The 57,671-nt window shown below is 56.0% G+C and carries 32 protein-coding genes (1 of these 32 cut by a window edge); 18 read left to right on the top strand and 14 right to left on the bottom strand.

Features of this window, described 5'->3' with window-relative positions:
• A protein-coding gene (locus SH573x_RS19535) for a hypothetical protein (RefSeq protein ID WP_479349400.1) crosses the window boundary here: on the top strand, positions 1 to 345 show its 3' portion. The gene continues 198 nt to the left of window position 1, outside the view; 345 of the gene's 543 nt are visible here — the last part of the coding sequence; the start codon falls outside the window, past its left edge; it ends in the stop codon at positions 343 to 345.
• Between the two features lie 50 nt (positions 346 to 395).
• On the opposite strand, the gene uvrA is transcribed toward SH573x_RS19535, so the two are convergent.
• The 5 genes from uvrA to SH573x_RS19510 all read right to left on the bottom strand — a co-directional run bounded on the left by uvrA (position 396) and on the right by SH573x_RS19510 (position 12,642).
• Positions 396 to 7,505 carry an excinuclease ABC subunit UvrA gene (gene uvrA / locus SH573x_RS19530; RefSeq protein ID WP_479349399.1) on the bottom strand — a complete coding sequence of 2,370 codons (7,110 nt, stop codon included), beginning with the start codon at positions 7,503 to 7,505 and terminating at the stop codon, positions 396 to 398.
• Between the two features lie 83 nt (positions 7,506 to 7,588).
• The gene (locus tag SH573x_RS19525; RefSeq protein ID WP_479349398.1) at positions 7,589 to 9,022 is read right to left on the bottom strand and encodes an aldehyde dehydrogenase family protein; all 1,434 of its coding nucleotides are present in this window, start codon (positions 9,020 to 9,022) and stop codon (positions 7,589 to 7,591) included.
• A gap of 133 nt (positions 9,023 to 9,155) precedes the next feature.
• A complete protein-coding gene (locus SH573x_RS19520) occupies positions 9,156 to 10,286 on the bottom strand; it encodes an acyl-CoA synthetase family protein (RefSeq protein WP_479349397.1) in 1,131 nt (376 codons plus the stop codon).
• A gap of 210 nt (positions 10,287 to 10,496) precedes the next feature.
• On the bottom strand, positions 10,497 to 11,588 hold the full coding sequence (locus SH573x_RS19515; RefSeq protein WP_479349396.1) for a TlpA family protein disulfide reductase: 1,092 nt from the start codon (positions 11,586 to 11,588) through the stop codon (positions 10,497 to 10,499).
• Between the two features lie 271 nt (positions 11,589 to 11,859).
• Entirely contained in the window at positions 11,860 to 12,642 is a 783-nt protein-coding gene (locus SH573x_RS19510; protein ID WP_479349395.1) for a glycosyltransferase family 2 protein, read from the bottom strand.
• A 638-nt stretch (positions 12,643 to 13,280) separates the two neighbouring features.
• On the opposite strand from SH573x_RS19510, the gene SH573x_RS19505 reads away from it, so the two are divergent.
• Genes SH573x_RS19505 through SH573x_RS19495 form a run of 3 tightly spaced genes read left to right on the top strand, consistent with a single transcriptional unit; the run spans position 13,281 to position 17,482 of the window.
• Entirely contained in the window at positions 13,281 to 14,399 is a 1,119-nt protein-coding gene (locus SH573x_RS19505; protein WP_479349394.1) for a glycosyltransferase family 9 protein, read from the top strand.
• Positions 14,400 to 14,411: 12 nt separating this feature from the next.
• Entirely contained in the window at positions 14,412 to 16,514 is a 2,103-nt protein-coding gene (locus SH573x_RS19500) for an efflux RND transporter periplasmic adaptor subunit (RefSeq protein WP_479349393.1), read from the top strand.
• Positions 16,515 to 16,543: 29 nt separating this feature from the next.
• Positions 16,544 to 17,482: an efflux RND transporter periplasmic adaptor subunit gene (locus SH573x_RS19495; protein ID WP_479349392.1), complete on the top strand. Its 939-nt coding sequence runs from the start codon at positions 16,544 to 16,546 to the stop codon at positions 17,480 to 17,482.
• A gap of 20 nt (positions 17,483 to 17,502) precedes the next feature.
• Here the strand turns inward: SH573x_RS19495 and SH573x_RS19490 are convergent, their stop codons facing one another.
• On the bottom strand, positions 17,503 to 18,765 hold the full coding sequence (locus SH573x_RS19490; RefSeq protein ID WP_479349391.1) for a nickel pincer cofactor-dependent isomerase, group 22: 1,263 nt from the start codon (positions 18,763 to 18,765) through the stop codon (positions 17,503 to 17,505).
• Between the two features lie 321 nt (positions 18,766 to 19,086).
• On the opposite strand from SH573x_RS19490, the gene SH573x_RS19485 reads away from it, so the two are divergent.
• From SH573x_RS19485 to SH573x_RS19470, 4 genes are all read left to right on the top strand, one after another.
• Entirely contained in the window at positions 19,087 to 20,124 is a 1,038-nt protein-coding gene (locus SH573x_RS19485; protein ID WP_479349390.1) for a DUF3500 domain-containing protein, read from the top strand.
• Positions 20,125 to 21,630: 1,506 nt separating this feature from the next.
• On the top strand, positions 21,631 to 21,807 hold the full coding sequence (locus tag SH573x_RS19480; RefSeq protein ID WP_479349389.1) for a Flp family type IVb pilin: 177 nt from the start codon (positions 21,631 to 21,633) through the stop codon (positions 21,805 to 21,807).
• Positions 21,808 to 22,084: 277 nt separating this feature from the next.
• The gene (locus SH573x_RS19475; RefSeq protein WP_479349388.1) at positions 22,085 to 22,645 is read left to right on the top strand and encodes an A24 family peptidase; all 561 of its coding nucleotides are present in this window, start codon (positions 22,085 to 22,087) and stop codon (positions 22,643 to 22,645) included.
• A gap of 117 nt (positions 22,646 to 22,762) precedes the next feature.
• Positions 22,763 to 23,242, top strand: coding sequence for a MarR family winged helix-turn-helix transcriptional regulator (locus SH573x_RS19470; protein WP_479349386.1), 480 nt, complete (start codon positions 22,763 to 22,765; stop codon positions 23,240 to 23,242).
• A gap of 468 nt (positions 23,243 to 23,710) precedes the next feature.
• Here SH573x_RS19470 and SH573x_RS19465 read toward each other — a convergent pair whose 3' ends face one another.
• Positions 23,711 to 25,042 (bottom strand): beta-ketoacyl-[acyl-carrier-protein] synthase family protein, encoded by a 1,332-nt coding sequence (locus tag SH573x_RS19465; protein WP_479349385.1) that lies wholly within the window; start codon positions 25,040 to 25,042, stop codon positions 23,711 to 23,713.
• 297 nt (positions 25,043 to 25,339) lie between these two features.
• Here SH573x_RS19465 and SH573x_RS19460 point away from each other — a divergent pair, with 297 nt between their 5' ends.
• From SH573x_RS19460 to SH573x_RS19450, 3 genes are all read left to right on the top strand, one after another.
• A complete protein-coding gene (locus SH573x_RS19460) occupies positions 25,340 to 26,254 on the top strand; it encodes a hypothetical protein (RefSeq protein ID WP_479349384.1) in 915 nt (304 codons plus the stop codon).
• 270 nt (positions 26,255 to 26,524) lie between these two features.
• Positions 26,525 to 30,361: a hydantoinase B/oxoprolinase family protein gene (locus SH573x_RS19455; RefSeq protein WP_479349383.1), complete on the top strand. Its 3,837-nt coding sequence runs from the start codon at positions 26,525 to 26,527 to the stop codon at positions 30,359 to 30,361.
• Positions 30,358 to 30,690, top strand: coding sequence for a hypothetical protein (locus SH573x_RS19450; RefSeq protein ID WP_479349382.1), 333 nt, complete (start codon positions 30,358 to 30,360; stop codon positions 30,688 to 30,690). Before SH573x_RS19455 ends, SH573x_RS19450 begins: the two co-directional genes overlap by 4 nt.
• 2 nt (positions 30,691 to 30,692) lie before the next feature.
• On the opposite strand, the gene SH573x_RS19445 is transcribed toward SH573x_RS19450, so the two are convergent.
• The 6 genes from SH573x_RS19445 to SH573x_RS19420 all read right to left on the bottom strand — a co-directional run bounded on the left by SH573x_RS19445 (position 30,693) and on the right by SH573x_RS19420 (position 40,834).
• Positions 30,693 to 31,388 (bottom strand): hypothetical protein, encoded by a 696-nt coding sequence (locus SH573x_RS19445; protein WP_479349381.1) that lies wholly within the window; start codon positions 31,386 to 31,388, stop codon positions 30,693 to 30,695.
• Positions 31,389 to 31,601: 213 nt separating this feature from the next.
• A complete protein-coding gene (locus SH573x_RS19440) occupies positions 31,602 to 33,251 on the bottom strand; it encodes a serine/threonine-protein kinase (protein WP_479349380.1) in 1,650 nt (549 codons plus the stop codon).
• On the bottom strand, positions 33,235 to 33,837 hold the full coding sequence (locus SH573x_RS19435) for an RNA polymerase sigma factor (RefSeq protein WP_479349379.1): 603 nt from the start codon (positions 33,835 to 33,837) through the stop codon (positions 33,235 to 33,237). The genes SH573x_RS19440 and SH573x_RS19435 overlap by 17 nt, the downstream gene beginning before the upstream one ends.
• A 223-nt stretch (positions 33,838 to 34,060) precedes the next feature.
• Positions 34,061 to 35,425 carry a tetratricopeptide repeat protein gene (locus SH573x_RS19430; protein WP_479349377.1) on the bottom strand — a complete coding sequence of 455 codons (1,365 nt, stop codon included), beginning with the start codon at positions 35,423 to 35,425 and terminating at the stop codon, positions 34,061 to 34,063.
• A 106-nt stretch (positions 35,426 to 35,531) separates the two neighbouring features.
• Complete coding sequence (locus SH573x_RS19425) at positions 35,532 to 39,047, bottom strand: AAA family ATPase (protein ID WP_479349376.1); 3,516 nt, start codon at positions 39,045 to 39,047, stop codon at positions 35,532 to 35,534.
• A 476-nt stretch (positions 39,048 to 39,523) separates the two neighbouring features.
• The gene (locus SH573x_RS19420) at positions 39,524 to 40,834 is read right to left on the bottom strand and encodes a Gfo/Idh/MocA family protein (protein ID WP_479349375.1); all 1,311 of its coding nucleotides are present in this window, start codon (positions 40,832 to 40,834) and stop codon (positions 39,524 to 39,526) included.
• A 291-nt stretch (positions 40,835 to 41,125) separates the two neighbouring features.
• Here SH573x_RS19420 and waaF point away from each other — a divergent pair, with 291 nt between their 5' ends.
• The 4 genes from waaF to SH573x_RS19400 all read left to right on the top strand — a co-directional run bounded on the left by waaF (position 41,126) and on the right by SH573x_RS19400 (position 46,079).
• Positions 41,126 to 42,181: a lipopolysaccharide heptosyltransferase II gene (waaF, locus tag SH573x_RS19415; protein WP_479349374.1), complete on the top strand. Its 1,056-nt coding sequence runs from the start codon at positions 41,126 to 41,128 to the stop codon at positions 42,179 to 42,181.
• An 18-nt stretch (positions 42,182 to 42,199) separates the two neighbouring features.
• The gene (locus SH573x_RS19410) at positions 42,200 to 43,072 is read left to right on the top strand and encodes a glycosyltransferase family protein (protein WP_479349373.1); all 873 of its coding nucleotides are present in this window, start codon (positions 42,200 to 42,202) and stop codon (positions 43,070 to 43,072) included.
• A 233-nt stretch (positions 43,073 to 43,305) separates the two neighbouring features.
• The gene (locus SH573x_RS19405; protein ID WP_479349372.1) at positions 43,306 to 44,301 is read left to right on the top strand and encodes a cyanophycinase; all 996 of its coding nucleotides are present in this window, start codon (positions 43,306 to 43,308) and stop codon (positions 44,299 to 44,301) included.
• 38 nt (positions 44,302 to 44,339) lie between these two features.
• Positions 44,340 to 46,079, top strand: coding sequence for an amidase family protein (locus tag SH573x_RS19400; RefSeq protein ID WP_479349371.1), 1,740 nt, complete (start codon positions 44,340 to 44,342; stop codon positions 46,077 to 46,079).
• Between the two features lie 215 nt (positions 46,080 to 46,294).
• Here the strand turns inward: SH573x_RS19400 and SH573x_RS19395 are convergent, their stop codons facing one another.
• A complete protein-coding gene (locus SH573x_RS19395; protein WP_479349370.1) occupies positions 46,295 to 49,306 on the bottom strand; it encodes a glycoside hydrolase family 38 N-terminal domain-containing protein in 3,012 nt (1,003 codons plus the stop codon).
• A 467-nt stretch (positions 49,307 to 49,773) separates the two neighbouring features.
• Here SH573x_RS19395 and pilM point away from each other — a divergent pair, with 467 nt between their 5' ends.
• The 3 genes from pilM (at position 49,774) to SH573x_RS19380 (ending at position 57,334) form a co-directional block, all read left to right on the top strand.
• A complete protein-coding gene (gene pilM / locus SH573x_RS19390; RefSeq protein WP_479349369.1) occupies positions 49,774 to 52,386 on the top strand; it encodes a pilus assembly protein PilM in 2,613 nt (870 codons plus the stop codon).
• A gap of 122 nt (positions 52,387 to 52,508) precedes the next feature.
• A complete protein-coding gene (locus SH573x_RS19385; RefSeq protein WP_479349368.1) occupies positions 52,509 to 54,461 on the top strand; it encodes a hypothetical protein in 1,953 nt (650 codons plus the stop codon).
• 254 nt (positions 54,462 to 54,715) lie between these two features.
• Positions 54,716 to 57,334, top strand: coding sequence for a hypothetical protein (locus SH573x_RS19380; protein ID WP_479349367.1), 2,619 nt, complete (start codon positions 54,716 to 54,718; stop codon positions 57,332 to 57,334).
• The last annotated feature ends 337 nt before the right edge of the window (positions 57,335 to 57,671 follow it).

The following is a 57,671-nucleotide window of genomic DNA, read 5'->3' as shown; positions in this document are numbered from 1 at the left end:
CCCGCCAAGAATGTGCGCCCCGAATTCGGTCGAGCCCACACCGACTTTGCCGGGGCAGTTACCAAGCTGCTCGTCTCGCCCGGCGACCATGTCGAGAAAGGTGCACCGTTGATCGAATGTCGCTTCTTGGAAAATGTCTACACCAGCTGTGTGGTACCAGCCTCGGTCAAGGTCGCCGACGATCAACCGATCCTGGCCTATCTTGACGGCGAAGCCTTCGAAGGCAAAGTCCTCTCAACGCAAACTGAAGGCGGCAAGACTTACGTTAACTTGCTGGTCTACAACACGCACCAAGAACACTATTGGCATTTGACGCATGGCCTGAAGTTATCGATCAAGTTTTAATTCATCTGTCTCCTTTCGCTCCGCGAAAGGCAAGATTGATCCCTTTCCGTTCAGCTCGCACCTTTGGCAGTCGTAGCGGCGGGATCCACTAATTTCTTCTTGGCGGCTTTTCGTTTGGGTAGACTGTCGTAGACAAACTTCATGCAGGTGTGCACACGTTTGTCGCCGACGTCTTCAAGCGACTTGAACAGAAACTTGAACTCGATCACCTCACCTGCAGGCACCACCTCCAGAGTCGTTGGCTTGGCAATGTCATCAAATGAATCGATGCGCACACGTGGTGTATTGGACCGCGATAGAACCGCTCTCAGTCCGTCAGGTTGCTTGGTGTAGAGTGTCAACCATGGAACGCCAGTGGCCAGCTGGCGACTAACAACATCGCGTTGGTCCCAAATCCATGTGCCACTCGGGTCGATCGCTTCTACCGTTTCAACCAAGTTAGTCAAAGTATCCGCGGGCCAGTCAACTTGGCTACCTTGAGGAAAACCACGTCGCAGCTCGTGCCAACGTCGCCCCAGTTGCTTCCAGGGCATGGCTTCTTCGATCATTGCTGGCGAAGCGACCGTCGGACCACTCAAGATAGCGGCAGTCTCGATGCCGACGCTCTTAAGAAACGCCGGCATGGCCTCGTCCAGCCAACGCCAGAATTTGGGTGTATCGATTTCAGACAGGCGATAGACTTCCAACTCTAGTTCCATCCACTCCCCGGTTTGTTGAGCCGAGACGCGCGGCCGGTTGCTATAGAGTTGAATTTCACTCATTTCGTTTAACGTGGGCAGACTGACCACTTCCAGTAGATGCTGCTTGCTAAACGCACGTCGCGGCACTCGGAACTTGAGTGCCAGCAGCCATGCTTCGGCGGTGATGGCATGCAAGAACCAGCCATGTGATTTAACCGGTCCGGTGACTTCGACAATGCTGCGACTATTCCAATTCGTGGGTGCAAAGCCGCCATGGGCTTCGATGACGTCGATCACTTTCGCGAGTGCTGCCCGTTCCCAGTGGATCTGGCCGCCTTGACGTGAGGGACTTTGCTGCGTGTGCCAGCGACGTCCATCCAGTTGCCAGGGTAGCGAAGTGCTGCGCCCGATATCCTCCAGTGCCAGGTCGCCGGCTTGGGCCTTCAAGTATGCCGCTTGATCGAACACGCTTCGTTCAACATACGGACCTTGCTTCAACACTGCCGCCAGCGCTTCGCCGGTATAGCTGCGCAGTAACTGGCCATTCTCGCGTCCGGTGATTCGCGGATTCAATTCTTGCTCAATCGCCGCGGCCGGCGTAGCCCGACCCTTGCGCTTCGGGGTTGAACCACGCGGAGTTTCTGAGAAGGAGCTGCGTTCGGCTTGCACGTGTTCCACCACTTGTTCGGGCGTACCAGCCACGACAATCTTGCCGCCCTGCCAGCCTGCTTCTGGTCCCATGTCGATAACCCAGTCCGCCGATTTGATCACGTCCAGATTGTGTTCAATGACAATGACTGTGTTGCCCAAGTCAACCAGGCGATGTAGCACCAACAACAGTTTGCCTACATCGCTGAAGTGCAACCCCGTAGTTGGCTCATCGAGCAGATAGAGAGTTTGACCAGTATCGGGTCGAGCCAATTCGGCTGCCAACTTGACGCGCTGGGCTTCGCCACCGGACAGCGTCGGAGCTGATTGCCCGAGGGCTACATAGTCCAAGCCTACATCAACCAAGGTTTGCAGGATGCGTCGAATCTTGGGAATGTTACTAAAGACTTCTAGTGCCTTGCCGGCTTGCATTTGCAAGACATCATGAATCGAAAAATCATGATACTTTATAGATAAAGTATCTTCGGTGTACCGTCGGCCGTGACAACTATCGCACTCAACCCATACGTCAGGCAAGAAGTGCATTTCGATACGCAATTGTCCATAGCCTTCACATTTCTCGCAGCGTCCACCGGGAACATTGAACGAAAACTGCCGAGAGGTAAAGCCTCGGGCACGAGAAAGCGGCAATTGAGCATACAGCTGCCGAATCAAATCGAATACGCCCGTATAGGTCGCGGGAGTACTACTGGGATTGGAGCCCAGTGGTGATTGGTCCACTCGAATGAATTTATTCAGGTTGGCCGCGCCTTCCAGCGACCGGAAATTCTTCGAACTGCTGGCGGCTGCAAATCGACGCTGCAGCGCGGGATAGAGAACATCGTTGATCAGCGAACTCTTGCCACTGCCGCTAGGCCCAGTGACGACCGTCAGTGTGCCCAGTGGGAAATCAGCATCCAGATCGCATAGCGTATTGATACGAGCCCCGCGTAGCTTCAACTGCGCACCACTGGGGGAGCGACGATTGCTGGGGATTGGTATCGATGCTTTGCCGCTCAGGTACGGGCCAGTCACGCTCTGCTTGTTGGCGGCAATTTGTTTGGGCGAGCCTTGGGCCACCAATTGACCGCCATGTCGACCAGCGCCAGGACCGAAGTCACATAATACATCGCTACCTGCGATGATTTCGCGATCGTGCTCGACCACGATCAGCGTGTTGCCAAGATTGCGCAGTTTGGTCAACGCACTGAGCAAGCGTGCATTGTCACGGGGGTGCAGGCCAATCGTGGGTTCGTCAAGCACATACATGACGCCACATAAGCCGCTGCCCAGTTGGCTGGCCAGGCGAATGCGTTGCGATTCACCACCGCTGAGCGAATTGGCGGCGCGGGACAGCGATAGGTATTCCAGCCCCACATCCAGCAAGAATTCCGTGCGCGCGATGATCTGCGCGAGCACTTCACCAGCAATGCTCTGCTCGCGCGCATCCAGTTTCCAATCGCTGAACGTTTTATGCAGTTCGCCCAGAGATTGACGGACGATGTCTCCCATCGTCAAACCACGAAAGCGGGCCGCGGCCGGGTCTTGCGTCAAACGGCTACCTTCGCATTCAGAACATTCCACATCGTTTCGCAGTGGACCCACGGCCGAACGCACCGATGCGTTCAGGTGAGTTGCTTCTTCGAGCGCCGGCATCAAGCCTTTCCATTGAAATGCCAGGCCGGCCTGGGAACCGCCTTCGATGCGATACCAACGATCGGCGGTGCCATAGAAAAGCGCGCGACGAATGCTGCCTGTGAATTTGCCGATCGGCTGATCGAGCGGCATACCGGTTGCTTTTGCCAGCGCCGACAGCATTTCGAACGCAATCTCTTTGACGCCCGCAGGGAAGAGTCGCAGGCCACCGTCCAGCAAGGTACGACCCATGTCGACGACCAAACTTGGATCGGCACCGGTTTGCGTTCCCAGGCCTTCGCACGCAGTACACCAACCCAGTTGCGTGTTGAATGAAAACGAATGCGGAGTCAACGTGGCGAGACTGCGACCACATTGTCGGCATGCCAGGTGTTGACTATGGCGCACTGTGGTCCATTGTGATTCATCTTGGGATTCATCATGCTCGACAGTAAACATTACGCCCTGCCCGCGCGAGAGCGCCTGTTCGACGCTCTCTGCGATGCGAGCTCGATTCTCTTTGGTAACTACTACGCGGTCGATCACGACTTGCAAATCGTCACTGGCATTGCTGGCCAGTCGCGGCGGTTGCTCGAGCGAATACGTTTTGCCACCCAAGCGAATGCGAGCCAATCCACTCATGCGCAACTCTTGCCAGAGTTCGGTTGGCGCTTGATCCGGTCGCCACGCAATCGGGGCCGTCAGCATCAAACGTGTACCCGACGGGTACTTCATGATGTTGGCTGCAACTTCTTGAGCCGTTTGCGTGCTGACAGGAATATCGCACTGTGGGCAATGCGGTACCCCTAGGCGGGCCATCAAGACGCGCAAATAATCGTAGATCTCCGTGACCGTTCCCACGGTCGAGCGTGGATTGTGGGCGACACTCTTCTGTTCAATGGCGATCGAAGGCGCTAAGCCTTCGATGCGGTCGATCGGCGGTTTGGGCATCTGGCCCACAAACTGCCTGGCGTACGATGATAAACTCTCGACGTACCGCCGTTGGCCTTCGGCATAGATCGTGTCCATGGCCAGCGAACTCTTGCCGCTGCCGCTGGGACCGCAGAAGACATTGAGAGTATTGTGTTCCAACTCCAGCGAGACATGCTTGAGATTGTGCTGCATAGCGCCTTGGATCTTCAATACCGGCGAAGGCATCGAAGCGGCACGGGCTACTTTCGTCTTGGTTTTCGCGCTAGCCGAACGTTTCTTGTTGGCAGCCACCGGTTGCATGGCCAGGTGTTTCTGCAGCGAGTTGCCGGTATGCGAAGCCGGCTCGCGCATCATCTCTTCTGGCGTACCGGCAAAGACCACTTCGCCACCGCCGGAGCCACCTTCGGGTCCTAGATCGATCACCCAGTCGGCCGCTTTGATGATGTCGAGGTTGTGTTCGATCACCAGTACGCTGTTGCCGCGATCGACCAGGTCCTGTAGCACTTTCAGCAGCAAACGAATATCGTGAAAGTGCAGCCCAGTGGTAGGTTCGTCCAACAAGTACAGAGTGCGACCAGTATCGCGGCGTGACAATTCTTTGGCCAGCTTGACGCGCTGGGCTTCACCACCGGAGAGCGTCGGTGAGGGTTGCCCGAGTTTGATATAGTCCAGCCCGACATCATGCAACGTTTGCAGTTTCTCGGCAATGCGGGGCACGTTCTCAAACAGTTCGAGCGCTTGCTGCACATCCATCTCTAGAACTTCGGCAATCGACTTGCCTTTGAACAGCACTTGCAACGTTTCGTGGTTATACCGGCGGCCTTCGCACACGGTGCAGCCTATCCACAGGTCCGACAGAAAATCCATCTCCAACTTGGTCGAGCCGTTGCCTTCGCAAGCTTCGCAACGTCCGCCCGCTACGTTGAAGCTAAAACGCCCCGGTTCATAGCCACGTCGTTTCGACTCTGACAATTCAGCATAAATATTGCGAATGACGTCGAACACCTTGACGTAGGTGGCAGGGTTGCTGCGCGGCGTGCGACCAATGGGTGATTGATCGATATCGATCATCTTGTCCAAGTGCTGGATGCCATCGATGCGCTGGTGACGACCTGGGACTTCTTCGCCCGCGTGCAATTGCCGACGCAGAGCCGGCACCAAGATATCGCCCACCAAGGAACTCTTGCCCGAACCGCTTACTCCCGTAACACACACTAGTTTGCCCAGTGGCAGGCTGACGGTAACATTCTTGAGATTGTTGTGCGTCGCTCCGCGAATGACCAAGTGCTGGCCATTGCCTGCGCGGCGAGCTTCGGGAATTGGAATTGTTTCCTGGCCCGACAAAAATTGACCAGTGACACTGGCTTTGACACTGGCTAAATCGCTCAGCGAACCTTGTGCGACCAGTTCGCCGCCGCGTACTCCGGGGCCCGGACCAAAGTCCAGAATCAGATCGGCTTCGCGCATCGTGTCTTCATCATGCTCGACCACGATTAAGCTGTTGCCTTGATCGCGCAAGGACTTCAGCGAACCGATCAGGCGATCGTTGTCGCGTGGATGCAAACCAATCGAGGGTTCATCGAGCACATAGAGCACACCCACCAAGCCCGCCCCAATCTGGCTGGCCAGGCGGATACGCTGGGCTTCGCCGCCACTGAGCGAAGGCGCGGGGCGATTGAGCGAGAGATAATCCAGGCCTACGTCCAGCAGAAACTTCAAGCGGCTGGTGATCTCGCGCAGCGCTTCGGTAGCGATCTTCAGTTCGATCTCGTTCAATTGCAGCTGGCTGAGAAATGCCAAGGCGTGATCGATTGGCAGGTCGCAAATTTGCGGCAGTGCTTGCCAGTTGGCTTGAGAGCTTCTTGTGCCTTTGCGAACATCGGCGGATCGCAACTTGATATTTCGCGCTTGCGGATTGAGCCGCTGACCATCACAGGCGCGGCAATGTCGCGTTTCCATGTATTTTTCGAAACGCTTTTGCCCCAGCGTACTAGCTGTGTTGCGATATTGTTCTAACAGTTGTTCGATGACACCCTTGAAGGTGCCGCCATATTTGATCGGCTTGCTACCGCTACGCCAGGTGAAGCTGATGTGGCGATCGCCCAGTCCATGCAGCCACAGGTGCTGCACTGCTTCAGGCAATTCCTTCCAAGGCGTGGTTAGCGACGAACTGGATGGCAACTGAAAATCTTGTTCGATAAAGGCAGCCACGCCTAGCATCTGTGTGCGCTGCCAGCGCGTCATGTCATTCCACGAACCCAACAATTCGATGGCACCACGGCGAATCGACTTTGTGGGTTCCGGAATCAAGAGATCGGGTACAAAGGTGAACTGACGACCCAGGCCTTCACAACTAAGGCACATGCCCTGCGGACTATTGAAGCTGAGTAGCTGCGGCGAAGGCGGTGTGAACGAGGTAGAGCAGGTGGGACAAGCGTATTCGGAGGACATCACCAGTTCATCGGCCGCCTCGCGTGCGCGACGCGCTTGCCGTCGCGGTGCGGCTGATTCGCCATTAGTGTTGGCTTGGGCACTACGAGCTTCATTGAACGGGATGACGATCAGCGTGTTTTCGCCCAGTTTAAGAGCTTCGCTGACTGCATCGACAATTGTGCTGTAAGAAGAAGTGGCCACCGAAATCCGGGCGACGACCACTTCGATCGTATGTTTGAGTTGTCGACCCAATTGCGGTGGATCCGAGATCATGATGATCTGGCCATCGACCCGAGCGCGCGCATAACCTTGCCGCCTCAGGCTCTCGAACAGGTCTTTGTATTCACCTTTTTGACCGCGAATCAGCGGCGCCAGCACCAAATACTCTTCCGCATCAGTCAACGATTGGATTTTGGCCACGATCTGATCACGTGTTTGCGAGGTGATCGGAACCTGGCACTTGGGACAAAAACCTGTGCCCACGCGAGCCATCAACACGCGTAGGAAATCGTAGATCTCCGTGATCGTACCGACCGTGCTGCGCGGATTGGACGAAGTCGACTTCTGTGAGATCGATACCGCCGGCGAGAGGCCGGAGATGTAGTCAACATTGGGCTTGGGAAGTTGTCCAATAAACTGCCGAGCGTAGCTGGACAAACTCTCCAAGTATCGCCGCTGCCCTTCGGCATACAGCGTATCAAACGCCAACGAACTCTTGCCACTCCCGCTAACGCCGGTGAAGACGATCAGTTGGTTGCGCGGCAATACAACGTTAACATCTCGAAGATTATGTTCCCTAGCCCCACGAACCTCGATGTACTTCTGTTCCATAGCCCGCATTTTACCCAATTAAAAGCGGGAGCGTAAGGAACCTGTGTCATCGCAAGCAATGGCGTTAACCGAGCCAGCCAGGCCTATACTACGGCGGGCATGGGTGCAATCTGGTACGCCCGGGATCGGAAGAGGAAATCGATCAGATTGCCTTCGTGCGGTTGCAACCAATTCAGACGATTGGTCGGAACGGGACCGACGTTCAGTCGATCGATCTCAATGCAATCTGTTAATTGCGTGATCCAGTTTTCATCTTCGGTCAAGGCTGTGCAGACCAGAGTCGAACCAATCTTGGACAGCATGTCCTTCTGCGAACAGCGCACGACTGGGCAGAACGGGAACATGTATTCCTTGGTGGCCACGGCTCGATCGGCCGAATCTGCGTGCACAATTACCGGACGCAAGTAGGCACAACGTTCCTTTTCGACTAGTCGCGGTCCAAATTTGGCGGTGCAATCGGTTACGCCAGCTTCGGCCAGATCCTTCTGCACCAGTGCCCATGTGCCAGTAGCCATCTGTGCATTGGTAAAGGCGGCCAGGCCGGCGTTGGGATCCGTTGGTGGCAACACATCGATGCCACCCAGTCGTTCCGCAAGTGCTTCGGCGATGGCTTCCGTGTGTCGCGACGCCCACACTCCCGAGCAATTGACGCAGCTGCGACCACTGTTGGAAAAGATGCTTTCGACCATCACATCCAGAAACTCTTCCCAGCGATCAACGACATCGTCGCCGATCAGGATCTTCGAAAAGCCTGGTCCGTGCGCTTGAACTTTCGGATTGCCATGGTATTGCTGCACCGTTTGTGCGCTGCCGAAAATCATCGAACGCGGGCAGCGCGTCAGCAACGCCTGGCCGACGTCGTGGCCGCCGGGATAAAGGGCAAAGGCTTCCGGTGGCAGGCCTGCTTCGATGAAGGCCGAGACCATGCGATACGGGGTCCAAGGCTCTTGCGAACCGGGCTTCAGCAGCAGGCCAACTTGTAGAGCCACCGCCGGCAACCACAGCGTATGCACCCCAGGCGAATTGTTGGGCAGCACCGCACCCAGCACTGGAGTCTGCACTTGATAGCTGACAGTAACGCCACGACCTTCCTCACCATAACCACGCGACAAGATATCCAGATCGATGCCTCGAGTCAGCGCATCCAAGATCTTGTCGATGTTGGCCAGCACAAAGGCGTTCTTCTTCATGTTCAGCCGGCACATGTGCTCCGGCAAGCCGGTGCTGGCCGACTGTTGATGGATGAAATCTTCGACGGTTTGCGCGGCATCGCCGATCGGCAAGGTGGCTGATTCGAACAGTTCTCCAGCGCGTTTGCAGCGCTCGATCATATCGCTGGGAGAGAGTTGCTTAAGCGCCGCTCGCGCCCCCGCTGCTTTGCGAATGTCCAGCTGCAGCATGCCACCGTTGACCGTCGACAGCTTGGCAATCGGCTCGCCCGTATCGAAGTGATAGATGTCCTGCGTTTCAAGCGACTTGTAAGGCTTACCCCAACGCAGAGCAGGAATCGTCAGCACGCTATCTCTCCAATCCAGAATGAATCAATCACAACCCAATACATCAGCGCCCAAACTCCGCCGGCTCGCGCGCACTTTTGCGCACGCTGCTAGCAAGTGATAGTACAAATAGTTCGGGCGATAACAACTGACTTTAGTATACACCTACCGTAGTTGTTGCTGCGAAGACGTGATAGGGGCGAACGCCGCTGACGCCGTCCCAGGGATACTTGAGGAATGGTCGCTCGCGTTCGCCTTCGTCGCGTTCAAGAAACCCGGGTACGAAGAACTCTTTGGTCATCGTCGTCAGTTTGACGCGACCGGTTTCGCCGTAGCCTACCACCTTCGAATCGTCGTTGAAGTCGACAATTTCAACCGCTGCACGGGGCTGCGGAGCGTAGTAGCTGATCTTGTAATCGTCTTCGGCAGTCACAGGCTTGCTGCATGCCAGCCCCATCAGCGTATTGCCATAGGTCGGCGTCATGTAAACGCCGCTTTCCTCGGGTGCTCCACCAAGCAACTCTTCGACACAGAATCGTGTCCACTGCGGAGTGAACTCGGTGCCACCTGAGAAGATGCCAGTGATGCCGACCTCTTGAATCGAAGTACCCTTCTCGGCCAGTCCATAAGCCAGCGCTTCCAGTAGTTTGGGGGTCGCAAACATACACTTGATATCATGGCCTGCAGTCAAGATCGTAACGGCTTGATCGATGCAGTGCTTCTTGTACTCTTCTAGATGTTCCATCCAACCCTTCTTGATCAGCTTGATCACCCAGCGCGGATCGAGGTCGATGCAAAAACAGATACCGCCTCGGAACTGGCACAGGTGCTCAACGGCCAAGCGCAATCGGCGCGGACCGGAGGGACCGAGCATCAGCCAATTGGAACCCTTGGGAAAATATTCATCAGGCAACGTATAGCTGAATTGTTCGTAATCGATGCGAAAGTCATCGACGACCACGCGGCTCTTGGGGATGCCCGTTGTTCCGCCCGTTTCGAAAACATAAGCGGCGCGACCTTCGAGGCCTTTGGGCAACCAACGTCGCACCGGTCCGCCGCGGAGCCATTCATCTTCGAAGGCCGGAAATTTCTTCAAGTCATCGTAGACCTTGATATCCTTAAGGGGATCAAATTTCAGCGAGGCCTTTTTTTCAAGCCAGAATGGACATCCAGTGGATTCGTGAAAGTGCCATTGAACGGTTTCATATGCCGTTTGGTCCAGCTTGGCCTTGGCCGCAGCTACGGCTGCATCCAGATTGGTTTCAGGAGCTGCTTGAGCAGTCATCGTGTGGGAGGCTCCATTAGGTGTGACGCAGATGTCGGCTAAGACATCCGCAATTATTCGGTGGGAAGGGCGTTTGGGCCACTTTCCCCTTAACCCGAGCGCGTCAGCCGAAGATAACCGACAGTCACACGATGTTCAAGCGTAAGCACGTGGACAATGTTTGTGCCCCAATCCCGAACTGGACGTTTCCACGTGGTAGCACCTAAGAGCTTACGGCCGCAGCGACTGCAACAGTTCGCGACTCAGTAGGCCCCGGGTTAGCGTATGAGGCACGCCGCGGGTAATCCTCTGCCGCAGTGGTCGGCCAACCTCCTCCAGCGAAGCCCCGTGCAGGTCACCAATCACCCGGGCAATCGTTTGCCGGGGTTGCGTGCGGGGGTCGAAGACCAAAGTCGTGGGAAAAATAGCGCCACTACCCAGCACTTCGCGCTCGGCATCCGCAAAATTGAAATACTCGAGAATAAAGGTCTTCATCTTAGGAGCGGCACCGGTCGGCTGCGCGAACGCTTCATGCACCACTTGATCCATCTGGCGACACGGGGCACAGTGTGCCGGAACGGTCACGACCACCATAAAAGACTCCTGGGGGTGCGAGTCGAGATATTGGCGCACCAACGAGTAGTCCTTGGTGCGCACCAGACCCTCGGCTTCGCGCTGGAAACGAGGCAGCGTATCGATCACCTGCGTTGGCGACGACTTGCCGACCACCGAAACACGCGCGGCCACACCCGGATTCAGCTCGAACTGCAAACGCGGCGTTGCTGCAGTAGGAACCTTGGCCACTTTCAATTTGCCGATATCACTGGCTGTCTGGGAGCCGGATGAGTTTGCCGACAAGTAGCGAACCTCCTTGCCGTATTGATGGATCTGCAACACGTCGCGAGAGGTAAGCGTCAGGGTTGTGGATACTGGGCGATCGGCCGATTTCGTTAAGTTGGCTTCGCCTAGCACAATACAACTTTTAGCTTCGTCATGGCGGCAGCCTACCCAGCGGTCGCCTTGCAGCGATACATCCTCACTCGCGATGCCCAGTTGCTGTGCTTGTTTGAGGATGTGCTCGGGGATGGCCGACCGCGGCTCTTTAGCCACTGGCTTGCCAGAATCATTACGTTTGGGTTCGGCGGCTGGCAAGCATGCGCCGTTAATTAAAGATCCGAGAAACCAAGCCGCAAGCAGCCTGCGCACCGACACATCCATCATCACTGGCCCATTTCGGATATTGAATTGAGATGAGAAGCTCGACCCGTCGGGCATTCGCGAGCCTGCGTATTGTGGCAAGTTGAAATGGAGAAATATACCCAACAAGTGGCCTGGGTAATTCAGGTAATTTGTGTGGACTAGGCGGCTTGCTGTTGTCTTGCTATGTAGCGGAATGCGTCAAGCATTTCGAAGCGTACTGAGCCGTAGCCACTGTCGCCAGAGGGTGGACACGCGGCAACTGATTGCCTACCGCTTGGCAACTTGGCAATGGTGACGAGTGCGTCGGTGAGACACTTTCATGTCATCTTCTTACCGATGCACGAAAGCCTTGACGGCTTCCGCTACGCGCGTGCGTGATATTGTCCGGGCTACGCTAATACCTGATCATGCAATAGAGCGCCCGCACGCCATCGCGCCAGCCAATCTTTTTGCCTTCGTGATAACTGCGCCGATGATAGCGGATGGGTCGTTCATAAAATCGGGCTCGGAGTCTAGCCAGTTTTACGGTCAGTTCGATTTCGATGCCGAATCGATTCTCCTTCAAATCCGGCACCAAAGGCTGCAGCAGATCGCGGCGGACGACTTTGTAGCATGTCTCGACATCGCTTAGGTACAGTCCCGTGCGGATGTTGGTCAAGCGGGTAATTAATCGATTCACCCAGACGTGCCACAGTGGCGGCACTTGGCGATCGTGATGACCGTAGCGAGTGCCGTAGACCACATCGGCTTCGCCTTCGACGATCGGTTGAATCAAGAATCTAAAATCGTCGGGGTCGTATTCCAAGTCTGCATCTTGAACGACGATCGCTGCACCGGTGGCTGCTTGGAATCCTGTGCGTAGCGCAGCCCCTTTTCCGCGATTGTGGTCGTGCAAAATAATCTTGATGTCATCCGCAGCGGGCAAGCTGGCCAGTTTCTCGCGCGTGCCATCCATGCTACCATCATCCACCAGGATGATTTCCAGCGGTAGCTCAGTGCGTCGAACGCGTTCAATGACTTGCAGAACTGTGTTGACTTCATTGAAGACGGGTATGACCACCGACAGCTTGAAATCCGGTGGAATCGCGAAGATACCCAATCGTCGACAGGCATCGTCGGTCAGCAGCAGATGCAGTCGATTGGCCTCCAAGCCGGTCAGTTCCGATGAGTCGCTCATGAAAAGTTGCGCCAAGCTGAAGTGAGGAGTGGAGCATCGGGCGACATCTTGCCAATTGTGGAAAAAATGTCAATAACCCGCTTGACTGGCAGCAGCTTGCCAGTATCTTCACGGCTTACAGTGTACTCGTCGTGAGGCGAAACGAGTGCTTTGCGCCCCTCTAAAACAAAACAGTCTCAGCATCGGTCTTTTCGTCGGCGATTTGGAATTGCCGCTAAACAGCGTTTCAGGATTTCTGGTTGCGTCTTGGTATCCCCTACGAAGACGCTTTCCGGTGCAGGGATGGCATTTGGACTAAGGAAAGCCCGGTAGACAGTCAATCTGGACAGCACAGGATCGCTGTTGACTGCTATTGTCCTGGAAACGTATGCCGGCCAGGATGGCTTGGAGCTGGCGGCAGGACGCCGCCACTTTTTCTAACTAAACCGCAGGGCGTTAGCCCCGGTTATTGCCTCTAGTTGCCGTGAACGTTTGCCAACCGAGGCTAACGCCTACGGTTTAGTTTGACCGCTAACGCCCTGCGGCTTGGGATAAATCGCTCTTGGCTCAAGTTGGGCAAATTGGCTAGGCTACCGGCGCGAAGAGCCTCGACTCGCAGAGCTGGGGCGACTGTGGACTGGATCACGGGTGGATCGGCTATGGATAGGCAAGCGAAACAAATCGTCTCGGAAGTCAGCCAAGGGCGGCGTCCATGGATGCGATCGCGTGGAGAGCTCGACACGGCCCCGCAGCGAATTTTATTGACGCGGCTGAGCGCTATCGGTGATTGCCTGGCCAGCGTTCCGTTGGCGGTCGATATCAAGCGACTGTGGCCAACGTCGCATCTAACCTGGATCGTCGACTGCGGGGCTGCGGCCTTGATCGAAAAACACCCGGCAGTGGATAGCGTGATTCGCATCAGCAAGAAATGGATGAAACAAACCCAATTGTGGCGTGAACTGCGGCAACAACTGCAAGCTGCTAAATTTGATTTGGCCCTTGATCCTCAGGGATTGACTAAAAGCGCCATGCTCGGTTGGCTCAGCGGTGCTCGGCTGCGTATTGGTTTTGATCGATCGCATGCCCGCGAAATTGCCCCATGGCTGTACAACTTGCGCGTCACGCGTCAGCATCGTCACATGGTCGATACTTATCGTCAGCTGCTCGCGCCATGGCGCGATACGCTTCGGGGCGCGGGGCATTTCAACATGCCCAACTATGCCGATGAAGATCAACGCGTCCTGAACGATCTGGAGCATCTGCAACTGAAACAACCTTGGGTTTGTATCAACGTGGGCGCGGGCTGGCCGACTAAGATTTGGTCACCCAGTCGTTTTGCCGAAGTAGGTCAAGCGCTTTTCAAGCAGCGCGGCCTCAAATCGTTGGTTGTATGGTCGGGTGATACCGAGCGCAGTGCGGCTGAACAAATCGTCCATGCTCTTGGTCCGGCCGGAGTTCTCGCGCCTCCCACCACGCTTCGCGAATTGGCCCAGTGGCTGCGACGAGCGGAGATCGTGATCAGCAGCGATACTGGCCCAGCTCACCTGGCCGCTGCGGTAGGTACGCCCTCGGTCGTACTGTTTGGACCGACCTGGGGCGATGAATGCGGACCCTATGGTGCCGATCATCGCGTGGTTCAAAGCATCGTCATGCCGCCTCGCGGCGCGCCTCGACGACGTGGAGTAGCCGTAGCGATGAATGCGATTCAAGTCGACGAAGTTGTCGATGCATGCTTGGATGTACTGACCAGGGTGCACGCAGTTCGAGTCAGCGCATAAGGTAATCAGTTCATGGCAACAGCCATCCCTAGCAGTGTAACCAACTCATCCAGCGATGTGTTTATGGCTACCACTGCCAGTATGGCTTCGCTCGATTCACCACAGCTGAATCAAACCAAGCTCGAAATTCGTACGCTGGTTGCAGAGGTCGCCAATCTCGCCTCTAGCGATGTCGACTTACCAGAGTTCCTGGGCGGCGCTCTGCCACGCATCTGCAACGCCATGGGCGCCACCGCGGCTGCCTTGTGGCACATCTCCACTGATGGCACGCCGACCTTGGCTGGTCACTATCAACTGCCCAACGTGCTGCTACCTGGCGAAGCGAACGACTCACCTGATACCACCAGCGAAGTCACCCATCATTACCGCATCCTCAGTTGCATCGCCGACGAAGGCTCGGCCGTCTTGGTTCCGCCCAAGAGCACCCGCTTAGGTGCTGACCGGCCTGCCAACCCACTTGATCAGTCGCTCCTGGTTGTGCCCATCAAAATCTTCGAGCGCTACGAATCGTTGCTGGAGGTGATTCAGCCGCATAGTGGTGGACCAGCGGCACAACGTGGTTACTTGCGCTTCGTAGCGCAGATGGCAGACCTGGTTGCCGAACATTTGCGGCGACGTCAACTTCGTCAATTGACTCGAGACGCCGCTTATGTGAGTTCGCTGCGCGAGGCGCTAGCGCACACAGGAGCCGCTGGAAATACGATTGATCGCTTAAAGGTGGTGACGCGCACTTGGGCTAACATGCTCGCCGCCGATCTGGCTTTGGCCTTGACGCCTCGACCGAGTTGGATTCCCGGCTTTCGCTCAACCAGGTGGCAGGTCAGTGCCATCAGCGATGTCGATAACTTTGATGCGCGCAGTCAAACTGTATTAGCTGCCCAGCACTGGATATCATCGCTCAGTCGCGCAGAGTCCCAACAAATGCAGTGGGCGACTGAAGTCATTCCAGGGCAGGGCAGGGACCGCGCGGATGATAACGCAGCTGGCAATGCGTCGCACAGCCAAAGCGATGATCGAGCGGCCAGAGTCTGTCAATTGTTAGGCTGCGAGCAACTGCTGCGGGTGCCGCTGGCAGGCTGCGGCGATGAAGTTCAGATCATCCTCGCATTCTCCGGTTCACTGGACCAACAGACCGCGCAGTGTCGTGCCAGCGAACTCGCACAAGCTTTCTCGCCGCTGTTGCGCACTTCGGCAACTAACCATTCACGGCAAAAGACCACTGCTCGTTCTCTGTGGCAACGCGGCGAGCGCTGGGTGGTTCGACTGTCGACGCTGCTGTTGATTGTTTCGCTTGGGCTGTTCCCCGTGCCCGATAGCTTAAGTACCGTCGCGGTGCTGGAAGCGGTAGACAAACAATTTTACTATGCCCCCAGTGCAGCGACCGTCGAGCGGGTATTGGTCGACAGTCACCAGCAAGTCAAACAGGGTGAACCGCTAATCGAATTGGTCGACCCACAACTGCAAGCCAGGTTGGAAGAACTAGAGGGACAACTGCTCAGTCTGACCATGCAGCAACAGCAGGATCGCGCTGCGGTGCTGCGCGGCCAACAATCCGGGCGCACGACTGAAGAAGAACTGAGCGCTCGCATCGAACAATCGCGCCTAAGTCTTAGTTCGATTCATCAGCAACTGGATATTCTGCGGCAACAATCGGAGCAACTGCGTATCCAGGCCAAAGGGGATGGATTGGTAACCACGTGGGATGCTCGCAACAAACTCCAAGGTCGACCCGTGGCAGCCGGGCAATTGTTATTAACTTCTTGCGCTCCAAATTCTGCCTGGCAACTAAAGCTCTCGATTCCTGAACGACAAGTCGGCAGGATTGAGCACGCCCTAAACGCAGCCACCGCCGGCTTGGATGTTCAGTTCTCGCTCAGCAGTCATCCAGGACAGGTTCAAACCGGACGCTTGATCAAGCTATCCAAGCAACTGGTCAAAGATCCAGACGGCAACTCCAACATCATGGGCACCGTGATGATCCGCGCCGATCAACTGCCGACGAAGACCGATGGCGCGGTGGCTCGCGCGTCCATCGCTTGCGGGCGCACCTTTGCGAGCTGGCTGTTAGTTCGCGATGCCTATCGCCAAGCCGTTACCTGGTGGCGTTTGCTTTAAGAGAACACGACGACATTCAAGTGCTTACTATGAAATCCCGACACTTTGCAATTTTGATCATCTTGTGCTGGATGACGACGAGCCTATCGGCTCAATCCAATATCATTTGGATCGAGTACAAGGATTGTCCCGTGATGCTCGAGAACTTTGTCGAGGTGCCGGCCAAAGAAACTGGCCAACTCGACAAGGTGGATGTTCAGCAAAATGCCACCGTGCAGCGTGGACAGGTATTGGCAAACCTCGAACAAGAGGTGGCGGCCATGGAATTGAAGATTGCCAAGCTGCAACACAACGCAGCTATCGAACAGGCGGCCGACGACGGACCCGTCAAGCTGGCTAAGCTGGCAGAGAAAGATGCCATCGACAAATTGGAGAGCCATCAAGAAATAAGCAATAGCGTGGCCAAGATTGAAATTCGCCAAATGGAACTAACCGTGGCGCAAGCCGGCGTACAGGTGCAGCAGGCTGAACGAGCATTGAAGCGCTCGGGGCTGCAAGCTGAACTGGCGGCCGCCACAGTTCAAGCAGCGGGCTTGCGACTGGCGAATCGCCAGATCTTGGCCCCGATCGATGGCATCGTGACTTCGGTTCTCACGCGACCGGGCCAATGGGTCGAAGCGGGCAAGCCGGTAATGGTCATTTCCGATCTGCAGAACCTGCAAGTAGATTGCTTGATACCTATCGAAAAGATAGACGTGAGGCGCGTCGTCGGATTAGAAGTTCGGGCTGAATGTACGCAGCGCGCCGTCGGCACCGCTCCGGTTCAATTGACCGGTCGCGTAACTTCGTATGATCCCAAGCTGAGCAGCCAAGGAGAAATCCGTGTGCACTCGCGCATTCAAAATGTCAAGCAGCAAGATCATTGGGTCTTGCTGCCGGGAATGACGGTGCGCTTAGAAGTGGGCGTGCCTGCAAACGCTACTCCGGCCCTGATGAGCAAACGTCCGGGGGCTAATAATCGAAAGTGATAAGTACCGACCGTCGAAGTTTATGGGCACAGCAAATCGCCATGCTCATCGAACTTGAGCGTTCTGGGTGGGGTCAGCACTTCGACGCCTTCGCGCTCGCGCAATTTGGGCAGCAGAACCTGGCTACACTCTAGCTCTTCGATATGCAGCGTGTTCTTGATCCACATCGCGGGCACATTCTCCGGCGACAGCAAACCAGCTTGACCCATGGCAGCTTTCAACGCTTCGCGGTCGCTTGGAAAATCGATGGGCGTCATCGCAGCAGTCATATGACCACCGGTCAAGCAATTCATGCGCGTAGCTTGTACATCCATCTCGCGCACGACGCGATTGTGGCACATTTCTGATATGCCTATGCCGGTCGCGTTTCCATGAGTCGTTTCAGTCAGGCCACGCACATAGATCGTGCGAATGTTCGGTTGTTCATCTCCGATTGCGCTGTGGTCGTTGAACTTGCGACCAATCACATTGGTATCCATACCTGCACCGCTGACTTCTTTGCCGATCTCGTCGATGACGAGCAATTCCAGTCGATCGATGGGTAGTTTTGGAGCCCAGGCCTGCACACGTTTCAAAAGCTGTGGTTCGACTTGTTCAATCTCGGTGGGCCGCACACCCACCAGTTCCGCCGTTTCCTCGTAACCGTTTTCGAGAATCGCCAGGCCACCTACAATCCGGCAGCGCGAGATTGTCTCGCGAGCTACGGAGCGCACGATCTGATCGAACGAGTAATTCATGATCGCACGATGGTAGACCTCCGCTCCGCGCTGTTTGCCCAGTCCGATCAGCATCATCTTCATCAGGCCGCTTTCAATCGGTCCGCAGAAACGAGTGTGCGACTTGACACGGTTGACCACTAGCACATGATCGGCGGTACTGGCATGGCGATCGAAGTGAACTGTAAATCCTTCGGCCGCGCGGCAAACTTCGACCACTTGCATGCTGCTGCGTACCTCGCAACCCATGGTTTCAGGATTTATTCCATAACGCGCTAGCACGGCGGCTTGGCCTGCGTCGGTCGCACCGCCGTGACTGCCCATCGCCGGTACAACAAACGGCACAGCTCCTAGCGACTTACAGAAGTCTACGCAGTTGCGTGTTATCGTCGCGATATTGGCCACACCCCGGCTCCCGGCGGTGATGGCTACGGTTTGACCGGGCTGAATCTTTTCGGGCAACCCTGCTTGGGTTAACGCCTGCTTGACTGCGTCCGCAATGTCATGAACTTGGGGCCGTGCAAACGTCTGGCGAATGCGGAAGAAATTTGGAAAGTCTTGCATCATCTTAAATATCATTGGGCTGTGAGTTTCGTGGCGCTGAGCACGCGATCAGCATAAGGTAGCACACCCCGCAGTAGCAAGTATCTCTGCCATGAAGCAGTTTGGTAGCGGAAGCCGTCAAGGCTTTCCAGCAATTCCAGCGGAAGCCGTCAAGGCTTTCGAGGACCGCATTTCTTCGCCTACCTGCAAATGAAACAATCGACGAATTCTGCTCTCGACAGGTGCGCGGTTTGGATGGGCGGCAGAAGTGGCGCGGCGGGTGGTCGGTCATGTTATACTGCCAGGAGCTTGCGCCCCATTACCCACCTTCACGGAGACTCGCAGATGTCCACGAATCGTCCATCACTCGACTTGTCCCCCGCCGGAATTGCTCGCAGAAACTTTCTTAAAAGTGGTGCGTTGGCAGCTGCCGCGACGACTTGTGCACCTCTGGCTCTGCGGGCCGAAGAAAGCAAGAGTTCGCCTGAGTCGCTGGTCAAAGTGCTCTACGAAAAATTAAACCAAGAGCAGCGGAGTGCGGTCTGCTTCGATTGGGACTACGTCGACAACAATCAAGAAACCAAGCGCGGATTGTTACGAACGCGCGTGGCTAACAACTGGAATATCACCAAGCCTTCGGTCAATAGCGACTTCTACACGCCCGAACAACGCGACCTCGTGCGCAAGATTTTCGAAGGCATATTGGATCCGAACTGGGTCGCCAAATTTGACAAGCAGTTGGAAGACGATTGCGGTGGCTTTGGTCAAGATCAAAGTTTTGCGATCTTTGGCAAGCCGGGAGATGGACATTTCGAGTTCGTGTATACCGGTCGACACATGACCTTGCGCTGCGATGGTAACTCGGCCGAAGGCGTCGCCTTCGGTGGCCCGATTTTCTATGGCCACAACCCAACTGGTTTGGATGAAGATGCTGACCATAGCGGCAATGTGTTTTGGTCCCAAGCGCTCGAAGCCAACAAGATTTATTCGATGTTGGATGGCAAGCAGCGCAAGCTGGTCGAAGTTCCCAAGACGCCACGTGAACAAGAAGTCGCTTTCCGCGGCAAGAGCGGTTCGTTCACTGGTATGCCCATCACCGAACTGGCGCGTGATCAACGAGAGCAGCTGGAGAAGACTCTGCAGGCGCTACTGGCTCCGTTCCGCCAAGACGATCGCGCCGAAGCCTCTCAGTGCCTCAGCGCCCAAGGCGGTCTGGATGCGTGTTATCTTTCATTCTTTACCGATGCTGATATCGGCAACGACAAGGTTTGGGACAACTGGCGATTGGAAGGTCCTTCGTTCGTCTGGCACTTCCGTGGTTCGCCCCATGTTCACGTCTGGGTCAACGTAGCGGACCGTCCTGAGATCAAGCTGAATGCTTAGGCAGTTGTAGAGCGGCTGTCCCCAGCCGCTCTGCACCCGGCAAGTCGCTAACCTGTAACACGAGTCTACTGGTCGGAAGAAAACTGGTTAGAGGGTGCTGAGCAGCTGAGGACAGCTGCTCTACAATTTGCACCCGGCAAGCCGCTAACCTGTAACACGAGTCTACTGGTCGGAAGAAAACTGGTTAGAGGGTTCCGAGCAGCTGAGGACAGCTGCTCTACAATTTGCACCCGGCAAGTCGCTAACCTGTAACACGAGTCGACTGGTCGGAAGAAAACTGGTTAGAGGGTTCTGAGCAGCTGAGGACAGCTGCTCTACAATTTGCACCCGGCAAGTCGCTAACCTGTAACACGAGTCGACTGGTCGGAAGAAAACTGGTTAGAGGGTTCCGAGCAGCTGAGGACAGCTGCTCTACAATTTGCACCCGGCAAGTCGCTAACCTGTAACACGAGTCGACTGGTCGGAAGAAAACTGGTTAGAGGGTTCTGAGCAGCTGAGGACAGCTGCTCTACAATTTGCACCCGGCAAGTCGCTAACCTGTAACACGAGTCGACTGGTCGGAAGAAAACTGGTTAGAGGGTTCTGAGCAGCTGAGGACAGCTGCTCTACAATCTGCACCCGGCAAGTCGCTAACCTGTAACGCGAGTCTACTGGTCGGAAGAAAACTGGTTAGAGGGTGCTGAGCAGCTGAGGACAGCTGCTCTACAATCTGCACCCGGCAAGTCGCTAACCTGTAACGCGAGTCTACTGGTCGGAAGAAAACTGGTTAGAGGGTGCTGAGCAGCTGAGGACAGCTGCTCTACAATCTGCACCCGGCAAGTCGCTAACCTGTAACACGAGTCTACTGGTCGGAAGAAAACTGGTTAGAGGGTGCTGAGCAGCTGAGGACAGCTGCTCTACAATTTGCACCCGGCAAGCCGCTAACCTGTAACACGAGTCTACTGGTCGGAAGAAAACTGGTTAGAGGGTTCCGAGCAGCTGAGGACAGCTGCTCTACAATTTGCACCCGGCAAGTCGCTAACCTGTAACACGAGTCTACTGGTCGGAAGAAAACTGGTTAGAGGGTGCTGAGCAGCTGAGGAGAGCTGCTCTACAATCTGCACCCGGCAAGTCGCTAACCTGTAACACGAGTCTACTGGTCGGAAGAAAACTGGTTAGAGGGTGCTGAGCAGCTGAGGACAGCTGCTCTACAATTACGTACCGCTTGTGACATCTATTCTGGATAGTCAGCCGCACGGATTTGGCGATTGATTGAATTTCGCTAATCCGCACCTCTTTTCTGATTGTTTTGGTTTGACACACTTGGTTTTAGACCTAGGTTTCATGTGCCAAGCCAATGCGGGGGCGAGATGTGGTGCGAGTGCACCGGCGCCGACGATTGGCACGTTACGTGAGTAATGGCTTGGGTGGTCATGGCGTGATCACCCGTAGCGGTTGCCGCGTATGTAGTTTCTCGTTTCCTGTAGCCTTGCATTGTGCAAGGCGGCCCTCAATCGGAGAGATGCCATGAAGAATTTTGCCGCAAAGTTTAATCGTTTCTTGAAGTCGGAAGACGGCCCAACCGCAGTTGAATACGCTGTGATGCTGGCTCTGATCGTTGTCGTTTGCTTGGGCGCTATCACCTCGATCGGTAGCCGTGCCAACACGACCTTCACCAACGTTGCCAACCAACTGGGTGGCTAATTTCGACACGATCCTTCAATGGGTCGGTTGAAAACGTGGTTCGACATTTGAGCGATCGACGGCGTTTGGGCCGTCGGTCGCCAATTTCACTTATATGGCGCACTAAACCATCATGCTAATGAACTTGTTGCCAATTGAGTCCTTGACTGGATTGTGGGAGATGCTGTGCTGCATCGGTACCCTGGCGGCAACCTTGCTGATCTGGGTTTGCAACCTGCGCTAACTACCGGTTTGCCCCTCCTACAAAAATCGCACACTCAGCACGGGATTACGGATTATGTCGCTCGATATCGCTCTGAATCACCTGGCCACGCATTGGGTCATGTGGGCCGTTTCGATTACCCTGGTCGTGGCCGCTGTGATCGACGGTCTGTACCTGAAAGTTCCCAACAAAATCACTTACCCGCTGATCGTCGCTGGCTGGATTTACAGCTTCGCCGTCGGTGGTTTTGTCGGCCTGGGACTCAGCTTGCTCGCTACCTTCATCGGTTTCGCTTGTCTGTTCTTCCTGCACCTAATCGGTGGCATGGGAGCCGGCGACGTTAAACTGTTAGCGGGTATCGCAGCCTTCGTCGGAATTGAACATACGCTTTGGATCTTCGCCATCACCACGATCGTCGGCGGCGTCATTGCCTTGTGCCAGATCGCGCTTACCGGCAATTGGATGAAACACTTCACCCAAGCTCAAGCCATCCTGCAAGAGATTCAGACCGTTCGCGATGCCGATAAACTGTATGATATTGCTCAAGAGCGGAAGAGCCGCATGCTGTTGCTGCCGTATGGTATCCCCATGACGATCGCAGCCATCGGTTACTTCGCCTGCTTCGGCATGCTCTAAAGACCGCCGATCTCAAATTTGAGATTTGAGATTTGCAGTTCGACATCTAGAATTACCAAGCAGCCGATGACCCGTTCGTCGGCTGCTTTCGTTTTTTGGCTCTACGAGTTACGAGTTATGTCGGACGAAGTTCAACCGCACCCAAGATTTGATTCGCCTCTGCAAGAGGTGTATCTGAATCTCTGGCGAACCTACGACCGCCTGCGCGAGCTCGAAGACGAGCTTTTCAGCCAGTTTGGGATCAATAGTCAGCAGTACAACGTTCTTCGTCTGTTGCAAGCCGCGCTGCCCGGCGCTCTGGCTACGCTCTCGCTGGCCGATCGCCTCGTCTCGCGCGCTCCGGACATCACTCGCTTGCTCGATCGCCTGGTCTCGCATGGTTGGGTCGAGCGTATCCGCACCGCAGAAGATCGCCGTCAAGTGCTGGCACGTATCACACCTCAAGGTGTCGAATTGCTGCACAAGATCGCTCAACCACTCGAGGCCTGTCACCAAAAGCAGCTCGGACATTTAACCAGCGATGAAGTCAACCAATTGATCACGCTGTTGCACCGCGCTCGCCGGCCGCACGAGAATCCCGGCGGCGTATGGTCGTAAAGCGCGCAATCGTTTAACCCGCAGCCGCCAGGCGAGGTGAACCCTCTAACCAACGCTGCGTTTACCTGAGCATCTCGTTTAACCCGCAGCCGCCAGGCGAGGTGAACCCTCTAACCAACGCTGCGTTTACCTGAGCATCTCGTTTAACCCGCAGCCGGCAGGCGAGGTGCACCCTCTAACCAACGCTGCGTTTACCTGAGCATCTCGTTTAACCCGCAGCCGGCAGGCGAGGTGCACCCTCTAACCAACGCTGCGTTTACCTGAGCATCTCGTTTAACCCGCAGCCGGCAGGCGAGGTGCACCCTCTAACCAACGCTGCGTTTACCTGAGCATCTCGTTTAACCCGTAGCCGCCAGGCGAGGTGCACCCTCTAACCAACGCTGCGTTTACGGTTGGTTAGAGGGTGCACCTCGCCTGGCGGCTACGGGTTAAACGATGGAAGTCCTGCGTAACTCACGGCGCTCGGTTCTAAGCCGAGCGAACCACGCGTTGGCTGCGGACTCTGACGTTGGGCACTAAGGGCAGCGCTTCACGAGCAGCGTTGCGGGGCCGGCTGAGAGCGATGGCGGCCAGGTGACCACCGAAAGCTTGTGATATCTTTAAGACGCGATCTAGTCGCGATGCGATGCCGTACTCCGGCAAACAGTCGATCCGGCCCGCGATTTCAGGATTGGTCAAGTGCATCGTCGGTGGTGCATAGCCATCGCGGACCGCCAGTGCCGACAGAGCCAATTCAATGCTCCCGGCCGCATTGATCAAATGACCCAAGACCGCTTTGTTGCTGCTAGCCACAACGCGATCGGCGTCGCTACCCAACGCCTGACGAATGGCTTTCAATTCGCTCAAGTCATTTTGATGAGTGCCGGTGCCGTGAGCGTTGATGTACTGTGGCGGACCATCCCAATCGGTTCTGTCGAGGGTACGTCGGATCAATTGCTCAAGAGTCTCGCAATCATCTTCCAGGCTGGTCACGTGATGCGCTTGACAGAGAATTTGACTACCAGAAATTTCTGCGTAGATTCGAGCACCACGAGCAATGGCGTGCGAGCGACGCTCCAAAACCATCATGGCCGAGCCTTCACCCATCACGAAGCCTTGTCGATCGCGATCGAAGGGGCGACACGCTCGGGACGGATCGTCGCCTTGAGCCAGCACGCCCATGCGGTAAAAACTGGCTAACACTATTTCATGAATCGAATCGCCAGCGCCGGCCACTGCCATGTCAGCCTGATCTTCTTCGATCATGCGAGCCGCAGCCAAGACGCTCACAATGCCACTGGCGCAGGCCGTGGCGTAACATAATCGCGGACCATAGAGGCCCAAGTCACCAGCTACGCGATCGCTGATGGAACTCGGCAGAAACTCATTGTGCCAGGCATGCTCGAGCGTTTCGGGTTCGGCGGCGCGCTGGTCTGCGTCCAGGTATAGATAACCAATGTCACCGAACTGGGCCGCCATGCTGCAACCGACCCGACCTCGATCCACTGTTCGCCAATCAATATCGGCATCATCGATGGCTTCAGCCGCAGCGATGCGACACATCCGAATCGACTTGATCGATCGCTGACGTGGATCTTCCGGCGGTAACCAATCGACCATTCCGCAGGGCAATCGAAGTTTACCCACGCGATCACCTGGGCCGGTCAATCGAATGCCACTTTTTCCCGTTTGAATGGCTTGCCATACTTTCTCGCGACTGCTGCCTAGACTGGCAGCGATGCCGACGCCCGAAATGACAATCGGGTCAGCTTGGCGCGGACGCTCAGGTATCGAGAATCGCAGAAACGTTGGCTGGGGCACTATCGCGTTCAATCTCTTACGATCTGTGGATGAGGTTGCATTCCAAGTTCAAAAACCCTGGTTGGCAGTTGATTCCTGGAATGCTGGTATTGAGTCTCGGGAAAATTGTTTCGCGGAATGAGTTGTTAATAGAGGATTTGGTAGTGCAACGTCAAGCAAGATTGACGATAAGAGATGCGGTGCAGCCCAAAGAAATTTTGTTTCAGGAAAGATCGTGCCGCTAGAGAGCGGTTCGACGAGACTTTTCCCTGGGCCTCGTCGTCCTGACGCTAGCGGACTCCTGCTGAGGAGGTTGCCGTGCGTCGTTTTGTTTTTGCTCAATTGAGCTTGTGTCTCGCGCTGCTGGCCCAGACGCTGTCGGGTCAGGAGTCCTCTGTTGACGTTACTCGAGTTCCAGGCGAAAAATCTCCGGTACTTTTGCCGCCCGATGTCGCTGAACTGGAAATCGCTCTCGGTCGCCTACGCATGGTGCCTGATCGCTTTCGTATCGTGCGCAAACACGAGCAATGGCCGCTGACGCCAGCGGATCCCAAGGGCAGTCAGAAGTTGCCCGATGCTGGTCCCGCCAATCTCGGACAGCGATCGTATCAAGTCTCGGCCACCGAAGGTCGGCCAGCGCTGCGTTTGAGTTACTCGGACGCTAACGAAAAATGGTCCGTGCACATCGATGGCTTCATCGGTGCCGAATGGTCGCGTCAATTCAAACACGATGGTCAAGACGTGCACATCGAATACTCACAGAAGCCCTATCAAGAGATTGAAATCAAGATTACCGAAGGTCATGCTCAGCCCAAGGTGCTGCGCGGTATGACGCTCTGGCATTTGACCCAGCAAGAGTCACCGGAGTTCACCGATTATGTGTTGCCATCGCTTAATCGACTGAATGCATCCTGGGATCTGCCCAAAGCCTTGGCCTCCGCTAAACGCATGCGCGATCAAAGTCGCCTCGCAGCCCGCTTGGGCGAACATCAACTGGCTCAATACCTGGCCGATCTGGATTCCGGCGACCATCGCGTTCGCAACGAGGCCAAACAGAAGATGCGCGAGGCCGGACTGGCCGCGCAGATTCCCCTGGTCAAGTTGCGGCAAGGTCGCTTGAGTCCGCAACAACTGAGCACCGTCAACGAACTTTTGTCGGGCCTAGAACCCTGTACCGCCGATACTCCCACGCGCATCGCCTACTGGCTCTCGGGCGATCCCAGCTGGCGCTGAGCCGAACTTCTTAACAGTCGCGAAGACGCAGAAGCGCACTCTTCTTCCTACTCCTACTCCTACTCCTACTCGTACTCCTACTCGTACTCCTACTCGTAACAATGGAGTAGGAGTAGGAGTAGGACTTGCCGTCCTGCCTCGTCGAGCCACACAGGCTGGAAGCCTATGCCACACAGGCTAGAAGCCTATGCCACATTGGGGTAAGCTGGATGCGAACATGCATCTCCGGCGCGGCGGGTCCGGGTACTCTCAGCTATTGAAGGCAGTGCGTTGGGCTATCAAGCTTGGATTGATGTCGGTGGTACGTTTACCGATTGTTACGTTGTCGATCCACATCGTCCGCAGGCTCGGCTGCGAATCAAAATCCTCTCTAGCGGGCTGGTACCTATGGCCATCCAGACCGTCGATGGTTCGGACACTGAGCTAACTTCGCTGGAACTGGCTGGCGATCCTGATCACTTCTGGCGTGGCGCGGAATTGCGTTGTTACGATGCACAGCGCTGTGTTGTTACAGCGCCCAAGGTGATCGCTTTCCGCGGCGGCTCTGGGCAACTCTCGGTGGCTGAGCCGATTCCTGCCGAAGCGGTTAGTTTCGAACTAGACGCCGGCTTAGAAGCACCGGTGCTGGCGGTGCGACGACTCTTGAAGTGTCCGTTGCAGGAACCGCTGCCGCCGGTGAACGTTCGCCTGGGCACGACGCGTGGAACCAACGCATTGTTGACACGCCGCGGAGCGAAAGTCGCACTGGCCATCACGCATTCGCTAGAAGATCTGCTGCTGATCGGCGATCAAACGCGGCCGCATTTGTTCGAACTGGCTATCCAGCGCGATGATGACTTAGTCGCACTGGCCGTCGGTATCGAAGAACGTTTAGATGCCAGCGGAGAGATATTGACGCAGTTAAACGTCGACCAGGCACAAAGCGCGCTCGACGCAGCCTGGCAGGCTGGTTGTCAGTCACTGGCCATTTGTTTGATGCACAGCTATCGCAACTCGACCCACGAAGAGCAATTAGAAGCGCTTGCGCGGCGAGTTGGATTCACGCATATCAGTCGCTCCAGTTCACTCGCTCCGCTGATTGAAATCGTTGCTCGAGCGCGTACGACAGTGGTCGATGCTTACCTCGGTCCGATCGTGCGCAGTTATCTCCAAAAACTCTTCCATCAGTTCGGCGGCGAATCGACAGCCCAGCTGGAGATCATGACCAGCGCGGGTGGCTTGGTCGATTGGCGCGCTATGGCAGGCAAGGACAGCATCCTGTCCGGTCCAGCCGGTGGCGTGGTCGCCCTGCGCGCCTTGGCCCAAGCCTCTGGATATGCCCAGTTGATTGGCTTGGATATGGGCGGTACCAGTACCGACACTGCCCGCACCGCGCCCGATCAAACATTGCAATACGAATCGACCAAAGCTGGCGTGCGCATTCTGACGCCGACTCTGCCGATCGAGACCGTGGCCTCGGGTGGCGGTTCGATTTGTTGGTTTGATGGTGTGAGTTTGCGCGTCGGTCCTCAAAGCGCAGGGGCGATGCCGGGCCCCGCCTGTTATGGGCGTGGTGGGCCATTAACGATTACTGATCTGAATGTTTATTTAGGGCGTTTGCCTGCCAGCCAATTTCCCTTCCCACTCGACCTCCCAGCCATCGAAGATCGATTGCAGGATCTCAACGCACAATTGCAGGTCGCAAATCTGGCCTTTGATTCGTTGGCGCTGCTGGCTGATGGATTGCGCACCATCGCCGCCCAGCAGATGGCTGAAGCGGTGCGCACAGTTTCCATCGCGCAAGGCGCTGATCCTCGTCAGCATGTGCTGGTCGGTTTTGGTGGAGCTGCTGGACAACATATTTGCGAGATCGCGGAACTGCTGGGCATCGAGCGCATTCTGCATACGTCCGAAGCAGGACTGCTGAGCGCGCTGGGCATGGGCCTGGCCCAAGAGCGTCGCGATCAGACTATGCCGCTGTATCAACTGCTGAGTGCTCTCGACCTGCCCGACGTATTTCGGCAAGCCGTCAAGACAATGCAGGTCATGGCTCAAGATTGGTTAGCGCGGCAGGCGCTAGTTGAACTGGGCATCACCTTGGAAATGCGATACCAAGGCACGGATGTATCGTTGTCGATTCCGGCTGTCGAAGAGTCTACGATCGAGCAACTCACTCAGAGCTTTCACGCCGCTCATCACACTCGCTTTGGTTACGCTCGCCCAGCGCGGGCGATCGAAGTTGTGGCAGCGCGCCTGCAAGTGACTTTGCCACCCGAGCAGAGCTGGTCGAATATCACCTGGCCAGCAGCCGATTCGGTCAAACGCTTACCGACATCGGCCGACCAAACATTCATCACGCGCGGCAGCCAGCAGGCTGCTGCGCATGTCATGCACTCGCAACTCTCATTGGGAATGCGCATCGTTGGCCCGGCGGTAGTGCTCAGTCCTGGTTCGACATTGGTGGTCGATCCACTCTGGCAAGCGACCGGGGGCAGCGATGGAACACTGCTACTGGAACGCTCCACAGTCGTCAACGCCCAGCCGAGCGCGAGTACACAACATGAAATCATTGGCAGCGATCCAGTGGCCGAAGCTGTTTTCGCGCAGCGACTGGCAGCGATCGCCACGCAAATGGGACTCGTTTTGCAGCAGACGGCGCTCAGCGTCAATGTCAAGCAACGGCGTGACTTCAGCTGCGCTGTGTTTGATCGGCATGGACGCATGTTGGCTAGCGCTCCCCATGTGCCAGTACATTTAGGCGCGATGGGTTCAACCGTACGAGCTGCCATGCGCGAGCATCCGCACTGGCAACCTGGTGACGTAGTCGTGACAAATAATCCTTACGCCGGTGGTTCGCATTTGCCGGATATCACGGTCATCAGCGCTGTGTTCGATGGCGCATCAACATCGCCCATCATGTTTGTCGCCAATCGCGCGCATCATGCTGATGTAGGCGGCATTACACCCGGCAGCATGTCGGTGTCGGCGACTCGATTGGGTGATGAAGGTGCGATCATACCGATGTTAAAACTCTCGGCCGATGATTGCGGAGATCTCGAACCGCTGCGGCAGCTCCTGTCCCAAGCACCATGGCCACCGCGAAACATCGACGAAAATTTGGCCGACTTGCGAGCCCAACTGGCGGCCAACCGTCGTGGCCAGCAGTTGATCAGCGAAGTGGCTGAGCGCATCGGTTGGCCGAGTGTCGAGAGCTTGTGCAATGCGGTATTGATGATTGCCGAGCGACGCGTGCGTAACTTCATCTCGACGTTGCCCAAGCGCCAGCGCACTTTCGAAGACTGGCTGGATGATGGCACGCGTATCGCAGTTTCGATATCGAGGTCCGATGATGAGCGGTTGCGGATTGACTTCACGGGTACGGGCCCAGTATCGCCGACCAACTTCAATGCCAATCCATCGATCGTTACCGCGGCGGTGATTTATGTGCTCAGATGTTTGATCGCGGACGATCTGCCGCTGAACGAAGGCATGTTGGCTGCGATCGACCTGGTAATTCCTGAAAGCGTGCTCAATCCAACAGTTGGCTCCAACTTGGCTGACAGTCCGGCGGTGGCAGCTGGTAATGTGGAGACGTCGCAGCGCGTAGTGGATTGTCTGTTAGGTGCCTTTGGCGCCGCGGCCGCATCCCAGGGCACGATGAACAATTTACTCTTTGGCAATGCGCGGTTTGGATTTTATGAGACGATTTGTGGTGGCGCCGGAGCGACGGCCCAGTACGATGGCGCTTCGGGCGTACATACGCACATGACCAACACGCGGCTGACCGACCCCGAAGTCCTCGAGGCTCGCTATCCAGCGCGCTTGCTGCACTTTGGACTGCGTTCCGATAGTGGCGGTGCGGGTGCTAAGTGCGGTGGCCAAGGTGTGGTGCGGGTGATTCAATTTTTAGAAGACGTAGCGGTGTCGCTGCTAACATCGCGTCGCGGTCCGTATCAACCTTATGGCCTGGAGGGTGGCTTGCCGGGTTCGGTTGGAGTTAATATCAAGATCGACGCACTAGGCCAGCGAACTCAACTACCCGCCAGTTGCTCGTTAGAGTTGCATGCGGGCGAAGCGCTCGAATTGCAAACCCCAGGTGGTGGCGGCTATGGAACGCCAACGACATGATTGAACATGAACTTGAGCCGTGGATCGTATTGATTGATCAGGCAGAAGCAACGCAACCAGCTCTGTGGCGTGTGTCCCAGAGCGAAGCCGCATCGTTGGCCTTGTTCTCCACGGCACAGCGAGCTGAAGCTTACGCAGCTGGCACTAGTAGAGACAACTCGCGAGTCGTTCAACCGACTCGCGTGTCGCTCATCGGTTTATTTGTTCAATGTTACAAGCAAGGCATCCGTATCGCAGTGCTCGATCCGGATGGCGAGGCCGCCAAGCGAGCGTTTGATCTGCGAGAAGTTTTGAAAGCCGCGCGGATCGATCTGAAAACGCAAATGTAGAATTACTGGCTGGCCTTTGAACGCGGCTGACTTGCGGCAGGTGCCGTTGAACTACTCGAACTATAGGTTGCAGCCGTACCGAACTGCGACGGAGTAGTGCTGTAATTTTGAGGATAGTAGAGTGACGTTGGTTGGATGGCATTCATCCAAGCTCGGGGTAGGCCCAGACCGACATGTGGTTGTTCGATCATCAACATAATCATTTTTTGAATTTCCGCTTTGGATTTCTTTCGTTCGTCCAGTTGAGAACGCATCTCTTTGACACGAGCTTCAATGTCGGCCAGAGCTTTTTCACGCTGTTCCAAATCCCGATCGAGTTGTGCACCAACTAGTGCACCGACTGCTTCGCGCGCTTTGGCTTTTGTTTCTTCCGATTCTGCGGTGCGCAGGTCACTGATGGCCCTCTGAAAGTCTGCAGTTTCGGCTGGATCGACCGTTTCCGCTTGATAGATACCAAAGGCAGTGTTTGGGCCATTGGAGGGCATACTGCCGGGCCAGGCGTTTGAGGTAACCGAAGGCAAGGTGTCGAATGGTTGTGTACGAAACTCACCAGGTGCAGCGCCACCAGAGCGAGCTTTTTCTCCGTTCGAATTGAATTCACCGCCCGGCGTTGACGGCGGTTGTGATAGGCCAGGCGAGTACGCACTAACCATCACGACAATGGTCAAGAGGCCAATCGACATGAATGCCTTAGGCATGGGTACATCCTTTTCTGTTGGTTACGTTCCAGCGAAAGTGGTTAAAAATTTCGAACTCCTTCGTAGCGGAACTCGTCAAGAGTTTCGAACTCCTTCGTAGCGGAACTCGTCAAGAGTTTCGATGGTATGGGCAAGGGATTGGTGCCGCTTCGAAAGCCTTGACGGCTTCCGCTACGAGTTTCCTTCGAGTGTTCGCCGTGGGGTGCGTTTGTGCTACGGTGTCTGCGGTATAAAAAGTCCTGACTTAGTTAACTCCTTCCAGGCGGCGATATCTTTCTCGATGGCGTCCAAAGTTGCGTCCAATTCTGAGAGGTCCATTTGCGGAGGGTGATAGATATTCATCAACCAGTCCCAAGACTCGAAAGCGTCGACTGACTCCAGTTTGGCGACATCGCTGGCCAATCGATTGAATTGCTGGTGCCATTGGTCACTTTTCAGTTGCTGACGAAGCGATGCACTGGCGGAGTCTGGTGAGAATGGACGGTTTGCGATAAACGGATTTCCGTTGACGCCCGGAAGGAAGTTTGACCCACGCTTGACGGTAACTCCGGGTGTCAATCGTGGAACATTGACCAGAGCTGAATTAAAGCCGTACTCACTGAAATTCATCCACATCGCGGATCCCAAGACCCCTAGGCAGAGACATGTTGCCACAACCAGCTGAATGACTTGTCGTCGTTGCTCTGCTTTTGTCCGGCGTTGATAGTCACCGGATTGCCAGTCTAGTACTACTTGATTCAAAGCCTGCTCGACCTCTTGCGCACTTTGAAAACGACTGGTTGCCGACTTGTCCAGCAGCTTATCGATGATCGTCGCCAGCGGCTGCGGTACTTGCGGATTCAACTGGCGGATGTCACCTGGGCTGGCATGACAGATCTTGTTCAGGACTCCCATCGCAGTCGCCGCTCGAAACGGTGGACGACCAGTCAGCATGAACCACAGCACACAACCGAGACTGAACAGATCGCTGCGGCAATCGATCGTATCGCCACCGGCTTGTTCGGGTGACATGTAATGCGGCGTGCCGGTTACGATTCCGGTCCGCGTCATGCTGGCATCATCCACCATGCGAGCTAAACCAAAATCGGAGAGGACTACGCGCAACGTATTGCCATCGAGCAAGATGTTGGCGGGTTTCACATCGCGATGAATAAGACCCTGCGCATGAGCTGCGGACAGGCCTACGGCTGTCTGCTGCGCAATCCGCAAGGACACCTCAATCGGCAATGGGCCATGGACATCAACATGAGCCTGTAGCGATGGACCATCAATGAAACTCATCACCAGGTAAGGCAGTTTCTGGTCGACTTCGACGTTGTAGATCGGGATGACGTGCGGATGAATCACCGCAGCGATAGCCTGGGCTTCGCGAGCGAATCGTTTGCGCGCGGCGGCGTTATGAGCCAGATGTGGCGCGAGCACTTTGATAGCGACCGGCCGATGCAGGTCGCCATCGAAGCCCTTCAACACCACTCCCATACCACCAGCGCCGATGATCGATTCAATGTCGTAACGTCCCAAGCGCCCCAGCAGTTCGGGGTGAGTGGGTTCGTCTAAAAAGTCAAGCGAAATCGGGTCCAATTCGACTTCGTTTTCGATGGCATCGCTGGGATGCGAGAGAATGACGGTGTGGGCATTGAAGGCTGAGCGGCTGGCGGTACTTAGTTCACTGGTCAAGTCCAAAAGCGCAGGCTGACGCAAATGGTCGACCAGTTCAGTCGTCCACTGTCCTTCGCCGGAGAGCTCTTGCAGGCGTCGTCGGCATTTGAGGCACGCTTCGACATGAGCCGCAATTGGTTGCAACGTCGTGGTCGTTTCATCGGCTGATAGCAGTTGCTGCAGTTGATTATCGCTGGAGTGCATCTTCGGCCTCCAATCTCTGGACTACTTCGCGCAAGCGGGCTATGACGCGCGAGCGGGCAATGTAGACTGAACCGATGGACATGTTCAATTTGTCAGCCACTTCCTGGAACGGTAGCTCTTCGATCGATGACATCACAAACGCTTGCCAGGTTTGTGGCAGCACTGCTTGTCGAACCTGCGCGGCGGCCAGTTCGAAGATCGCTTGTCGGTATTCTTGCTCGATTTGCGCTTCGTGGAGGTCTTGTGACTCGGCCAGGTCGTGATGCAGCTTCATAAAATTCGAAGTACCGCCAACGGATCGTTCGCGGGCTCGTGCCGTTACTTGCTTGATCAATTGATTGCGTGCGATTCGAAATAGCCAGCTGCGGAAACTGCCCCGGCCAGGATCGGGTTGCCAGCGATGCACCGAACCGGCCACCGCCACCAAGACGCGTTGCACTAGTTCGCGTGCGTCGTGCTCTTGCAAGCCGCGGCCCCGCGCAAATCGTAAGACTAGCGGCTCATACAATTCCACAAACTCTCGCCAGGCCACGCCATCAGCCGAGCGAGGTAGTCGCATGATCAAGCTGATTCGAGTATCCGACATTGGAGAATCTCTCGAGAAACAAACACCCCAGCCCTGTACTACTGCTCGCCACCCGGTTCTTTCACGAGTACTGAAAAATTCTCCAACTTCTCGCAGATCGCGCTCCCGCCGTAGCGGAATGAGTCAAGCATTTCGAAAAACGGTCGTCGCGGCGATCGAAAGCTTTGACGGCTTCCGCTACGGGAATACTCGAAAGCCTTGACGGCTTCCGCTACGATTTATGTTACGTTTTCAACTTTAGCAGTTCGTCCCGCATTTGGCTGAAGACGGCCTCCCAATTGCCCAGCGTGGGTTGGCGGAACAGTCGGACCGACGGGTACCAGGGGGAATCGCTGCGGCCCAGCAACCATCGCCAATCGGGGGTGTAGTTTAGCGCGATCCAAGTCGGCACACCTAAAGCGCCACCCAGGTGAGCAATCGAAGTGTCGCTGGTGATCACTAGATCTAGTTGCCGCATGATCGCGGCTGTGTCCATAAATGCGCCGCTAGTTTTGTCAATATTGTCACCTAACGAGCGGAGCGGCTGGCTGCCTTGCCATCGGGGCAGTTGTTCGGTTCCAAACCCACTCTGCAAGCTATAGAGTTCGACGCCCGGCACGTCAGCCAAGACTTCGAACTGTTTCAGGGCGACGCTGCGAAATACATCGGCTTGATGGTCCGGGTTGCCTTGCCAGGCGATTCCGATGCGCAGCGTGTCGGCCGCGCGCGGCAAACGCCCTGCCCAATAACTCTGCAAATGCGGAGCGGGTCGGACATAGCTATCGTAGCTGGGAATGTTGGATTCGTTGATATTCAACAAGTCCGCCACATCCAGTAGTGAGCAGTGGCAGTGGACGGCTGTTTCTAGCGGCAGCGTATTGGGATACATCGGACCCAGTTCGGGCGATTGCTGCAGCAGAGCCAGCAATGGTGCCTGGCAATGCACGATTGTCTTGGCACCACGCTCTCGCAACACCCGCGCGAAACGCACGAAGTTCAACGTATCGCCCAGTCCCTGTTCGACCGTTAGCAGAATGAACTTGCCTTCCGGGTCACTGCCGTCCCAAACGGGAGCGTTGATATTGGGCCGATGCAGGTCGCCCACGCGCCAACGCCAGCGATACTCACGCCATCCCTCTTCGAATCGGCCTTGCAGAAGATAGATCACACCCAAGTTGCGATGCAACTCGGCTTCGTTAGGATTCAGCTTGAGCGCCTGCTCGTACCAGTGCAGCCCGCGGGCGATGTCACCGGTCCAAACATGCAGGGTCCCGCGATTCTTGAACGCATTCAGATAATCAGGCTTGAGCCGAATCGCTTCTTCGAAGCAACGATCTGCTTCATCGATCTGGCTGACATAACGCAGTGAGTTGCCGAGATTGTTTAGAGCCACTGGAAAGTTTGGCTGCAACTTAAGGGCTTGTTGATACGCAGCGATCGATTGTTCAAACTGGCGTTGATCATGCAGAGCAATGCCCAGGTAGCACCAGGCCGCCGCGTGATTCTGGTCTTGAGCCAAGACGCGACGATAGATGGCTTCCGCATCGGCAATTTTCTTCTGCTGATGCAGCCCCCAGCCTCTTACCAATTCCTGTTCCAGCGATGTCATCCCGACGTACTCTCCATGAAATGTGGGACAAAGTCACGATTGTAGCATTGTTTGCAGGCTGAGCACTCATTGGGGCACTAGTCCTGAACCGGAAGGGGCCACATGCCTAGAAGGGGATTTCCATTTCGCGTCGTTCCAGCGTGGCAGCGCTGGGGATGCCGGTAAAGTCGATGGCTTCCCAGAGATGGTTCTCGCGATCGACGCGGATGACTTCCAACAAGCAATCGACTAGCTTGCTGTTGCCGCATGGAAACTCTTGGCTGCTGAGTCCATCGGTAATTATGTTTTCCGCTAGATGAAAAGTGCGTCTCGGATCACGATCGGGCAGCGCCGTGGGATCAGTCCAAGCGGGGCCCAGCGACACGTCCCACAAACGACTGGGCTCGACGATAACTCGAAAGCGTTGGCGACGCTTGGGGCCAGTGGCACTGGTGTCATGGAAGTGCATGACGCCGTGTTCTTCATTCAGCCACGCGCTGACACCCGTTCCGGAGATCTGCAGCGCCACGCCAGCGAGCGACGGATCGTTCTGCGTCCAAGTAGTGGAACTAGTCTCGCGGTAGACGTCGCAGGTTTTGACATTGACCATTGCATCCTGATTGACCTGTTTGGTGAGCAGGCGAAAAGCAGGCTGCGTGTCGGCGGCCTTTTCGGCGTCTTCAACTTTGCGTTGCGATTGACGTTTGCGATACTCGGGTGACTCGCGGTCTTTGTTAGCTTCGTAGTTTCTCAAGCTAAACAGCTCGACCTTCCATTGGTTGGCCGCAGCCAGTTGCTCGTAGGCTTGCCACAAGACCGCAGCTCGCGCGATCGGTCTGCCTACAATCAGTAGCGTACACGTTTCGTTCTGCTTGGTACGACCTTCCAGCAGAGACACGACGGCGGTACGCAGTTGTGTCTGAAGTTGTTCGGGCAGTTCCAGCAAACGCTCGGAGCCGATCGGCTGATTGTTATACCAGTCGATCATCACTTGACTGTGTGCCGCCGTGATCTGTTGGCTAGCCTGGCCAAGTTGTTCGATGACACGATGGTTACGTTCCATCTTGACGGCATTTTGTTGGATCTCTTGTTTCAGAGCGCTAGCTCGTCGACTATTGGAGGTGCCTTTCAGTTTTTCAAAAAGCGTATCATTCAGTCGCTGCAACCGTTCGGTCTCATTTTGTAGATCGCGGAGCGGACCACACTGCATCGCCAAACGGGCCATGCGCCCAATCTTCTGCCACTGATCGATGGCCAGTTCAGTCGACTCACGCTGCTGACCGGGTTGCGATTCTATGCGCTCGGTGTGAATAGCTAGACGACCAGCCGTCATGTCGGCGCGGATGATCCAGGCATTGCCTGATGGTAATTCCGAAAGCGTGTTGGCCAGCGGCACACACAACTGTTGTTCGATCACGCGTCGCAAGGGTCGCGCACCATACTTGGGTTGATACCCGAGCGTCGCCAGATAGTCGATTACTTCGGTGGAAACATCCAGTTGGACATCGGCATACTTCAGCCCTGGACGCTCCTTGAGCAAATTGACTTCGCGCTCGGCAATTTTGCGGACAACCGCAGGGGGCAAAGGCGCAAACGGTACGATGCGATCGATGCGTCCCAACAGTTCGGGACGCACGAAACGTTGGACTTCGCGTTCGAAGTGCGAGCGCCAGTCGGCCCCACTTTCTCCGAAGCCAAACCCCGACTCGCGAAACGATTCGACTCCCAAGTTGCTGGTCATGATCACGACCGCGTTGCGGAAGTCTGCCAATCGGCCCAGCGAATCGGTCAGGCGACCTTCGCCCAGCAGTTGCAGCAGCATATCGAAGACTGTCGCATCGGCTTTCTCAAATTCATCCAGCAGCACAACTGAGAACGGTTGCTCGCGAATGGGCGATGTCAGCGTACCGTCCCCTTCATCCGGCCGGCCAATCAAGCGGACCGCGGACCAGGGAGTAGCGTATTCGCTCATATCGATCCGCACCATGCGTCGCGTATCGCTGTACAGGAGCCCCGCAATCGCCTTGGCCATTTCCGTCTTGCCCACACCTGTTGGACCGATAAACATCAGCGAAGCCAGCGGGCGCCCGGGTCGCACCATGCGGGTCTTTAAAGTCGCAATCAAATTGACGACCAGGTCTATCGGTTCGGCTTGCCCAATCAAATGCGAGGCCAAGCGTTGACGAATGCGCTCTAGATCGATGGTGATGGAATCGTCGACCAAAAAATTTGGCAAACCGGTTTGCGAAGCAAACGCGCGGGCCACATCAGCCGATTCAATCACGGCTCCTGGCGAGCTACGTTCAAGAATCGTCTGCATCAAGCGCAGAGGTTGAGCGGGCAAGGCACTGTAGCTGGCATATCGTCGATGCAGTCGATTGAGTTCTTCGAGGGCCGATTCGGTGAACTCCGTTTTGGCTTGTCGCTTACCAGGCTTGACTTGAGTGCGATGCTCGGCCGCTTGTCGCAAGATATCCGTGACCGCTTCGGTAGATGGTTCGGTCACTTCATAGCGCACTAGCGCACGCAGCAGTAGTGGTTCATCGCGTTCGATCAGCGTGATTTGTTCCGGCGTGCATTCGCCTATGATGACAAGTCGACCTCGAGCGATGGCCTGACGAATCATCGAGGCCACGCCGGGCTGACCTTCGATCTTGCCGGCCTCCATCAATTCGATGATCGATCCAACGTGCAATATGGCCTTGGTCGCATGGGCTTCGCGGATCAGTTTCAGACAGCGCTCTTGCCACATGCCGAACCCCGACATCCCCGAGACCAGACGCGAGCCGGTGGTCGACCAAATCTTGCGACTCTTCAGCTCGGCCAGGCCGGAACCGTTTACGCCCACGCTGGGTGCTGCATCACTGCCGCGCATGAGATGCACGAGCCGGTGCACGATGGCCGTCTTACCCACACCCGCCGGTCCAACCAACAACATGCTCTGCGGTGTTTGCCCGACCAGGTATTCAGCGATATCCAGCGCGGCCTGATCACGACCGAAGACCTGATCCAACTGAGCTTTGGTAAGATCGCTGCTGGTCGAACGCAGAGTGATCGTGGCTTTGCGCGCCCGGGCTGCTTTGGCCTTGGCCTCGTCGGCTTCATCCAGTTTGTTGCCAGGCGACCGAATGGTGGTGCTGACGGTCATCACCTGGTAATCGAACTGACGCTGAAAGAAACGCTTGTAAACATCCAGCAGATGAAAGCGTTCGCCCATGCGCACCAGCGACGTGCGCACTTGTTGAACGATGACCTCGTCGGTTAGATCGCCGGCGGTTGCGTAAAGTTCGCTGGCCAGGTTGGGGATCGTCACCAGGCTCATGCCATCGTCGAAGTCCCATCGGAATCCGCGAATCGACATCTCTAGCGGTTCGTTCCAAGCCAGACTGCGCTCTGCGGGGCTGAGCTCCAGCGGGATCTCGATGACCACTGGCAATTGTGACAATCGTCCGGACACCAGCCACTTCCGCGGAGATGCCCGCCCCAGTTCTTTCTCCGCCTTTTGCTTGAGCTTGGGTTCAGCTTCTTTCCAAGTGCGACCAACGACCTGGCTGCTCCACGGCGACATCAAACGCGCGTGCACATACTGATCGCCAACTGTCTCCAGTTGAACCATAACTTTGGCAATCAGCGTCTCTGGCATGGCCTCGGTTCCTACTCAAACGTCGTGCAACCGAGGCTAACGCCTACGGCTTAGTCACCTCCCCCGCGCCGCGGGGGAGGTCGCAGACGAGGCGTTCAGCCGAAGTCTGCGGGAGGGGGCACAGCGCGACACTAGGCCCCTGCGGTACTAACCACCTGTACAGGCCAAGACCCCTCCCGAATCTCGCAAAGCCTCGATTCGACCTCCCCAAGGCGAAGCCTTGGAGAGGTGACGCAACCGAGGCTAACGCCTACGGCTTAGTCACCTCCCCCGCGCCGCGGGGGAGGTCGCAGACGAGGCGTTCAGCCGAAGTCTGCGGGAGGGGGCACAGCGCGACACTAGGCCCCTGCGGTACTAACCACCTGCACAGGCCAATACCCCTCCCGAATCTCGCAAAGCCTCGATTCGACCTCCCCAAGGCGAAGCCTTGGAGAGGTGACGAAACCGAGGCTAACGCCTACGGTTTAGTTGGGGAGTTATACTTCCCAGCCGGCGCGATACTTTTTGGTGATGAGCGAGTTGGCTTCGGGTGAATTGGTGGAAACCAACTTGTCAGCATCCCACTGCAGTTTCTTACCTACGCGATACGCTACGGTACCCAGCAGGACGCTTTCGGTCAGGCCACCGGAGTATGTAAAGTTGCAGGTCGTCGGCGAGCCGTCGCGGCAAGCCTTCAGCCACTCTTTGTGATGACCAATCGAACGTGGAATGGTTTTCTCAGGCGGCGTGTAGTCGGCGAACTTGTCGCTAGGATACAAACGATACTTGTCATAGTCGGCGAACATCATGCCACCTGAACCCACGAAGAACACACCGCTGGCGGGCACGCGTTGCTTGTACAGTTCCTTGGGTATCATATCGCCATCGTACCACACCATCTTGATCTGCTTTGACTTGTCTTTGGCTGGGAATGTCCAGCGAGCGATCATGCCTTCGGGGGCCGTTTCGGCGTGTACCGGTGGGCCTTCGGCTTCGATTGTGGTGGGATGAGTTAACTCCAACGCCCAGAAGGGCAAGTCCATAAAGTGACAGCCCATGTCGCCCAGCGTACCGGAACCGAACTGCCACCAACGTCGCCACTGCGCGGGATGATAGCGGCCTTTGGCAAATGGACGTTCCGGAGCCGGGCCTAACCACAAGTTCCAATCGAGATTCTCAGGAGCCTTTTCGGTTTCGGTCGGCAATTCACCACCGCCCCAAGCCTTGCCAACCCAGACGTGAACTTCGTGCACATCGCCGATCGCGCCCGACTGAATGATCTCGACCACGCGGCGGTAATTTTCGCTGGCGTGAATCTGCGTACCCATCTGCGTGGCCAAGCCTTTTTCTTTAGCCAGCTTGGCTACCAAGCGAGCTTCGCCCACGGTATGGGTCAGAGGCTTTTCACAATAAACGTGTTTGCCAGCATTGAGTGCGCGCACCGTAGCGGGCGCATGATGATGGTCGGCCACCGCGACGACGACCGCATCAATCTTGTCGCCTTCTTTGTCGATCAACTCGCGATAGTCGCGGTATAGACGAGCTTCCTTGAAGGTGGCCGCCGCAATGTCGAGATAGTTTTTATCCACATCGCACAGGGCCACAATGTTCTCGTGCATCACTTCTTTAATGTTGTCGTCGGCGCGATTGGCGGTACCGATGCAGGCCAGGTTCAGTTTTTCATTGGGCGACTTGGACTGGGCCGCGGCCAGGCTGCTCCAATATCCGACCGAACTGGCGGCCACCGCAGCTGCACTGGCGGCCTTGAGGACTTGACGACGATTTGGGCTGTGAAGTGGTTGGTTCATGTCTTTCCCAGTCAGCGGTATAGCAAAGGATAGCAAATGGCCCCATGGCCTTAGCCCCATATGCTAATCAAACGCGTGGCGCAGCGGCAACTACCCGTCTGGTAATGGAATAAGTCGTGCACGTCGTAGCGGAAGCCGTCAAGGCTTTCGAATCGAGCGCTGATCTGTCGCGTTGCCGCTCGAAAGCCTTGACGGCTTCCGCTACCCAGTGCCACCCAGAGGTTTCTCTTGTGCTGGATGCGGCAAACTTGCTACGATGGCCGCGAACTTCACGGAGGAAGGGTTTATTTAGTGAGCGAAACAATAGCGGTAATTATGCCCAGTTGGGTTGGCGATGCGGTTATGGCCACGCCAGCGCTGCGCGCGTTGGCTAGCCGTCAGTCGGCCAGCGATACTCTCTTGGGTGTCATGCAAACGCCCGTAGCCAGCGTGCTCGAAGGCACTCCCTGGTTTACCGAACAGCTGATCTACAACAAACGGACGCTGGGCAGCCGTCTGCAACTAGCCACTCGCTTGCGCGCCAAACGGCCCGATACGGTTGTATTACTGACAAATTCTCTATGGACTGGTTTAGTGGCCTGGCTCTCCGGCGCACGTCGCCGCATCGGTTATGCACGCGACGGCCGACGGCTGCTACTGACCGACAGTTTGCCGACCTTGAAGAAGGCCGACGGAGCACGGGCACCGGTACCGGCGATCGATTATTACTTGCAATTAGCGGCCAAGCTGGGGTGCGATACCAGCAATCGACAGATGGAGTTAGCGGTCGAGGCACAGGATCGAGCGCTGGCTGACGAGTTATACCAACGCATCGGTTTTCGCGATCACTTGCCAACCGTCGTTATCAACTCCAGCGGATTATGGGGCGTGGCTAAAGTTTGGCCCGCAGACAAAGTTGAACAACTGGCACGACGCATCGTGGAAAATCATGCCTGGCAAGTTCTCTTGCATTGTGGTCCCAGTGAACGCGAAGCGGCCGATGCGGTGGCCTCGCGCGTCAATCATCCACGCGTTCAAAGTATGGGCCGCGCAACTCAACTGCCCTTGGGGCTGACCAAGGCTATCCTGCAACGCGCGAGCGTGGTCGTGTCGACCGATAGCGGACCACGCCATATCGCAGTGGCCATGAATCGACCCGTTATCGGGTTGTTTGGACCCACCGATCCCGCTTGGACACGCACCTATAACATCGGTGAAATTGAAGTTGGTTTAGAGTTGGCCTGTCGCGGCTGCTGGGAAAAAACTTGTCCGCTCAAACACAATCGTTGCATGCGCGATCTGGGCGTCGAAACTGTCTACGGAGCCGTGGTAGCCGCCGCTACGACGCAACGATATCACGCGGCTTAGTCCAGCGAGTCAATTACTATGCAAGTTTCCGGATTCTCTGTCGTTCGCAACGCCATTCGCTACGACTATCCGTTTCTGGAAAGCCTGCGCTCGCTCTTGCCGCTAGTTGACGAACTGGTGTTGGCCGTTGGTGATTGCGATGATGGCACGCTGGAAGCGCTCAGCCAATTGGATTCACCCAAGCTCAAGATCATTCACTCGGTCTGGGACCCCGAGGTCCGCAGTGGTGGGCTGATCATTTCGCAGCAAACCAACCTGGCCCTGGATGCATGTCAGGGCGATTGGTGTTTCTATTTACAAGCCGACGAAGTACTGCATGAGAACGATTATGATCGTATCGATAGCGCGTTGCGCAAAGCCAAAGATCGGCCGGAGCTGGATGGTTTGACGTTTCGCTATCATCACTTTCGCGCCGACTACTATTATCGTGATCCTCTGCCCTATCGACGTCAGACGCGGATCATTCGCCGGTCGTCGGGAGCGAGGTCTTATGGAGATGGATGCGGGTTTGCCATCGAAGGCCGCAAGCTGCGAACACAAGCCACTGGCGCTTGGGTCTACCATTACGGTCACGTCAAACCGCCGCGGCATATGTCGGCCAAGATGGATTTCTTCTGTTCGTTATACGATGGCCGTCGAGTCCAACCGGGTTCGGAGGCTATTCTGGATAGCTATGGTTGGGATGTCCGCAGTTGCGAACCGTTTCGCGGTACGCATCCCGCTGTTATGCATGCGCGCGTGCGAGCCCAGGATTGGACGGCACCGCCTTGCAGATTGACTCCACGTTGGCGCAATCGGCATTATTACGCTGGTCTCGCCTACAAGAACTCGCGCTCCCTGCGTCGGTGGGCGAGCCGATTTCAAGCTTTCGTGGGCCGAAAAGCTGCCTAGATTTGGAAATTGAAAACACAAAAGAAGCTTCCGCTCTTGCAATGCGTTTTCAATTGAAACACAATGAGGGTCCCCAAAGAAGTTCGACCTACCCCACTCGCACACTCCACAAGGTGATGATCGTAATCGCTCAATAAAGCGATTGCGATCTGGCGTCGATGTGTTTCGAACGGTCATGTGTGGCGCGGCTAATGATTGGCTGCGTCCAGAGCCCAAACAGAAGGAGTTCTCGCATGCGGGCAACACAAGTTCTCGCCTCTACTGTGCTGGCGTTTATTGCTTGCCAGTTCCCAGCCTTCGCCCAGCTCAACCAAGCTTCAATTCTTACAACCTCTGGCGCCGGTGAGTCAAATTCGCCAGTTGTCTCGACTGCCTCTGTCACCAGTTCAAATCGATCCAGCAATTTTCAAATTGACCTTACCACGGCGGTCGATGCGTCCACCGCGTCTATAGACTCCGCCGAACGTTTCCTGGCGGAAGAAACAAGCGACACCAAGCCCAGCCAAAAGGTGTTGGGTGCGTTAATGCTGTGCGGCGGCGGAACACTGCCCCAAACGCTACTCGAGACATTCTTCGAAATGGGTCAAGCCTCGCAGGGCACCTTGGTGATCATTCCGAGTGCCAGTAGTCATGCTGATACCGGTGACTACACACCCATGTTGTCAACCTGGCAAGCCTTCCCTTGGGCCAAGGTGCGCGTCCTGCACGCTCAGGATCGCAACCAAGTCGAGAGCGACGATGACTTTGCCAACCCGCTACAAGAAGCGACTGCGGTTTGGATTTCCGGTGGTGATCAGCGCCGTCTGGCCGAACGTTATTTAGGCACACGCGTCGAGCGTGAACTGAAGAAAGTAGTACGCCGCGGTGGCGTTATCGGCGGCACCAGCGCTGGTTCAGCCATCGCATCGCGAGTGATGATCTCTGGCGGCCGGCAACAACCGGTCATCGCTAGTGGCCTAGACCTGCTGCCAGGTTCGATTATCGATCAACACTTCTCGCAGCGCAGCCGCTATCAGCGGTTGGCTTCGGCCGTCCAGCAACATCCCGATCGAGTCGGTATTGGAATCGACGAGAGCACGGGCTTGGTTGTTTCGCAGACCAAGGCGCGAGTCTTGGGCGCAGGTTCGGTCTATGTTTATAATCGCCAGCAACAAGCATCCGAAAAATTCGAGCCGCTGCGCTTCGAGTCGGGTATGGATTTCGAATTGCCCGAGTATACACCCGACTGAGCGTCCTTCCTCAAAACTATGACTAGTCAGGAATAAACGTGAATCGCCCGCGTGATAAAGAAGATCCTCCAGCGACTGGTTCTTCCACTTACTCGCGGCGCACGGTTCTATCGGCTCTCGGTGGTTTAGGTCTAGCCGGTGGCGTCTTTGCGCGAGCTCTGCTGGCACAGGCCACAGGTAGTCCCAAGATAACTCTCGACATGATTCGGCAAGCCGAGTGGATTGCCGATCTGGAATTGACCGACGAGCAGCGCCAGCAGTTAGCGGATGACCTGGAAGAGAACCGAGCCGATCTATCGCGCTTGCGGGCTCTACCCTGCGACGCGGACTTGCCACCTTCATCCAGCTTTCGTCCCGATTTCTTTTGCGAAGCCGACAATAACGAGCGCATTAAGACCGCTCGCTCTGCGTCGACGGCGCCTATACCCATCAAGCAATACAAACGTGACGGGTCAGCGCCACCCTTGCCGGGCAGTCAAGTCGAGATTGCCTTTGCCAGTTTGATTGACCAGGCCGCCTGGATTGAATCAGGCCAGTTGAGCAGCGTTGAATTGACCAAGATCTACTTGGAGCGACTCGAGCGATTTGATCCGACACTGCACGCTGTGGTAACACTGCTGCGCGAAAGTGCGTTAGAACAAGCGGCCGCCTCGGACCTCCGTCGCTCGCGGTCGCAATCTTTGGGCATACTCGATGGCATTCCCTGGGTAGCCAAAGATCTCATTGCCGTGCCTCCCTATAAAACTACTTGGGGTGCCGCGCCCTATAAAGATCAAGTGCGCCCGGTCCAAGCCACCGTGGCTGAACGCTTGCAAGCGGCCGGTGGGGTGCTGTTGGCCAAGGTCAGTCTCGGCGCGCTGGCCTGGGGCGATATCTGGTTTGGTGGCACCACTCGCAATCCTTGGAGCACCGAACAAGGCAGCAGCGGCTCGTCAGCTGGAACATGTTCTAGCGTAGTGGCCGGCCTGGCAAGCTACGGTATTGGTAGCGAAACGCTGGGCAGTATCGTTTCGCCCTGTGTGCGCTGCGCCGTTAGCGGGTTGCGACCTAGCTTTGGTCGCGTCAGCCGCGCAGGATGTATGCCGCTGGCCTGGTCGTTCGACAAACTTGGGCCCATCGCTCGCCACGTAGATGATTTGGCCATTGTCTTCTCGCATATCTATGGCACCGATGGTCGCGATCCCAGTGTCGTGGATCGCCCGTTCACGTGGCCTGATGCTAAACCTCTTGATCGCATCGTAGTTGGCACGACCGATGAAGAGTTAAACGAGTATGAACAGCGCGGGCTCGATTGGCTCAAGTCCCAAGGGGCCAAACACGAAGTCATCCAGCTACCCACTCGCTTTCCACTGAATGCCATGACCGTCATGTTAGGCGTGGAGGCCACAACGGTCTTCGACGACATCCTGCGCAGCGATCCCAATGCCGATCTGGGATTGTGGCCCAATTCATTTCGCAAAGGCCAATTCATTTCGGCTGTACAGTATCTCCGAGCCAGTCGTTTGCGGACGCAATTGATTCAGGAGACCGAAGAGGTTTTGCGACCGATCGACGTTCTGTTAGGAGCCGATGATTTAGTGCTGACCAACCTCAGTGGCCATCCCAGTATCGTGGTAGCCTTAGGCAGCGAAGAGAAACGAGATCGCCCACCACGTCCCGCCACTGTCAAACTGACCGCCGCCATGTATCGCGAGTCCATCTTGCTGTCGGTCGCCAGCCATCTGCAGCAACATCTGCCACCCATATCGCTGCAGAACGTCGAACCATTTTCAACCTAACCCTGGTTACCTGGTAGCGGAATGCGTCAAGCATTTCGTGAACACCAGTGATCGAAAGCCTTGACGGCTTCCGCTACGACGGATCTTAACATGGTTACCAGGCTCCGCCTGGTAACCCCAAGCTTCGCAGGCTCCACCTGCGCATCTCATGGCACTGGAGGCGGAGCCTCCGAGGCATTGCGTTCCCAGGCAGAGCCTGGGAACGAGTAACAGCCCTAGCGCCACACCAAATCGACGAAGGTCATTTCATTGGGGCGCAGTGCGATGGTGGTCATATCGCCTTCGACAGTCAGTTTGGCGATGCGCCCGCCCAGGTAATCGACACGATGCGCATCGCTGACTTCACGCAGGGAACGAATGCGAGCCGTGACGCTCTTGCCGGTTAGCTCGGCCAGGTGAATTCTCAAGCCGGCCAAAAGACCTTGTTCGTCCACCAGGGGTGCTTCCAAATTCATTAGAATGGTCTTGGCATCGATGTGCATAAGCCAGGCCGCCGAGCACTCAGCAGGGTTGGTCAACAAACGCGCATTGGCATTCAGTGGTACGGCCATTGGTTGCAAGGCAAAGTGATCAGCCGTCACTGCAGCGCTGGGCAGATCGACACCGATACCAAAGCGATACTCGATCGCCGGTAGGTTTCCGCGCGTAAGAATGGTATCTAGAAAACGCTCATCGACGCGCTGATGAAAGGCCAGTCCAGCGGGCAATAAATAAATGCGATGTTCAACGTCATCGATCTCAATCAACTCAGCAGCCACGCATCTGCCGGAGGAAAAGGTCTGTCGCGATGATCCGGAGCGACTGGTCACAATGGCTGCTTCGCTCGGCCAGGCACTGCGCACCACGTAGGCGTTGTTCCACGGTGATCCACTCACCGCTTGCACTTGGCTCAGTCGCACAGTGATACCAATAACACGCTGACCACGCATCAATTCGTAATCGATTTCAAAGTTGGCAGTCGGTTGATTGCGCCAGAGGCAAACTCCTTGGGCGCGAATCAGCCCGCGCATCGTGCTGTTCTCGACTGTCTTGAGTTCGCGAATCTGCATTTGCGAATACTCGGTTGGCTGGCTACCCAGTTTTTCGCGCCGTGCTAGTTGCAGGCTGAAGCGATTCCCGCGTTTGCCAGGGATGTGTACGCTGCGCAGCGCGCCGGTACGCGCGTCGATCTGCGCTTCTAGAAAATCATTTTGCAATAGGCCGTCCGTCGGAACTAAAGTCGCTTCACGTTTGCGGCTGGCGCCTGAGTCGGATGACAATGGCACCGGCAGCACGCTGAAGCCTGGCATATCGATCATCGATAGGCTGGAATCTTGGCTAGGGCCGGTGGCGTACAGCCACGCAGCGCCTGGAGTAGGTGCTTTATTCTGCCGCATGGTGATCGGCAATCGCTGGGCAGCGCAGGCGGCATTGATCGTTAGTATTCCGGCCGGCTCATTTCCATCGTGCACTTGATAGCCCGAAGCTCTGGCAAACCGCCCGGCGATGTTTTGGGCTAATTGCGTTAAGGTCTGACTCAAGGTGTGCACGACTGCGGTGCCCGGAACCGCATCATCCATAAGCGCATCAATCTGTTCGATGGCACTATGCAATTGCGGGTCCAACTGCTCGAGCGACATGGCTTGCGGGCCCGGATCGGCATAGTTGGTAATTGGTTCGGCGTCGGGCTCCACAATTGGCTTCTGTGGCCGTCGATGGAAGTTCTCGAGTTGCCACGCTAGATTCACCACGTTCTGCAATCGTCGAGCTTCGTTGGCGAGTCGATAGTAGCTAGCCGTTACGTTGATCAACTGATCGCTGTCGGATCCGCTGGCTGCCAGGTAATCATGAATGAACTTGCGGGCTGGCAGATGCTCTTGATGATAAGGTTGATCGGTCTTGTCGAAGAAGTCGTCCACGTTTTGCCAGCGGCCCAGCGCGGGAGTGCGTTTGACAACGCGCAATAAGAGTTCGAAGAACGGAGAATATTGGTTGGGCCAGTGAGCCAACATGAAGACGGGCACGTGTTGGTGATCGAGAGCTTCAGCGATCCGTTTACCAAGTGTCAGGTAAGTGGCGGCACTTTTTGCATCAGCCAGTGGCGGAGCGATGGCATTCATGAATGTGCCTTCGCTGGCCTCCCATGAAAACTTGGCATGACTACCGCTGGGGTAATGTCCATCTTGCCACGCAACTAGCATGGAGCCCACGTAGCCGCTGCGTCGCAAGTGTAGAGGCATCTCGCTTGATTGACCAAACGAAAAGCGTGTGAACACGGTGGGTGGTTCAAATCCCAATTGACGATAGGCAATTCGACCGCGAGCCAAGTCACGTTTCAAACTGTCAAAGCTCATCAGCGGATGTGGTCGCTCGATATCCAATCCGCCAGCCAGCGCGGCGCGTCGATCCTTCAGCGCTTGTTGCATCGCGCTGGCCACTTCAGCATGCTGAGTCTGCATGCGGCGCAGCAAGCTGGCGCTAGCGACGAAGGTGGTTGGGAATTCTCGATTCAATTGCGCACTGACACTTGTTCCCAGTGTCGTTTCCGCCAGTAGTGTCACATCGAGCAAGCTGACATCCAACGAGTAATAGTGGTCGCGCTCTTGTCCCAGCTGATCGAAGCACGACTGCAGCAAGGTCTCGGCCTGTCCCTGATCGCCTGACAAAGCGGCTTGGGCGGCCTGGTCCAATTGCGAATTGAACAGCAGTTGATCGAGATTGCTCGTGTAACGCAGTTGCCGCGTTAGCAGTTGGATTTGCAGGTAAGCATAGCCCAGGGCTGCAAATTCCGTTTGCAGGCTCTCGTCGATCGGGCTGGTCATCTCCAGGCCGATCGTTCCGATGATTTGCAATTGCAGCTCGCGCCAGCTGGGGACAGGGCTGTTGGGGACAGGGCTGTTGGTGTTTGCCGCGGTTGAGCCACTGGAGTTTGCCTCCGTCGGTGGCGCATCGCTGGTGAAACTGACTAGCCAGCCGCCGCTGTTTTTGACGGTCGTCTTGAGGTCGCTCGGTAGCAGGGGCTGGGAGCAATCGGGCGCCAGGCACAGAATCCCATCGAAACTGTGCGGAGGCTGATTGGCCGATTGCCAGCGAGGAGCCACGTGGGTGGCGGCGAGCAACTGCGGGTGCCACAGGGCCAGCCAGGCGGTTAACACCTGGTTGGAATCTCCTTCAGGTAGGGATTCAGGAAAATCATCCAAACCAGAGCAGGGGATTAACAGCAAACATTCGCGTAGCGACTGCGTCATGAACAAATACTTTCTGATAACCCCCCGGAGCGGGTCCGAGCGGTGTTGGTCAGCGGCTGTTTCGAGGGGGTAAGAGTCGGTAAAACCGTCAGCATCCTTACCTCTCGGGTCGGTGGGAAGCGGCAAACTGTCGACGGCGGCGGCAGCTGGTGGCTGCCTAATAGCCTAAGTACTGGGAAAAATTGAATAAAGGGGCGGTGAAAATTTGACAGCGTACTGGTCAACTCGATACAGTAAATAGGTGAGGAAATCTACAGATTGACGTTCTGCTTTGTATTACTGTCTCGTCGCAACAAGGCGCGTCATCGAAAAAGCGAATGCCAGTGTATTCGACTTCCTCGAAGGTGTGAGCAGGCGGTAGCGGTCGCTACTGGGCTCCGAAGGGTTGTAGAGTCGCTTGCCCGGTCGAGGCTTAAGTTTCGATCCTTGTAGGGCTTACGTGATCAGCGGAAAGTGGAAAACCAGCCATGGCAAAAGTCGCGTCTGTGTGGGGCATCGAGATCGGTCAAAGTGCCCTCAAGGCACTGAAGTGCCGTGTCGATGGAGAGACCGTCGTCGCGGAAGCCTTCGACTATATCGAATATCCCAAGATCTTGTCGCAGCCCGAAGCCGAACCAGAGGTGCTGGTTCGTGAAGCCTTGGAGACCTTCATTGGACGAAACGATATTCGTCGCTGCAAGATCGGTATTAGCGTCCCCGGTCAAAACGGCTTAGCCAAGTTCTTCAAACCACCACCGGTTGAATTGAAGAAGATTCCTGATATCGTCAAATACGAAGCCAAGCAACAGATCCCGTTTGATCTGAACGACGTGATCTGGGATTACCAGCAAATGGCTGGCGCCAGCGTCGAAGATGGATTCGCGCTGGAGACGGAAATCGGTTTGTTCGCTATGAAGCGCGACGCGGTCTACCGCGCGATCAAACCACTGCAAGCTCAAGGCATCGAGATCGATCTGATCCAGTTGGCTCCCTTGAGCATCTACAACATGATCACGTTTGATCGCCTGGCCGATCCAGAGGCTGGCGAGATCTTCGATAGCGAACACCCGCCCAAGTCGACGGTCATCCTGGCCATGGGCACCGATGCGACCGACTTGATCATTACCAACGGTTACCGCGTTTGGCAACGCAATATGCCTTTGGGTGGCAATCACTTCACCCGACAGCTCACTAAAGACCTCAAGCTAACGTTCGCCAAAGCGGAACATCTCAAACGCAACGCCATGGAAGCGGAAGATCCCAAGTTGGTCTTCCAGGCGATGCGGCCGGTGTTCACGGACATGGTCAACGAAGTCCAACGTTCAGTTGGCTTCTTCCGCAGCTTGAATAAGAAGGCCGAGCTGTCATCGATCCTGATGCTGGGCAATACGACCAAGCTGCCGGGTTTGGCCAACTATCTGAACAAAAACCTGGGCATGGATGTCGAGATTCTCGACAAGTTCCAGAAGCTGGCCGGCGATGAAGTATTGATGGCACCGGCCTTCAAAGATCACCAGGCAGCCTTCGGGCCAGTCTACGGTTTGTGCTTGCAGATGTTGGGACTGGGTCCCGCGCACACCAATCTGGTGCCCAAGGAAATACTCAAGCAGCGCATGATTCGCGCCAAGAAGCCTTGGATCGTGGCCACAGCCGCAGCCCTGCTGCTTGGGTTTGTAATCAATCTGCTCTTCAAACACTCGCGCACCGACTACGTCAGTGAAACGAAGTGGGGACCGGCGATTACCAAAGCGGAGAATACCAAGAAGGAGAGCGACGCAGAGAAGTCGACCGACTCGGCCAAAATGGCCACGGTTACACTGCTGACCAAAATTGGAGAAGAAGTTGCCGGCAATGGCGATCGACGTATCCTGTGGATGGAACTGCTGTACTCGCTCTTCCAAGGCTTGGGACGTGGCGAAGCGGCCAGCCAGGCACAGCCCACACCTGATGAGTTGCCATACTACAAGCGCGAAGACATCCATATTACGCGGTTGGACTGTCGCTACTACGAAGACATCGCGACTTACCAAAGCGCCAATGTCCTGGCGGCATACGAAGAAGATAAACGAACTCGCGAGAACTTGCTGGGCATCAAGAAGAGTGAAGGCGAGGGCGAGTCAGGCGAGTCAACGGATGCGGCCGCAGCCCCAGCCGAACCAGCCGCAGATGCACCTGCTGAAGATAGCGGCTCAACCGAAGGTGGTAGCGGCACCGGCGCGGGCTGGGTCATCCAAATCAATGGTTATCACTACCATAACGAACCACCAGAGCGAGCTGACAAGACCAAAGATACTTCCGTCAATTATCGAGCTACCTTTGACGAAGGCGAAGACTTCGTTCTCAAACGTTTCATCCACGAGATTGAAACAGGCAAAGTCAAACTGCCTCTGGTTACCGGGCAACCGCAGCTAGATGCCAATGGCAAACCCGTGCCACCTCAGATGGCCGAATTCACTTTCGCGGAATTGGGACTCTCCAAACCGTTCGTCGTTAGCGGTCGCATGACGCTGAGCCATGAAATCGCCAATGTCGAGTACATCAAGCTCACCAACCCCAATCTTCTATCAGGAGGCATGGGTGGCATGGGTGGTGGCTACGGAGGCATGGGCGGCATGGGTGGCATGGGTGGCATGGGTGGCATGGGTGGCTACGGTGGCGGCGATGATTCCGCTGGTGGCATGATGGGCAGCGGTGGCGGCATGAAAGGCATGGGCGGCGGGATGATGGGCTCCGGCGGCGGCATGATGGGCTCCGGGGGCGGCATGATGGGTGGCGCCGGTGGCATGATGGGTGGCGCCGGTGGCATGATGGGCGGCGCCGGTGGCATGATGGGTGGTGGAGGAGCAGGGATGGGACCTCAAATGGATATCAATGGCAAACCCATTGACCCCAATATGCCCAAGACTTTCCAAGCACCCAAATACTCCTTCAAGATTCAAATGATCTGGCAAGAGAATCCACTGAGCAAACGCTTAGAGGCTCAGGCCAAAGCTGCGGCAGAAGCCAAAGCCAAAGAAGCTGAACAACAACCAACCGAAGGTGGCGAAGCACCGACGGAAAACGTAGCAGCTGACCCAGCAGGTGCTGCCGTCAATCGCTAAGCCGAGGGCGTTAGCCCCGGTTCCTGCACTGGGGGCATTAGCCCCGGTCACTAAGCCGAGGGCGTTAGCCCCGGTTGCCGAAGCTCAATCAGTTCACCAACGCACGTCAAACGAGGATCGCCATGGACCAAGTCAAGAAAATAATGGAAGGTGCCAAACAGAATGCATTCTGGATTGTCTCCGGCTTGACCATCGTCTTGGGAATTGTGGGCTACTGGCTTTCGAAAACCAGTATGGACAAAGTGTTTGCTGATCAATCCACCAAGATTGACGGCCAATACTCGGCGCTGAACACCATTCGTAGTGAGGTGACCAAGCATCCCAATGCCAAGAGTCATGAGCAAATGGACAAAATCATCAACAAGCTGGTTGATGATGTTGAAGCAGCTTGGGTGAAGCAGTACGAGCGACAAGTGCCGCTGATGCAATGGCCCAATCCGGCACTTAGCGAGCGCTTCATTAAAAAAGTCGAGAAGTACCGTCCGATCGAATTGACGCTTGAGTATCCGCTCGAAAAACAACCGCTCATTACTTCTGACTTGAATCAGTATGACACGTACTTCGTCGAGCAGTTTCCACGCTTGGCTTCCATCATTGGTTGCAAATGGGTTGGTGTTCGCCCGGTGGCCGGGCAAGGCATGGGCATGATGGGTGGCATGGGTGGCTACAACCAAATGCCAGGCGGGGGCGACAGCGAAGGAGGCGGTAGTGGCATGAAGGGTATGGGCGGCATGATGGGCGGCATGATGGGGCCCGGTATGGGTGGCGGCATGGGTGGCAACCAGAACATGGTTGGTACCTACGGACCGGACGGTCGCTTGATCAAACCAGACTTGGTTGTTTGGCCGGCCGCAGTGCAGACTCAAGTGATGGCTGACGTGCAGACATGGCGAACCAAACTACCTTCGACCCATGACATCTTGTACACGCAAGAAAATATTTGGATTCTCGAAGGCCTGCTAAATATCATCGCCAAAGCCAACTACGGTGCAGTCGCCAATTTCCAGTGCAATGTCAAAAGCATCGAATTCTTGCGCATCGGACGCAGCGCCGTAACTCGGGCTGGTTCAGTTGACCCCGTCATGCCGCCCGGAGGCGGCGGTGGTATGGGTATGGGCTCGATGGGATCATCCGGCATGATGGATACAGCCGAAGGCGGTGAAAGCGCAGGTGAAGACTCAGGTGCGATGATGGGGTCCAGCGCTGGAATGATGGCTGGTGAAGGTGGGGAAGATCGCGGCGGCGAAGACATGACCGGCGGCGCTGTGCAAACGCCCGATCCAGCTAACGGTCGGTATGTTGACTCAGCTTTCAAACCACTCACCGGTGACGATCTTCGCACCAGGATGAAAAGTGAATCGCCCGAAGATGCTTATTTCGCGGTGGCTAAACGAGTACCCGTTCGCATGCGCCTGATCGTTGACCAGCGTAGATTGCAAGCTCTGCTGGCCGAATGTGGCAACGCTGACCTCATGTTTGAAATTCGCCAAGTGCGCATCGGCGATACCCTGCCTGCCCCCGCTGGCGGAACCGGCGGCGGAATGGGCATGGGAGGTATGAGCGGTATGATGAGCGGCATGTCCGGTGCAATGGGCGGCGGTGACCGAGGAGATTCAGAAGGCATGGGCGGCGGTATGGGAATGATGGGTGGCAGTGGTATGGGTGGCATGACAGCCGCCGCAACCATCCCCACCAAAAACTGGGACCTGCCCGTTGAGATCTACGGCGTTGTCTACCTGTTCAACCCTCCAGACAAAAACAAACTGGGATTGAACAAAGTCACCGAAGACACAGAAGTGACTGACAAAGTTGAGGTGGCAGCCGACCAGGTACCAGCCGCGGCCACGCCTGCCGATGGCGCGGCAGCCCCAGTTGATCCCGCAGCCGCCACATCCGGTCAACCAACCGACGGAGTTCCCGCGGCTGGCGCCGGCCAAGTACCTGATGGCCAAGTACCTAACGGCCAGGTACCTAACGGCCAGGTACCCAATGGCCAAGTACCCAATGGCCAAGTACCCAATGGCCAAGTACCCACGCCAGCGGGCGGCAATGCAGGAGTGGCTCCGGCCCAATAGATTGACTAGTATGACTGAGCCGTGGGCGTTAGCCCCGGTTAACCTAAACCGTGGGCGTTAGCCCCGGTTATTGAAACTAAACCAAGGGCGTTAGCCCCGGTTGAAAGATACTGCCTCAAATTCAGAAGATTGACCCCGATCGATGACGCGATGTGCTAGCTTGACGACCTCTGCAAGGTAGCACGCCTGCCGATTGCCTGGCAATCAGCAGCAACTTATCACCGGCCACGGAACAGATAGTTAGGGAGCGGAAAATGTTTGGCAAGAAAAGCTCGTCGGGTGCACCTAAGAGCAAGCCTAAAAAATCGGTCAAACAAGGGCCGAAGGTCAACTTCTTTGCGGCGCATGCAGAAAAACTAGTGCTGGGTTTGGTGGTTGGAGCGCTAGCCTTCCTGGTCTACGACGGACTGGGCGGCAAGACCTTCGATAAAGGCAAGCAGCCCAAGCAGCTTGAGGATCAAGCAACACAATTGATCAGCAACATCAAGAGCAACGATCCTTGGTCGGAAATTTCCAAAGAGCGTTTGATTACTCACGACTACACACCCAAGACCGACGCGGCCCGTGTGCCTACTAATCCGGATCTGTATCCCGCGCGCGATTGGGAGCCCACGCGTGGAAGTGCCAACATCAAACGCGGCGACCCAACTCTATTGCCACCGGCGAAAATTATTGGTCAAAGCATTGTCGGGTTGATTGCTGTTGAAGCACCCGAAGGTTATGTCGATCCGTTTGAAGACTTCATGGACGCTCCACACCTGAAGACAAAAGGCAAAAGTGATACGCAGCAAAACACTCGTGGCCGCGGTGGCAAATCGAGTGGTGACGACAGCACCGGCAGCGGCGGTGCACCTGGCATGGGTGGACCCGGCATGGGTGGACCAGGAATGGGCGGCGCCCAAGGTGCCAAGCGCTACTTCCCCCAAAAATACAATCGCGGCTTTTCCCTAGGCGGCGGTATGGGCGGCATGGGAGGCAGCATGGGTGGTATGGGCGGAATGATGGGCGGCATGGGCGGAATGATGGGCGGCGGAGAAATGGAAGGTTCCGGCGGCGGTGGTGGGATGATGGGCGGTACTGGCGGCATGATGGGCGGCACCGGTTCGACCGGAGGCAGTCTGGGTGGGCCTCCGAATACCAACAAGCCAAAGAAATACAAAGCTGAATTCAAGATGTTCAACGCGGTGACGGCACTTGTCCCACACGATGACATGCTCAATGAATTCAATGCCAAGCTACGTGAAAGCGCCAGCTATAACCCCATGCGCGATCGTCCAATTTATCTCGACTTCGAAGTCCAAAGGGCCGAAGTCAAATCGGCTGACCAACCTATCGATGAGGCCAGCTGGAAGACTTGTACTTCCGCTCTAGACCAACTGAAGATGGCCAAGAATTGGGTCAAAGTACCTATTCCTGAAGTCATTGATCCGGCCAGCTACGATCAGGCACTCACCATGCCGATTCCTCCGCTATTGATGCAAGATTATCGTAAATTTGCCAAACACCCCGATATCGATTGGATCTGGGATGCAGGTTTGTCCCAAGTGCAACTGCAAATGCAGATGCAGGAACAAGCCAAAGATGCAGCCAAACAGCAGGATGATGCGATGGATCAGTACCTGCCTGGCGAACGACCAGGTGGCATGGGTGGAGGTATGGGCGGCATGATGGGCGGCAGCGGCATGACCGGTGGTGGCATGATGGGCGGCAGCGGCATGACCGGTGGTGGCATGATGGGCAGCGGCATGACCGGCGGTGGCATGATGGGCAGCGGTATGACCGGTGGGTCCATGGGTGGCATGGGCGGCAAAATGGGCGGTAGCATGGGAGGCGGCTACGGCGGCGGCGACATGGAGGGCGGCGGCGGTAGCATGATGGGTGGTATGGGCGGAATGATGGGTGGTATGGGCGGCATGATGGGCGGTCAAAGCATGATCCCCGTCAAGTACAAGATGATCCGCTTCTACGATAAAGTAGAAGGCAAAGATATCGGCAAGACTTTCAAATACCGTATCCGGGTAAAGATGGAAGATGTCAACTATCCGAGCGATAGGTTGTATCCAGCCCCTCCACTAACCGACATGGAAACCAAAGTTTTCGAACGCGTCGCCAAATTGCACGCGGAAGAAGATCCTAAAGCCGAAGCAGTACGCCGCGAGAATCTCAAACGAGTACCCGTCCGCGGAGTCTTGCCCCCTGAGAAAATCTTCAATCGCCAGAAATTGTGGACCGATTGGAGTAAACCAAGCAACGGTGTGTATGTACGTGGGATTGACGATGTGTACGTCAATAAGATGGGCAGACAATCGGCCAATCCTGAAGTAGAAGCCGTGATGGTGCGAGTTGATTACACCAAGGGTGCCTATGTGCCCATGTATATCTTCAATGAAGACAAAGAAGAATTGAAGAAGTTGGAAGAAGAACTGGATGAAAAGCCCTCGACCGCCGGGCAGGCCAACAAGATTCCAGCTTTCAAGCGCGGTGCGGTGATGATTCTAGATAAATTCACCACACACTTCGCTCATCCAATCACCAACCTCATCAAGCGCTGGACAGGCTACGAGTTCAAGGAATTTGGTAGCAACCTGGGCATGAACGTGGTAGTGGATGTGCGCGGCGGCAATACGTTGCTGGGCAACAGCAAAGACGATCCGCTGAGCGATAACGTCGAAATGATGATGATGATGAGCGACGGCCGCATCGAAGTCTCCAACGAGTTTGATGATGCCTTCAACTATCGAGGCTTTACCTTGGCCGACGAACGCGAAGCGGCTGAGAAAGGTACGTCGGCTCAAGGCGGCTACGGCGGTGGCATGGGCGGCGGTGGTATGGGCGGAGGGGGCATGATGGGTTCCAGTTCCGGCGGCCGCTAAACCAAAGGCAACAGCCCAGTTCCTACTAAACCGAGGGCGTAAGCCCCGGTTCCTACTCAAACGTAACGCAACCGAGGCTAACGCCTACGGCTTAGTTTCGGTTTCTAATCAAACGTTACGCAACCGAGGCTAACGCCTACGGTTTAGGCGGGTTCCTAATCAGACGCTGTGCTGCCGAGGTTAACGCATACGGCTCGGTATGTGAAAATTTACCGGCTGCGTAGTCTTGCCAAATTCAACAAGTGGCGGTCTGCCGTCAAGGTGTAGCATGAGGCATTTGAGGCTTGACACCCACTGGACCATCTAGTGTTCAGTCTGGCCGCGCGATAGTCCGATA

It is taken from the genome of Rania fehmarnensis (assembly GCF_056494185.1).
Note: the sequence above shows the minus strand (reverse complement) of the source record. Positions and strands in the feature narration are given on the sequence as shown.

What these genes read in the sequence shown, in the direction of transcription:
- uvrA (WP_479349399.1), bottom strand. Translation starts at nt 7,505, where the DNA reads ATGGAACAGAAGTACATCGAGGTTCGTGGGGCTAGGGAACATAATCTT.
- SH573x_RS19520 (WP_479349397.1), bottom strand. Translation starts at nt 10,286, where the DNA reads ATGACTGCTCAAGCAGCTCCTGAAACCAATCTGGATGCAGCCGTAGCT.
- SH573x_RS19510 (WP_479349395.1), bottom strand. Translation starts at nt 12,642, where the DNA reads ATGAGCGACTCATCGGAACTGACCGGCTTGGAGGCCAATCGACTGCAT.
- SH573x_RS19505 (WP_479349394.1), top strand. Translation starts at nt 13,281, where the DNA reads ATGGATAGGCAAGCGAAACAAATCGTCTCGGAAGTCAGCCAAGGGCGG.
- SH573x_RS19500 (WP_479349393.1), top strand. Translation starts at nt 14,412, where the DNA reads ATGGCAACAGCCATCCCTAGCAGTGTAACCAACTCATCCAGCGATGTG.
- SH573x_RS19495 (WP_479349392.1), top strand. Translation starts at nt 16,544, where the DNA reads ATGAAATCCCGACACTTTGCAATTTTGATCATCTTGTGCTGGATGACG.
- SH573x_RS19490 (WP_479349391.1), bottom strand. Translation starts at nt 18,765, where the DNA reads ATGATGCAAGACTTTCCAAATTTCTTCCGCATTCGCCAGACGTTTGCA.
- SH573x_RS19485 (WP_479349390.1), top strand. Translation starts at nt 19,087, where the DNA reads ATGTCCACGAATCGTCCATCACTCGACTTGTCCCCCGCCGGAATTGCT.
- SH573x_RS19480 (WP_479349389.1), top strand. Translation starts at nt 21,631, where the DNA reads ATGAAGAATTTTGCCGCAAAGTTTAATCGTTTCTTGAAGTCGGAAGAC.
- SH573x_RS19475 (WP_479349388.1), top strand. Translation starts at nt 22,085, where the DNA reads ATGTCGCTCGATATCGCTCTGAATCACCTGGCCACGCATTGGGTCATG.
- SH573x_RS19470 (WP_479349386.1), top strand. Translation starts at nt 22,763, where the DNA reads ATGTCGGACGAAGTTCAACCGCACCCAAGATTTGATTCGCCTCTGCAA.
- SH573x_RS19450 (WP_479349382.1), top strand. Translation starts at nt 30,358, where the DNA reads ATGATTGAACATGAACTTGAGCCGTGGATCGTATTGATTGATCAGGCA.
- SH573x_RS19445 (WP_479349381.1), bottom strand. Translation starts at nt 31,388, where the DNA reads ATGCCTAAGGCATTCATGTCGATTGGCCTCTTGACCATTGTCGTGATG.
- SH573x_RS19440 (WP_479349380.1), bottom strand. Translation starts at nt 33,251, where the DNA reads ATGCACTCCAGCGATAATCAACTGCAGCAACTGCTATCAGCCGATGAA.
- SH573x_RS19435 (WP_479349379.1), bottom strand. Translation starts at nt 33,837, where the DNA reads ATGTCGGATACTCGAATCAGCTTGATCATGCGACTACCTCGCTCGGCT.
- SH573x_RS19430 (WP_479349377.1), bottom strand. Translation starts at nt 35,425, where the DNA reads ATGACATCGCTGGAACAGGAATTGGTAAGAGGCTGGGGGCTGCATCAG.
- SH573x_RS19425 (WP_479349376.1), bottom strand. Translation starts at nt 39,047, where the DNA reads ATGCCAGAGACGCTGATTGCCAAAGTTATGGTTCAACTGGAGACAGTT.
- SH573x_RS19420 (WP_479349375.1), bottom strand. Translation starts at nt 40,834, where the DNA reads ATGAACCAACCACTTCACAGCCCAAATCGTCGTCAAGTCCTCAAGGCC.
- SH573x_RS19410 (WP_479349373.1), top strand. Translation starts at nt 42,200, where the DNA reads ATGCAAGTTTCCGGATTCTCTGTCGTTCGCAACGCCATTCGCTACGAC.
- SH573x_RS19405 (WP_479349372.1), top strand. Translation starts at nt 43,306, where the DNA reads ATGCGGGCAACACAAGTTCTCGCCTCTACTGTGCTGGCGTTTATTGCT.
- SH573x_RS19395 (WP_479349370.1), bottom strand. Translation starts at nt 49,306, where the DNA reads ATGACGCAGTCGCTACGCGAATGTTTGCTGTTAATCCCCTGCTCTGGT.
- pilM (WP_479349369.1), top strand. Translation starts at nt 49,774, where the DNA reads ATGGCAAAAGTCGCGTCTGTGTGGGGCATCGAGATCGGTCAAAGTGCC.
- SH573x_RS19385 (WP_479349368.1), top strand. Translation starts at nt 52,509, where the DNA reads ATGGACCAAGTCAAGAAAATAATGGAAGGTGCCAAACAGAATGCATTC.
- SH573x_RS19380 (WP_479349367.1), top strand. Translation starts at nt 54,716, where the DNA reads ATGTTTGGCAAGAAAAGCTCGTCGGGTGCACCTAAGAGCAAGCCTAAA.